This is a genomic window from Tractidigestivibacter montrealensis (assembly GCF_024741235.1).
Classification (GTDB): Bacteria; Actinomycetota; Coriobacteriia; order Coriobacteriales; family Atopobiaceae; genus Tractidigestivibacter; species Tractidigestivibacter montrealensis.
The window spans coordinates 345,458-403,128 of the sequence record NZ_JANSKA010000001.1 but is presented as its reverse complement, the minus strand read 5'-3'; the positions used below and the strand labels follow the sequence as shown (position 1 = coordinate 403,128).

At 63.3% G+C, this 57,671-nt stretch carries 49 protein-coding genes (1 of these 49 cut by a window edge); 43 read left to right on the top strand and 6 right to left on the bottom strand.

The window, feature by feature from the left end; all coding sequences use genetic code 11:
* Positions 1–490 precede the first annotated feature (490 nt).
* The 5 genes from NVS32_RS01670 to xdhC all read left to right on the top strand — a co-directional run bounded on the left by NVS32_RS01670 (position 491) and on the right by xdhC (position 7,153).
* The gene (locus NVS32_RS01670) at positions 491–1,873 is read left to right on the top strand and encodes an NCS2 family permease (RefSeq protein WP_032110470.1); all 1,383 of its coding nucleotides are present in this window, start codon (positions 491–493) and stop codon (positions 1,871–1,873) included.
* A gap of 44 nt (positions 1,874–1,917) precedes the next feature.
* A complete protein-coding gene (locus NVS32_RS01665) occupies positions 1,918–3,201 on the top strand; it encodes an amidohydrolase family protein (RefSeq protein ID WP_258498444.1) in 1,284 nt (427 codons plus the stop codon).
* A 234-nt stretch (positions 3,202–3,435) separates the two neighbouring features.
* The gene (gene xdhA, locus NVS32_RS01660; protein ID WP_032110468.1) at positions 3,436–5,778 is read left to right on the top strand and encodes a xanthine dehydrogenase subunit XdhA; all 2,343 of its coding nucleotides are present in this window, start codon (positions 3,436–3,438) and stop codon (positions 5,776–5,778) included.
* Positions 5,778–6,659 (top strand): xanthine dehydrogenase subunit XdhB, encoded by an 882-nt coding sequence (gene xdhB, locus NVS32_RS01655; RefSeq protein WP_032110467.1) that lies wholly within the window; start codon positions 5,778–5,780, stop codon positions 6,657–6,659. Before xdhA ends, xdhB begins: the two co-directional genes overlap by 1 nt.
* Positions 6,659–7,153: a xanthine dehydrogenase subunit XdhC gene (xdhC, locus tag NVS32_RS01650; RefSeq protein WP_032110466.1), complete on the top strand. Its 495-nt coding sequence runs from the start codon at positions 6,659–6,661 to the stop codon at positions 7,151–7,153. Before xdhB ends, xdhC begins: the two co-directional genes overlap by 1 nt.
* A gap of 299 nt (positions 7,154–7,452) precedes the next feature.
* Here xdhC and NVS32_RS01645 read toward each other — a convergent pair whose 3' ends face one another.
* Positions 7,453–7,959, bottom strand: coding sequence for a hypothetical protein (locus tag NVS32_RS01645; RefSeq protein WP_233516533.1), 507 nt, complete (start codon positions 7,957–7,959; stop codon positions 7,453–7,455).
* Positions 7,960–8,362: 403 nt separating this feature from the next.
* Between NVS32_RS01645 and NVS32_RS01640 the strand changes: the two genes are divergently transcribed.
* Both NVS32_RS01640 and NVS32_RS01635 read left to right on the top strand, forming a co-directional pair.
* Positions 8,363–9,646 carry a double-cubane-cluster-containing anaerobic reductase gene (locus tag NVS32_RS01640; RefSeq protein WP_258498443.1) on the top strand — a complete coding sequence of 428 codons (1,284 nt, stop codon included), beginning with the start codon at positions 8,363–8,365 and terminating at the stop codon, positions 9,644–9,646.
* Positions 9,647–10,201: 555 nt separating this feature from the next.
* Entirely contained in the window at positions 10,202–11,614 is a 1,413-nt protein-coding gene (locus NVS32_RS01635; RefSeq protein WP_258498442.1) for a uracil-xanthine permease family protein, read from the top strand.
* Between the two features lie 23 nt (positions 11,615–11,637).
* On the opposite strand, the gene guaD is transcribed toward NVS32_RS01635, so the two are convergent.
* Positions 11,638–13,005, bottom strand: coding sequence for a guanine deaminase (gene guaD / locus NVS32_RS01630; protein ID WP_258498441.1), 1,368 nt, complete (start codon positions 13,003–13,005; stop codon positions 11,638–11,640).
* Positions 13,006–13,260: 255 nt separating this feature from the next.
* Between guaD and dpaL the strand changes: the two genes are divergently transcribed.
* The 7 genes from dpaL to NVS32_RS01595 all read left to right on the top strand — a co-directional run bounded on the left by dpaL (position 13,261) and on the right by NVS32_RS01595 (position 20,414).
* The gene (gene dpaL / locus NVS32_RS01625; RefSeq protein ID WP_118343226.1) at positions 13,261–14,484 is read left to right on the top strand and encodes a diaminopropionate ammonia-lyase; all 1,224 of its coding nucleotides are present in this window, start codon (positions 13,261–13,263) and stop codon (positions 14,482–14,484) included.
* A gap of 150 nt (positions 14,485–14,634) precedes the next feature.
* Positions 14,635–15,312, top strand: a complete 678-nt coding sequence (locus NVS32_RS01620; RefSeq protein WP_032110460.1) for a response regulator transcription factor — start codon at positions 14,635–14,637, stop codon at positions 15,310–15,312.
* Positions 15,309–16,361 (top strand): sensor histidine kinase, encoded by a 1,053-nt coding sequence (locus NVS32_RS01615; protein WP_117651909.1) that lies wholly within the window; start codon positions 15,309–15,311, stop codon positions 16,359–16,361. The genes NVS32_RS01620 and NVS32_RS01615 overlap by 4 nt, the downstream gene beginning before the upstream one ends.
* A 157-nt stretch (positions 16,362–16,518) precedes the next feature.
* The gene (locus NVS32_RS01610; protein ID WP_258498440.1) at positions 16,519–17,331 is read left to right on the top strand and encodes an ABC transporter ATP-binding protein; all 813 of its coding nucleotides are present in this window, start codon (positions 16,519–16,521) and stop codon (positions 17,329–17,331) included.
* Complete coding sequence (locus NVS32_RS01605) at positions 17,321–19,378, top strand: FtsX-like permease family protein (protein ID WP_258498439.1); 2,058 nt, start codon at positions 17,321–17,323, stop codon at positions 19,376–19,378. The genes NVS32_RS01610 and NVS32_RS01605 overlap by 11 nt, the downstream gene beginning before the upstream one ends.
* 346 nt (positions 19,379–19,724) lie before the next feature.
* Positions 19,725–20,099 carry a hypothetical protein gene (locus NVS32_RS01600; protein ID WP_032110457.1) on the top strand — a complete coding sequence of 125 codons (375 nt, stop codon included), beginning with the start codon at positions 19,725–19,727 and terminating at the stop codon, positions 20,097–20,099.
* Between the two features lie 3 nt (positions 20,100–20,102).
* Positions 20,103–20,414, top strand: a complete 312-nt coding sequence (locus NVS32_RS01595) for a hypothetical protein (RefSeq protein WP_032110456.1) — start codon at positions 20,103–20,105, stop codon at positions 20,412–20,414.
* A 188-nt stretch (positions 20,415–20,602) separates the two neighbouring features.
* Here the strand turns inward: NVS32_RS01595 and NVS32_RS01590 are convergent, their stop codons facing one another.
* Positions 20,603–21,934, bottom strand: coding sequence for an ATP-binding protein (locus NVS32_RS01590; RefSeq protein WP_117651907.1), 1,332 nt, complete (start codon positions 21,932–21,934; stop codon positions 20,603–20,605).
* Positions 21,934–22,650 (bottom strand): LytR/AlgR family response regulator transcription factor, encoded by a 717-nt coding sequence (locus tag NVS32_RS10975; RefSeq protein ID WP_258498438.1) that lies wholly within the window; start codon positions 22,648–22,650, stop codon positions 21,934–21,936. The genes NVS32_RS01590 and NVS32_RS10975 overlap by 1 nt, the downstream gene beginning before the upstream one ends.
* Before the next feature lie 147 nt (positions 22,651–22,797).
* Between NVS32_RS10975 and NVS32_RS01580 the strand changes: the two genes are divergently transcribed.
* From NVS32_RS01580 to NVS32_RS01540, 9 genes are all read left to right on the top strand, one after another.
* Positions 22,798–25,185: a glycoside hydrolase family 3 protein gene (locus NVS32_RS01580; protein ID WP_258498437.1), complete on the top strand. Its 2,388-nt coding sequence runs from the start codon at positions 22,798–22,800 to the stop codon at positions 25,183–25,185.
* On the top strand, positions 25,079–25,486 hold the full coding sequence (locus NVS32_RS01575) for a glycoside hydrolase family 3 N-terminal domain-containing protein (protein ID WP_258498620.1): 408 nt from the start codon (positions 25,079–25,081) through the stop codon (positions 25,484–25,486). Before NVS32_RS01580 ends, NVS32_RS01575 begins: the two co-directional genes overlap by 107 nt.
* A gap of 461 nt (positions 25,487–25,947) precedes the next feature.
* A complete protein-coding gene (locus NVS32_RS01570; RefSeq protein WP_117651906.1) occupies positions 25,948–27,330 on the top strand; it encodes a YgeY family selenium metabolism-linked hydrolase in 1,383 nt (460 codons plus the stop codon).
* 106 nt (positions 27,331–27,436) lie between these two features.
* Entirely contained in the window at positions 27,437–28,639 is a 1,203-nt protein-coding gene (ygeW, locus tag NVS32_RS01565; protein WP_032110453.1) for a knotted carbamoyltransferase YgeW, read from the top strand.
* A gap of 129 nt (positions 28,640–28,768) precedes the next feature.
* Positions 28,769–29,710 (top strand): carbamate kinase, encoded by a 942-nt coding sequence (gene arcC, locus NVS32_RS01560; protein ID WP_032110452.1) that lies wholly within the window; start codon positions 28,769–28,771, stop codon positions 29,708–29,710.
* A gap of 41 nt (positions 29,711–29,751) precedes the next feature.
* Positions 29,752–30,768: an NTP transferase domain-containing protein gene (locus NVS32_RS01555; protein WP_258498436.1), complete on the top strand. Its 1,017-nt coding sequence runs from the start codon at positions 29,752–29,754 to the stop codon at positions 30,766–30,768.
* 12 nt (positions 30,769–30,780) lie between these two features.
* Entirely contained in the window at positions 30,781–32,166 is a 1,386-nt protein-coding gene (gene hydA / locus NVS32_RS01550; protein ID WP_258498435.1) for a dihydropyrimidinase, read from the top strand.
* Positions 32,167–32,268: 102 nt separating this feature from the next.
* Positions 32,269–32,649, top strand: coding sequence for a Rid family detoxifying hydrolase (locus NVS32_RS01545; protein ID WP_032110450.1), 381 nt, complete (start codon positions 32,269–32,271; stop codon positions 32,647–32,649).
* Between the two features lie 230 nt (positions 32,650–32,879).
* Complete coding sequence (locus tag NVS32_RS01540) at positions 32,880–33,452, top strand: hypothetical protein (protein ID WP_052009799.1); 573 nt, start codon at positions 32,880–32,882, stop codon at positions 33,450–33,452.
* Positions 33,453–33,526: 74 nt separating this feature from the next.
* Here the strand turns inward: NVS32_RS01540 and yqeC are convergent, their stop codons facing one another.
* Positions 33,527–34,234, bottom strand: a complete 708-nt coding sequence (gene yqeC, locus NVS32_RS01535) for a selenium cofactor biosynthesis protein YqeC (RefSeq protein ID WP_032110449.1) — start codon at positions 34,232–34,234, stop codon at positions 33,527–33,529.
* Positions 34,235–34,453: 219 nt separating this feature from the next.
* Between yqeC and yedF the strand changes: the two genes are divergently transcribed.
* Genes yedF through NVS32_RS01505 form a run of 6 tightly spaced genes read left to right on the top strand, consistent with a single transcriptional unit; the run spans position 34,454 to position 39,510 of the window.
* Positions 34,454–35,065, top strand: a complete 612-nt coding sequence (gene yedF / locus NVS32_RS01530; RefSeq protein WP_258498434.1) for a sulfurtransferase-like selenium metabolism protein YedF — start codon at positions 34,454–34,456, stop codon at positions 35,063–35,065.
* 16 nt (positions 35,066–35,081) lie between these two features.
* Positions 35,082–36,281, top strand: coding sequence for an aminotransferase class V-fold PLP-dependent enzyme (locus tag NVS32_RS01525; protein ID WP_258498433.1), 1,200 nt, complete (start codon positions 35,082–35,084; stop codon positions 36,279–36,281).
* On the top strand, positions 36,268–36,507 hold the full coding sequence (locus NVS32_RS01520; RefSeq protein WP_118310743.1) for a putative Se/S carrier protein: 240 nt from the start codon (positions 36,268–36,270) through the stop codon (positions 36,505–36,507). The genes NVS32_RS01525 and NVS32_RS01520 overlap by 14 nt, the downstream gene beginning before the upstream one ends.
* A gap of 34 nt (positions 36,508–36,541) precedes the next feature.
* Positions 36,542–37,348, top strand: a complete 807-nt coding sequence (yqeB, locus tag NVS32_RS01515; protein WP_258498432.1) for a selenium-dependent molybdenum cofactor biosynthesis protein YqeB — start codon at positions 36,542–36,544, stop codon at positions 37,346–37,348.
* 2 nt (positions 37,349–37,350) lie between these two features.
* Entirely contained in the window at positions 37,351–38,430 is a 1,080-nt protein-coding gene (gene selD / locus NVS32_RS01510) for a selenide, water dikinase SelD (RefSeq protein ID WP_258498431.1), read from the top strand.
* A 51-nt stretch (positions 38,431–38,481) separates the two neighbouring features.
* The gene (locus NVS32_RS01505) at positions 38,482–39,510 is read left to right on the top strand and encodes an XdhC family protein (protein WP_118310746.1); all 1,029 of its coding nucleotides are present in this window, start codon (positions 38,482–38,484) and stop codon (positions 39,508–39,510) included.
* An 80-nt stretch (positions 39,511–39,590) separates the two neighbouring features.
* Here the strand turns inward: NVS32_RS01505 and NVS32_RS01500 are convergent, their stop codons facing one another.
* Positions 39,591–40,346 (bottom strand): DeoR/GlpR family DNA-binding transcription regulator, encoded by a 756-nt coding sequence (locus NVS32_RS01500; RefSeq protein WP_258498430.1) that lies wholly within the window; start codon positions 40,344–40,346, stop codon positions 39,591–39,593.
* 247 nt (positions 40,347–40,593) lie between these two features.
* Between NVS32_RS01500 and NVS32_RS01495 the strand changes: the two genes are divergently transcribed.
* The 14 genes from NVS32_RS01495 to NVS32_RS01430 all read left to right on the top strand — a co-directional run.
* Positions 40,594–42,927: a formate C-acetyltransferase/glycerol dehydratase family glycyl radical enzyme gene (locus tag NVS32_RS01495; protein ID WP_258498429.1), complete on the top strand. Its 2,334-nt coding sequence runs from the start codon at positions 40,594–40,596 to the stop codon at positions 42,925–42,927.
* A 15-nt stretch (positions 42,928–42,942) separates the two neighbouring features.
* Positions 42,943–43,797: a glycyl-radical enzyme activating protein gene (locus NVS32_RS01490; RefSeq protein WP_258498428.1), complete on the top strand. Its 855-nt coding sequence runs from the start codon at positions 42,943–42,945 to the stop codon at positions 43,795–43,797.
* 74 nt (positions 43,798–43,871) lie between these two features.
* Positions 43,872–44,540, top strand: a complete 669-nt coding sequence (locus tag NVS32_RS01485; RefSeq protein WP_258498427.1) for a transaldolase family protein — start codon at positions 43,872–43,874, stop codon at positions 44,538–44,540.
* Positions 44,541–44,849: 309 nt separating this feature from the next.
* The gene (locus NVS32_RS01480; RefSeq protein WP_258498426.1) at positions 44,850–46,319 is read left to right on the top strand and encodes an amidohydrolase family protein; all 1,470 of its coding nucleotides are present in this window, start codon (positions 44,850–44,852) and stop codon (positions 46,317–46,319) included.
* A 195-nt stretch (positions 46,320–46,514) separates the two neighbouring features.
* The gene (locus tag NVS32_RS01475; protein ID WP_258498425.1) at positions 46,515–47,555 is read left to right on the top strand and encodes a BMP family protein; all 1,041 of its coding nucleotides are present in this window, start codon (positions 46,515–46,517) and stop codon (positions 47,553–47,555) included.
* 106 nt (positions 47,556–47,661) lie between these two features.
* Complete coding sequence (locus tag NVS32_RS01470) at positions 47,662–50,004, top strand: xanthine dehydrogenase family protein molybdopterin-binding subunit (protein WP_258498424.1); 2,343 nt, start codon at positions 47,662–47,664, stop codon at positions 50,002–50,004.
* On the top strand, positions 49,997–50,530 hold the full coding sequence (locus NVS32_RS01465; RefSeq protein ID WP_258498423.1) for a (2Fe-2S)-binding protein: 534 nt from the start codon (positions 49,997–49,999) through the stop codon (positions 50,528–50,530). Before NVS32_RS01470 ends, NVS32_RS01465 begins: the two co-directional genes overlap by 8 nt.
* Positions 50,527–51,510, top strand: coding sequence for an FAD binding domain-containing protein (locus NVS32_RS01460; RefSeq protein ID WP_258498422.1), 984 nt, complete (start codon positions 50,527–50,529; stop codon positions 51,508–51,510). The genes NVS32_RS01465 and NVS32_RS01460 overlap by 4 nt, the downstream gene beginning before the upstream one ends.
* Positions 51,507–52,841, top strand: coding sequence for an amidohydrolase family protein (locus NVS32_RS01455; RefSeq protein WP_258498421.1), 1,335 nt, complete (start codon positions 51,507–51,509; stop codon positions 52,839–52,841). The genes NVS32_RS01460 and NVS32_RS01455 overlap by 4 nt, the downstream gene beginning before the upstream one ends.
* A 1-nt stretch (position 52,842) precedes the next feature.
* Positions 52,843–53,913 carry a dihydroorotate dehydrogenase gene (locus NVS32_RS01450; protein ID WP_258498420.1) on the top strand — a complete coding sequence of 357 codons (1,071 nt, stop codon included), beginning with the start codon at positions 52,843–52,845 and terminating at the stop codon, positions 53,911–53,913.
* 9 nt (positions 53,914–53,922) lie between these two features.
* Complete coding sequence (locus NVS32_RS01445) at positions 53,923–56,193, top strand: xanthine dehydrogenase family protein molybdopterin-binding subunit (RefSeq protein WP_258498419.1); 2,271 nt, start codon at positions 53,923–53,925, stop codon at positions 56,191–56,193.
* A complete protein-coding gene (locus tag NVS32_RS01440) occupies positions 56,194–56,835 on the top strand; it encodes a flavodoxin family protein (protein WP_258498418.1) in 642 nt (213 codons plus the stop codon).
* Positions 56,817–57,353 carry a (2Fe-2S)-binding protein gene (locus NVS32_RS01435; protein WP_258498417.1) on the top strand — a complete coding sequence of 179 codons (537 nt, stop codon included), beginning with the start codon at positions 56,817–56,819 and terminating at the stop codon, positions 57,351–57,353. Before NVS32_RS01440 ends, NVS32_RS01435 begins: the two co-directional genes overlap by 19 nt.
* Positions 57,350–57,671: the 5' portion of a xanthine dehydrogenase family protein molybdopterin-binding subunit gene (locus NVS32_RS01430; RefSeq protein WP_258498416.1), read on the top strand. 1,964 nt of this gene lie beyond the right edge of the window; only the first 322 of its 2,286 coding nucleotides appear in the window; the start codon lies at positions 57,350–57,352; the stop codon falls past the right edge of the window. Before NVS32_RS01435 ends, NVS32_RS01430 begins: the two co-directional genes overlap by 4 nt.

Genomic DNA, 57,671 nt, shown 5'->3' with positions numbered 1-57,671 from the left:
TTCGAGCGACGATTGTGTGGTGTCGCTGCCAGGGACCCCGCAACTAGCCCTCCGTTAGGTACCTATATGCATAACGGTTAATCAATTTCGAAAGAATATGCAGCCGCTTGCGGAGTAGTGCCTACCGCCTGCGGGTGTGATGACACCAATCTGAAATGCTTACTTAATATCGACATTACAAAAAAACAAATAGTGCGATAACAAAACTTGTTGGTAGGTCCCGAGCAACACGGCACGACGATGGCGCAGAGCAATGCCCGCCATCACCCGTTGAGACGAGCAGCCCTCCCAACAAGCAACTTACTTCGAATGTCAGTTCAACCGCGCACCTGCCGGCAGTCACGATGGCTGCATGAGCGAGCCCCGATGGCTCGCCAAGAGCGCGGCACCTTCAGACACACATCAAGCGTGGAATCAACCCGCAGACGCTGCCAAGGCCGTCTGTGGGCAGTACCTGTTGGTATCCAACAACGAGAAAGTGGTGTGTGACATGGAGAGTGCACTTGATAAGTTCTTCCACCTCAAGGAGCGTGGAACCACCGTAAGGACTGAGCTTCTCGCCGGCCTTACAACGTTCATCACGGCGGCGTATATCCTTGCCGTGAACCCCTCGGTTCTCTCGGCCACGGGCATGCCGCAGGACGCCCTGTTCACCGCGACGGTCCTCATCTCCACCATCGGCACCCTGATGATGGCGTTTCTCACCAACTACCCCTTCATCCTGGCGCCGGGCATGGGCATCAACGCCTACTTCGCCTACACCGTGTGCTTGGGCATGGGCTACTCCTGGCAGACGGCGCTCACCGCGATCTTTGTCGAGGGCATCATCTTTGTGATCCTCTCGCTTACCAACGTGCGTGAGGCCATCTTCAACGCCATCCCCATGAACCTCAAGTACGCAATCACCGCCGGCGTTGGCCTGTTCATCACGATCATCGGCCTCAAGAACTCCGGCCTGGTCATCTCCAATGAGGCCACGCTTGTCTCGATGTTCTCGTTCCATGGCTCTATCGAGGCGGGCACCTTCTCGACCTCCGGCATTTCGGCGCTGCTTGCCCTTATCGGCATCATCATCACCGCAATCCTGGTGTGCAACAACGTGCGTGGCAACATCCTGCTTGGCATCCTCATCACCTGGGGCATCGGCATCATCTGCCAGCTCACCGGCGTCTACGTGCCCAACCCCGACGCCGGCTTCGCAAGCCTCCTGCCCGACTTCTCGCGCGGCCTCTCGGTTCCCTCGATTGCACCCATTGCCTTCAAGCTGGATTTCTCCAACTTCTTCTCGGTTGGTTTTGCGTCGGTAGTCTTTGCGTTCCTCTTCACCAACCTCTTTGACACCATTGGCACGCTGATCGGCTCCGCGTCCAAGGCAGACCTTCTCGACGAGAACGGCAAGCTTCCCAACGTGAAGGGCGCCCTGCTCGCCGAGTCCCTGGCCACCACGTTTGCCGGCCTCATTGGCACCTCGTCTACCGCGACCGCCGTCGAGTGCACCGCAGGCATCGCCCAGGGCGGACGCACCGGCCTCACGGGCATTACCACGGCCATCCTCTTCCTGCTGTCGCTGTTCCTCTCGCCGATCTTCCTTGCCATCCCGTCGTTCGCCACGGCGCCTGCCCTTGTCATCGTGGGCTTCATGATGTTTGGTGCCGTCACGCAGATCGACTGGGGCACCGCGACCGAGGCCGTGCCTGCGTTCGTCGCCATCGTGGCCATGCCCTTCATGTACTCTATCGCCGAGGGCATCTCTCTGGGCATCATCTCCTACGTGGCAATCAACGCCTGCTCGGGTGCTGAGAACCGCAAGAAGATCTCTGGCGTGATGTGGGTTCTGTTCGTGCTGTTCTGCATCAAGTATTTCTTCATCTAGTCGGTGGCACACGCGCTGTGCGCCTTACGTGAGGGGAGTACGTCATGAACGAGAACACATTTGCAATCAAGGGCGACATCGTCTGGTCGCGCCACAACCACACGCTCTCCTGGGCAAAGGACGGCTACCTGGTAGTTGTTGATGGTGTTGTCCAGGGCGTCTACCAGGAGCTTCCTGCCGAGTACGAGGACATTCGCATTGTTGACCACACGGGCAAGCTTGTCATCCCTGGCATGAACGACATCCACGTCCACGCCCCGCAGTACAGCTTCCGTGGCATGGGCATGGACCTCGAGCTCCTCGAGTGGCTTAACACCCACACGTTCCCTGAGGAGAGCAAGTACGCGGACCTCTCGTACGCCGAGCGTGCCTACGACATCTTTACCGACGACCTGCTCCACTCGCCCACCACGCGTGCGGTTGTCTTTGGCACCATGCACGTGGAGCCCACCGAGCTCCTCATGGACAAGCTCGAGGCAACGGGCCTCAAGACCTATGTGGGCAAGGTCAACATGGACCGCAACAGCCCGGATTATCTATGCGAGAAGGACGCTGCCACCTCGCTTGCCGACACGGTGCGCTGGCTCAACGACGTCGAGGCCAAGGGCTACGCCAACACCAAGCCCATCCTTACGCCGCGCTTCACCCCCACCTGCTCCGACGAGCTCATGGAGGGTCTGGGCAAGCTCAAGCAGGAGAGGGGCCTGCCCCTGCAGTCGCACCTCTCCGAGAACCTGTCCGAGATTGACTGGGTGCATGGCCTGGCGCCGTGGTCGACCTGCTACGGCCAGACCTACGAGCACTTTGGCCAGCTTGACGGCGAGGGCAAGACCGTGATGGCCCACTGCAACTACTCCACGGACGAGGAGATCGCCATCCTCAAGAAGCACAACGTCTTTATCGCAACCTGCCCGCAGTCCAACATGCAGCTGTCCTCGGGCATCGCTCCCATTCGCCGCTACCTGGTCGAGGGCATGAACGTTGGCCTTGGCACCGACGTTGCGGGCGGCGCGTCGCTTTCGATGTTCCGCGCGGTGGCAGACCTGGTGGGCTGCTCCAAGCTTCGCTGGCGCCTGGTGGACCAGAACCTCAAGCCGCTCTCTACCGCCGAGGCGTTCTACATTGCCACGGTTGGCGGCGGCGCGTTCTTTGGTAAGGTGGGCACCTTCGAGCAGGGCTATGACGCAGACGTCCTGGTCCTAGATGACTCCGGCCTGCGTACGACGCTCGAGTGCAACCCCGCCGAGCGCGTCGAGCGCTACATGTACCTCGCCGAGGAGGGCGGGCGCATCGTCGAGAAGTACGTTGCGGGTACGCGCGTGCTGTAGGTTGCGCTGGTGTTGCAGCGCCGGACGCCCCTGCGTCCGGCGTTTCTTTGCTCTAGAGGGCGTTGCTTTTTTACGTGAATAACGCCCAGCTCAGAGGGTATGTGAGACGATTGCAGATAGATGAACGGTCGGCAGCGGTTTGTGACCATTCGCCGCTGCCTCACCGCGGCCCCTCGCGGGGTCACTAACATTTTGTTATGCAGCAATACAGGTTTCTAGGAGAGGGAGCTTGTCATGGAACAGCTGAGGGAGGTCGGACGTCCCGTCAAGCGCGTCGATGCATACGACAAGGTCACGGGACGTGCCATGTTCACCGACGACCTCTGCCCCAAGCCCTGCCTTGAGGCGAGGATTCTCCACTCGACAATCGGCAACGGACGGGTGCTTTCGATCGACACCACCGAGGCCAAGAAGGTTCCCGGTGTGGTGGCGGTCTTCACCTGCTTTGACGTGCCCGATAGGCCTTACCCAGTGGCGGGTCACCCTTGGTACGCCGACAGCCACGCCGAGAAGCGCGACCTTGCGGACAGAAAGCTCCTCGACGACCGCATTCGCATCTATGGCGACAACATCGCCGTGGTCGTGGCCGAGGATACCGTGGCCTGCGATCGCGCCTTGCGCAAGATCAAGGTCGAGTACGAGGAGTGGCCGGTCGTCTACGACCCCAAGGAGTCGCTCAAGGGAACCGAGCACCCGGTTCAGGACATCAAGCCAGACAACCTGGTGGCCCACACCTGCGCGCTTACCAGCCCTGAGAACCTCGCCAAGTACGGCTACAAGACGGTGGACGACGCCATCAACGATCCGGCGTACCACCACATTGCCATCCACACCGAGACGGGCGAGCAGTCCCAGGTCCATATCGAGACCTGCACTTCGTTCTGCTACATGGAGGGTGGCAAGATCGTCTGCGTGGCCTCCACCCAGATCCCGCACATCATGCGCCGCGTGATTGGCCAGGCCCTGGGCATCCCCTGGGGCGATGTGCGCGTGATCAAGCCCTACATCGGTGGTGGCTTTGGCACCAAGCAGGACATCCACTACGAGCCGCTCAACGCCTGGATCTGCCAGCAGCTCGGCGGGCGCTGCGTGCGCCTTGAGCTCTCGCGTGAGGAGCTCTTCTGGGACACCTCGGGCCGTCAGCCCAAGTCCTTTGACGTCGAGGCCTCCTACGGAGACGACATGCTCCTGCATGCCCGTTCCATCCGTGGCTGGTCCAACACCGGCGGCTACATCCACCACGGACATGCACTGGTGCTCAACTCGGTGAACTCGTTCCGCTGGCTCTACCACACCAACGAGGTGGCCTCCAGAAGCGAGGCCTGGACCGTCTACACCAACGGCCCGCACACTGGCGCCATGCGCGCCTACGGTGTGCCCGAGGGCGTCTGGACGGCCGAGTGCCTCATGGGCGACATCGCCCATGACAACGGGTGGGACGGTGTCGAGTTCCGCCTCAAGAACTGCATCCGCGAGGGCTTCGTGGACGAGTTCACGCCCGGTGGCGCCGTTGCCGCCCACACCTGCACGCTTCCGCAGTGCGCGGAGAAGGGCAAGGAGTGGATTCACTGGGACGAGAAGAAGCGCGAGTACGCTAACCAGACCGGCCCCATCCGCCACGGCGTGGGCGTCGCGTTCTTTGTGTACAAGACGGCCGTCGCGCCGTTCGCGCTCGAGACGGCAACGTCGCGCGTAACGCTCAACCAGGACGGCACGGTGCAGCTTCAGATGGGCGCCACCGAGATTGGCCAGGGCGCCGATACGGTCTTCTCGCAGATGGCTGCCGAGGCCATTGGCGTCGACACCGAGGACGTCCACATCGTATCGTTCCAGGACACGGACGTGACCCCGTATGACCCCGGCGCCTACGCGTCGCGCCAGACCTACGTCTCTGGTACGGCCGTCAAGAAGGCCGGCCTTGAGCTGCGCGAGAAGATCCTTGCCTTTGCGCACCGCCTATACCCCGCCGCCGGTGAGAACCTCGACCTGCGCGACCACGCTATCTGGGACGCCACCGGCCGCCAGGTATGCACGCTTGCCTCGCTCGCCCTTGAGGCCTACTACAACGTGGACGCCAACGACCAGCTGAGCGCCTATGCCACGGCCAACGTCCACACCAACGCCATCGCTACGGGCTGCACCTTTGCCGACGTCACGGTGGACATGCCGCTCGGCAAGGTTACGGTCAACAGGATCATCTCCGTGCAGGACAACGGCCGTCTTATCAACCCCAAGCTCGTGGAGCAGCAGGCACACGGCGGCATGGGCCAGTCCATTGGCTTCGCGCTCTCCGAGGAGGTCCAGGTGGACCCCAAGACCGGGCGCGTGCTCAACGATACCCTGCTCGACTACAAGATTCCCACGATGATGGACCTGCCCGACCTCAAGGCCGAATTCGTCGAGTCCGATGACCCCACGGGCCCCTACGGCAACAAGGCCGTTGGCGAGACGCCCATCATCTCCCCGGCGCCCGCCATCCGCGACGCCATTCTCAATGCCACCGGCGTGAAGTTCTATCACATGCCCATGACCCCGCAGCGTCTTGTTGAGGGCTTCAAGAGGGAGGGGCTGATCTGATGTACGACATTGAATCCCTGTACGAGGCCACGAGCGTCGAGGACGCCTGCCGTGCCCTGGCCGAGGACCCCCAGGCCATCGTCATTGCTGGCGGTACCGACGTGCTCGTAAAGGTGCGCGGCGGCAAGCTTGCGGGCGCACACCTGGTCTCGATTCACAACCTGCACGACGAGCTGGATGGCGTGACCCTGGCCGACGACGGCACGGTCGAGATTGGCCCCATCACGTGGTTCCACCACGTCACTACGAGCCCCGTCATCCAGGCTACGGTTCCCACGCTGGGCGAGGCCTGCGACACGCCGGGTGGCCCGCAGCTGCGCGTCTCGGGCACCATCGGTGGAAACGTGTGCAACGCTGCCACCTCGGCAGACAGCGCCTCGACGCTCTTTGCGTACGGCGCCCTGCTCGACGTGGTGAGCACGCGCGGCAAGCGCACCATCCCCATTGAGGAGTGGTATGCCGGCCCTGGTCGTTCCTACAGGGAGCGCGACGAGGTGCTGGTCAAGATTCGTATCCCGCGTGACCACTATGAGGGCTTTACCGGCCATTACTTCAAGTACGGCAAGCGTCGTGCGCTCGAGATCGCAACTATGGGATGCTGCTGCCTGGTGAAGCTGGGCGCAGACAAGTCCACGATTGATGACATACGCCTCGCCTTTGGCGTTGCCGCTCCCACCCCCATGCGTGCCACGGGCGCCGAGGACGCGGTGCGCGGCCTTCCCGTTGCCGAGGCGGTCGAGAAGATCGGCGAGCTCGCCCAGGCCGAGACGCACCCGCGCGACTCCTGGCGCGCGTCGAAGGACTTCCGCCTGCAGCTTATTGGCGAGATGTCGCGTCGCTCGCTCATCGAGGCCGCGCGCAAGGGAGGGGCTGATATCTAATGGCAATGCGCATTCTCAAGTGCACCATCAACGGCAAGCCGGTGGAGGTTGGCTACGACCCTCGCGAGTCGCTGCTCGACACGCTGCGCGACAGGCTTCACCTCACGGGCACCAAGCGTGGCTGCGAGGTCGGCGAGTGCGGTGCGTGCACCGTCCTCATCGACGGCGTGGCAACCGACTCCTGCCTCTACCTCACGGACTGGGCACAGGGCAAGGACATCCTCACCATCGAGGGCGTCCAGAAGGCGGACGGCTCGCTTGACCCGGTTCAGCAGGCCTTCATTGACGAATTTGCCGTTCAGTGTGGCTTCTGCATTCCTGGCATCATCATGAGCGCAATCGAGATGGAGCGCACGGGCAAGACCTACACCCGTGACGAGATCCGTAAGCAGCTCTCGGGCCATCTGTGCCGTTGCACGGGCTACGAGAACATCGTGAACGCGGTGGAAAAGGCCGTCGACGTGCTTGACGGCGTGATGGGTGAGGACGCCTAGTGAGACAAAGGGACAGTCCCTTTGTCTCATCTGAGGGTGCGTCACACAATCGGAGACGAATGTGTGACGCACCCTGCTTGTTACAGAATCGTGCGACGAATGTGTGGCAAGGCCATGCGTGCAGGCGCTGGCATGCTGACGGACGACGCCAGGGCGTCATGGATGATCGCTTGTGTGCTCGACTGGCTCTACCTGCGTTTTCTCAAACGCTACATCGCTGTTTACTCGCGGTGCCCCCGAAAAACAGTATCCCAACAGCAAATGCTTGCCAAAGTGGGGAAAGGTTGAACCGCTCGCTTCTAGCCCCAGCTCACCACGACGGTGCTGTTGTCATGCACGCCCTCGGAAGCAAGCTCCTCGCCGGCCTTTACGTCGTAGCCAGCTCGGCGCAGGCGTCGAAGGAACGCCACGAGCTTGGCGTTGTACTCGTTGAGCAGGCGCATCTCCTGCAGGGGAGAGATGAGCCCCTGAGGCCGACCGTGGATAATGCTCGAGATGGCATCGGCTACCAGGACGTTACTGTTTGCGAGAAGATCGTTGTAGAAGGCGTTGCCAGCACCAGCGCAGTCCGTCTCGCCAGGTGCAAACTTGAGCATCACCGATGTCCTGCCGTACATGGCGTACGTGCGAATGCGTGTGCTGGTCTGGCCCTCTGCGTTGCGCATGGCCCACCGCAGGGCATTTGTGGCAAGGGTGTCCGCCTCGGCCTGCGATCGGCCCGGCTTGGCAGCTGCAGTGAGGGCGCGGGCGTCTTCTGCAGAGATGAGCTCCGTTGGCTGCGGCATGTTGGCGTTTGTCTCGTTCATAGTTTCTCCGTTCTGGCGTCTTGTCGCATGAGGCGTATCTGGCGGGACGCAGGGTTTGTTGAGCCGATAATACCGCGATGTGCCTCTGCGCAAGGAGCAGTTCGCTTGGGGGCGCATGTTCACCGTTCGCCGAGCTCTTTGGGTGCTTTCGTTCTTATGGCACCGTTCGTCTGCCGTACGCCCAATAGATATTCAGAAAACCTTACAAACTGTTATGATGAAACAGCACCACCGATAGTCACGAGAAAATATAACGGTGGACGCCTAGAGATTGCCCGTCAGGGCTGGGTTGGCGTGAGGACGCCCCCAGGCGGGTGCAGTGCTGCAGTTATGCGAGTCTTTCGCAAGGTTTCCCCTGGACGTGAGGACGTCGGCCATGCGTGGACGCAGGAGAGGAGTCACCATGGCAGACGAGTACGACTACCACAAGATGTGGGGAGACCTTGGCATGGACGTCGAGGCGCACGACGGCCTTCTCGGCGTGGTGGGCGAGATGTACCAGACCATGTACCTCACGCAGGAGAACAGGCCGGCCTCCACGTCCTACCTGGACGGCGTTGCCGCAAACCTCCACTCCGGGCGCATCCGCGAGATGGTGGACGGCCGCAGCGAAGGCAGCCCCAAGAAGATCATCGGCAGCTTCTGCCTCTATGTGCCCGAGGAGGTCGTGACCGCGGCTGGTGCCGTGGAGGTTGGCCTCTGCGCCGGTGCCGAGTGGGCTCCCGAGGAGGCCGAGAGGTACGTGCCGCGCAACACCTGCCCGCTCATCAAGGGCTTCATGGGCTTCAAGCTTGGTCGCGTGTGCCCCTACATCGAGAGCGCCGACCTCGTGGTGGGCGAGAACACCTGCGACGGCAAGAAGAAGGCCTACGAGCAGTTCTCCAAGCTCAAGCCCATGTACATCATGGACGTGCCGCACGTTCGCAACGAGGACACCAAACTCCAGTGGCGTCATGAGGTCCACGCCCTTGCCGCAAGGATCGAGGAGGAGACCGGCCAGAAGATCACCGAGGAGAGCCTGCGCGCTGCCATCAAGCTGGCCAACGACAAGCGTCGTGCGCTGCAGCGCCTCTCGGACACTCGTGCGGCTGATCCGGTGCCCATCTCCGGCTTGGACTCGCTACTCACTGTGCAGGCCGCCTTCATGGACGACTCCGCACGCCTGACCGGGGCCATCAACGAGATGGCCGACGAGTGCGAGAAGCGCGTTGCCGAGGGCGTTGGCGCAGCTCCCAAGGGTGCCAAGCGCATCCTCTACACCGGCACCCCGATGGCGGTGCCCAACTGGAAGCTCTTCAACATCATCGAGAAGGCCGGCGGCGTGGTGGTTGGCGAGGAGTGCTGCACCGGTAGCCGCTACTACAAGGACCTCGTCCCCGAGGACGGTGCCACCATCGACGAGATGCTCGACGACATCTCCGACCGCTACCTCAACATCCAGTGCGCCATCTTCACGCCCAACAATGGCCGCCGCGACGACGTCATCCGCATGGCGCGCGAGCTTCACGCCGACGGCATCATCGACGCGTCTCTCTCGTTCTGCACCATCTACGAGATGGAAGCGTTCGACATGGAGAAGGCCGCGCAGGAGGCCGGCATCCCCTATATGCACCTCTCGACCGACTACTCCGCCGAGGGCGACGGGCAGCTCACAACCCGCATCCAGGCGTTCCTCGAGATGATCTAGGCGTTTGTCGCACTTGTCCCGTTGGGGCCCTCCGCCTCTCGCCCCCCCCCTGTCCCCTTCTGCCCCTCGTCCTCTCTTCGTCCCCCCCCTCATTCTTTATCGGTATCTGTGAATTCCATTAATCGCCAACAGGGCAAACGTCGAGTCCGATTAACGGAAACCGATAAAGAACGGGGAGAGGGGAGTCCCGGTTGACGTGCTGTGCACAAAAATCGCGGTTGCCGGTCCAAATTCGGGGTTCCGCCAAGTATCACCACACGGGTGCCATTCCCCTACCTGCGGCTCTGCAAAAAGTTAGAGTTTTCGTACTCGGCGATTCGCCCAAAAAGGACCGGCAACCGCAATTTTTGTGCAGGGCAGTCGCGACGCAAAGAGCAAGGGGACGAAATGCCTTCCGCTGGCGGGCGTATTCCTACCGCTCGGAGCCCACGTCAGATTGTCAAACAAAATGTATGGCAATCAGACTAATAATTTGACCCGCCGAGACGGACCTGTGTTCGTCTGGACACGTCACACGTACGCGGTGGGTGCAGGGGCACCCGGGGGAGGACTCGGATGGCAGCGCAGGTACAGACGAGGGCAGAGCAGGAGCTCGACGAGTCGCTCTTTAAGCGGGAAGGACTGCCGCCGGTGGGGTCGCTCGTCCCCATGTCCCTCCAGCACGTACTTGCCTCCTTCGCAGGTGTCATCACGCCGGCGATGATGATAGCTACCACCTGCGGGTTTACGCAGGAGCAGGAGACCGCCATCATCCAGGTGGCGCTCATCCTCTCGGCCATCGACACGCTGCTCCAGCAGTTCCCGCTCTTCGGTCGCATCGGTGCGGGGCTCCCCATCCTTACCGGCGTCTCGTTCGCGTTCCTGCCTGCGTTCCAAGCGGTTGGCGCGCAGTTTGGCTTCTCGGTGCTTCTCGGCGCAGAGCTGGTGGGCGGCATCGTCGCCATTCTCTTTGGCATCTTCTACAACAAGGTGCGCAAGCTCTTCCCGCCGCTGGTAACCGGTACCGTGATCTTCACCATCGGCGTCTCGCTGTACCCCACGGCAATCAGGTACATGGCGGGCGGCGCTGGCTCGGCCAACTTTGGAGGAATCAATAACTGGATCGTTGGCCTCATAACCTTTGCCGTGGTCTTCGCACTGGCCAACTTTGGCAAGGGTGTGCTCAAGCTCGGGTCGATCTTCTTTGGCATCATCATTGGCTGCATCGTTGCCATTCCGTTTGGTATGGTTGACGGCTCTGAGGTGCTCAGTGCCGGATGGTTCTCGCTCCCGCAGTTCATGCCGTATGGCATCGAGTTCAACCCTGCCGCCTGCATCACGCTCGGCGTGGTCTACGTGATGGTCAACGTCCAGCTTATCGGCGACCTCTCCGCGGCATCCGCGGGCTCGCTGGACCGCATGCCCACCGAGCGCGAGATTGGCGGCGCCATCAAGGCCCAGGGCCTGGTGAGCATTATCTCGTCATTCTTTGGTGGCCTTCCCACCTCGGCATTTGGCCAGAACGTGGGCATTATCGTGAGCACCAAGGTCATCAACAAGTGGGTCTTTGGTGGCGCGGCTTTCGTGTTTCTCGCCGCGGGACTCTGCCCCAAGCTCTCGGCGCTGCTGCTCATGATTCCGCAACCGGTCATTGGCGGCGCCACCATTAGCGTCTTTGGCACCATCACCCTGAACGGCATCCGAATCCTGGTGAAGGACGGCCTCACTCCGCGTGCCTGCACCGTCTTTGGCATCTCGGTCGCATTTGGCATTGGCATCGCGCAGGTATCCGGCTCGCTGGCCGGTCCCGGCATGCCCGAGTGGATCTCCACGATCTTTGGCACCTCGGCCATCACACCCTGCGCCGTTATGGCAATCATCCTGAACAGCGTCCTGCCGCCCGAGGACAATACGCCCGAGCAGCGCAACCTCAAGCCGCTTGATGAGACAGAGGGAGTTTCCCCTTGTCTCATCGACGAGGATGAATGAGACAAAGGGACTGTCCCTCTGTCTCATTTCTCGATGACGCGGCGGCCCTGCACGTAGACCTGGCGGATGTTCTCGGGCGTCGAGAGGTAGAGTATCCGCGCCAGGCGGTCCTCCGGGGCGTCGAAGACGCCAAAGCCCGTGAGGTCGGCGTAGGGCAGGCACGTGTCAACAACCTGCAGGTCAAAGGCACGTCCGGGCTCAAAGGTGCCCACGGGAAGGCCAAGCGCCTCCGCGCCGCCCGCTGTTGCCAGGTAGAGCGCCTCCACAACCGAGATACGCGCGTCTCCGCTCCCGCGCTCCGGCTCGGGCCGCTGTGCATCGACGCCCGTCTCGAGCATGCGCGACGCCATCACGGCCTGGCGGATGTCATCGTACATGTTGGGGCTAAAGCCGCCCGAGATGTCGGTGCCCAGGCCAATGCGCACGCCCTGCTCGCGCAGGCGCTTCACCGGCAAGACGCTGCTCGCAAAGTACGCGTTCGAGATGGGGCAGTGGGCAATGCCCGCGCCTACCTGCGCAAAGAGCGCGCCCTCGTCCGGCGTGAGGAAGGTGCAGTGCGCCATGATCGAGTGCTCGCGGAGAAGGCCAAAGTCGCGCAGCGCGTAGGGATCCTCCTTGCCAAAGCGCGCCAGAACCGTGTCGTGCTCCCACTGTCCCTCGTTGCAGTGGCTCTGGACGTAGGCGTCGTGCTCCGCGGCAAGGTTTCCCAGGCCGCGAAGGACCTCGTCGGTGCAGCTGGGGATGAAGCGTGGCGTGATTACGGGCCAGACGCCCTGGGGCGCGTCCGGTCGCATTGCCTCAACCTCGCGGATGAGCTGGGCGGTCTCCTCGACGGCCTTTCTGGGTGACGCGTCGCGGTAGTAGTCGGGGTTCGCCGTGGGGTCGTCCATCACCGTCTTGCCCACAAGGCCGCGCTGGCCTGCGTCAACGCAGGCGCGGGCAAGCTCCACCGTGGCGTCCAGGTGCGCGCTGCCAAAGTAAACCACCGTCGTGGTGCCGCGTGCCAGCAGCTGGCGCACAAGGTCCCCGTAGACCGTGCGGGCAAACTCGACGTCCGCGAACTTTGACTCCAGCGGGAAGGTGCGCTCGAGAAGCCACCGGTCAAGCGGCTCGTCCAGCGCGATGCCCGCCTGCGGCCACTGGCACGCGTGCACGTGCAGGTCGACAAAGCCGGGAAGGCCATAGCGGCCCTGTCCCAGCTCCACAAGGACGCCGGAATCGTGGTAGGCGCGCACCAACTCGTCGTGGCGCGGGTCGTCCTCGCGCACGACCCGCGCAATCACGCCGCCTGCGTCCACCTCGATGAGCGCGTCCTCGAGGTACTCGAATGAGCCATACGTGGGTGTGTGGAAAAACGAGCCGAGAAACGCCTGCCGTACGTCTGCTGCCATGCCGCCGACCTCCCGTTTGTTGTTCTAGTGGCCACAAGTCTACCGAGTTGGGGCGGATGAGACAAAGGGACTGTCCCTTTGTCTCATCCCGTCCAACGCCTACGACCAACCTTTTGCCGGCAGCGCGACAATAGCCCTTGCAATGCGCCCCGGAAGTGGTGTAATTGATGTGCTAACAAAAAGTTTGGCTGTAAGACACTTTTTCTTATCTGGTCCAGCAAGCGTCGGGAGCCGACGCAGAGAGAGGGGAGCACCATGGAGCCTAAGTTCAAGTGGGTCACCAATCACATGCCCAAGAGCGAGGACAAGAACCTGCAGGTCATGAGCCTGGAGAACGTTGCCAAGGCCCGCGCGTTCCACAAGAGCTTCCCGCAGTACTCCGTGACCCCGCTTGCCAACCTCTCCGGTATGGCTAACCGCCTTGGTCTGGGCGGCCTCTACGTGAAGGACGAGAGCTACCGCTTTGGCCTCAACGCGTTTAAGGTCCTGGGCGGCTCCTTCGCCATGGCTCGCTACATCGCCGAGGAGACCGGCCGCGATGTGGCGGACTGCGACTTTGACTACCTCACGTCCGACCAGCTCGAGCATGACTTTGGCCACGCGACCTTCTTCACCGCCACCGACGGCAACCACGGCCGCGGCGTTGCCTGGGCCGCCCACCGTCTGCACCAGAATGCCGTGGTGCACATGCCCAAGGGCTCCACGAAGACCCGCTTCGACAACATCGCCAAGGAGGGCGCCAAGGTCACGATCGAGGAGCTCAACTACGACGACTGCGTGCGCCTTGCCGCCAAGGAGGCCGAAGAGACCGAGCACGGCGTGATCGTGCAGGACACCGCCTGGGAGGGCTACACCAAGATTCCGTCCTGGATCATGCAGGGCTACGGCACCATGGCCGCCGAGGCGGCAGACCAGCTGCGCCAACTTGAGGTCAACCGTCCCACCCACGTCTTTGTCCAGGCCGGCGTGGGCTCGCTCGCAAGCTCCATGGTGGGCTTCTTCACTAACCTCTTCCCGAGCAACCCGCCCAAGTTCATGATCATGGAGGCCGGCGCCGCCGACTGCCTCTACCAGGGCGCCGTTGCGGCTGATGGTAACCCGCGCATTGTGGGTGGCGACCTCCAGACCATCATGGCCGGCCTTGCCTGCGGTGAGCCCAACACCATTGGCTGGGACATCCTGCGCAACCACGCGGACGCCTTCGTGAGCTGCCCCGACTGGGTCTCCTCCAAGGGTATGCGCATGCTGGCCGCACCTGTGAAGGGCGACCCGGCGGTCACCTCCGGCGAGTCCGGCGCCGTGGGCATGGGCGTCATCTCCACCCTCATGACCGACCCTGCCTACGCCGAGCTGCGCGAGGCCCTCGAGCTTGGCCCCGACTCCCAGGTGCTGCTCTTCTCGACCGAGGGCGACACCGACCCCGTCCGCTACCGCCAGATTGTCTGGGACGGCGCGTGGCAGAGCGAGAAGGCCGAGTAGAACCACCCCAACGCCTGCGGGCGTCATTGCAAAGGACGAGCCCTGCCTCCCAGGGCCATGGCGGCCGGTGCGCGCATGCGTGCCGGCCGCGTCCTTCTCGATGCTAAGATTGTCCGTACGAGATAACCAAGTCTGGATGCGGAGGGCGCGATGGCCAATCTCTACCTCGTTGAGGATGACCCCAGCGTGCGCGAGCAGCTGTCGGTGCTTCTCTCAAACGCTGGTCACCACGTCCAGTGTGCCACCCGCTTTGACCACCTGGTCGAGGACATCACCGCCGCCTTGCCCGATGCCGTGGTGCTTGACCTGGGCCTTCCCGGGACCGACGGCCAGTATGTGGCGCGTGCCCTCAGGCAGAGGAGCGACGTCCCCATCATGGTGCTCACCAGCCGCACCTCCGAGCTTGACGAGCTCATGAGCCTCTCGATGGGCGCCGATGACTTTGTGGCCAAGTCCGCAAACCCGCAGCTCATCCTTGCGCACCTTGAGGCGCTGCTGCGCCGCAGACAGCCGAGCAAGGCTTCCCGTGTCAGCGCGGGTGGCCTGAGCCTCGACGTGGTGCGCGCAGAGGCAAGCTACGGCGGCAAGACCGTCGAGCTCTCCCGCAATGAGCTGCGCATTCTCGAGTGCCTCATGCGCCAGCCGGGCGCCATTGTCTCTCGCGAGGACCTCATGGAGGCTCTCTGGGCAACCGACGCCTTTGTGGATGACAACACCCTTACGGTCAACGTCACCCGCCTGCGCCAGGCGCTTGGCAAGGTGGGGCTGCCGCACGCCATCACAACGCATCGCGGCATGGGCTACTCGCTGCGGGTCGATAACGCATGAGCCCTCTTACGTACCTTCGCAGCCACGCGCTGCGGCTAGTCTGCTCCGTGGCAGTGGTTGCCCTGCTCGCCGTCATGCTGCCTATGGTTGGCGTGGAGGCGGGCGCCACTCAACTCGTGGTGCTTCTCGTTGCTGTGCTTGAACTGGTGAGCATTGTGTGGGAGTGGCTGCGCGAGCGTTCGTTCATGCGGGGACTTGCGCGGCTGGCTGAGGGCGAGGAGGACGTGCTCGATGCCGCCGACACCCTGCCGGAGCCCAATTACCCCGAGGGCGAGCTTGCCTGGGATGCGCTGCAGAGCGTGGCCCAGGCCTCGCGCCGCAGAGGGGCCCAGCTCGAGGAGGAGATGCAGGACTATCGCCACTACGTCGAGCTTTGGGTCCACGAGATCAAGACCCCGCTTGCCGCGATGAACCTCACGCTGGCAAACAGCCGCGGCGAGGACGCTCGGTCCCTCTCGCGCGAGGTTGCCCGCGTGGAGGCGGACGTGGAGAACGCCCTCTACTACGCGCGCAGCACCTCGGTGGCCGAGGACTACCTCCTGCGTCGCTGCGAGCTGACGGACCTGGTGCGCGAGGCCGTGAAGTCCCGCGCACGCGCGCTCATCGAGGCGCGCATGGCCGTTGACCTGGGTGGCCTTGAAGACGAGAAGGACCTCTGGGTCTTCTGTGACCCCAAGTGGATGGTCTTCATCCTGGGGCAGCTCATCGACAACGCCGTGCGCTACCGCGCCGTGCCCGAGCACGACGGGCGAGAGGCGCGACTGAGCTTCTCGGCACGCGTCGAGGGTGCCGGCAGCGCCAGCGAGCGCGTGGTGCTCGACGTGGCCGACAATGGGTGCGGAATCTCCGAGGCGGACCTTGGCCGCATCTTCGAACGCGGCTTTACCGGCACCAATGGCCGGTCGCACGAGCGCTCTACCGGCATGGGGCTCTACCTTGTGCGGACGCTCTGCGAGAAGATGGGCCTTGCCGTGGGGGCCACAAGCGCCGTAGGCGTTGGCACAACCATGAGCATCGCCTTTCCCAGGGAGCGGTCGCGCGTCGTGTAGCAGGCGCTTCTCGTGCCGTGCGAGACGTGACACAAACGTAAGGTTGTGTCACGGCAATCGATGGCAGCCCAGACGGTTGCGGTCCACCATGTATCTCGCAATCACAAGGCGGGTGGCCGCAACGGCCCGCCCGCACCAACACGAGAAGGAGCCACACATGGCACGCCATATGGACAGCGGCAGCGCGAGCATGGCCCACGGCGCCCCGGCGCCCGTGCTCGAGGTTCGTGACGTAACAAAGACCTACGGCGGTCACAGCGCCACCACGCACGCACTCAACGGCATCAACCTCACCATCGCGGCGGGAGAGTTCGTCGCCCTCATGGGCCCCTCGGGATCGGGTAAGTCCACGCTGCTCAACTGCATTGCCACGATCGACGCGCCCACCTCGGGCACCATCATGCTTGCGGGAACGGACGTCTCGCGCATCTCCCGTTCGCGCCTGGCGGACTTTCGCCGAGAGAAGCTCGGCTTCATCTTCCAGGACTCCAACCTGCTGGACAGCCTTACCGCGCGCGAGAACATCTCGCTGCCGCTGACCATTGGGCGCGTGCCCGCCGCACAGATTGAGGCCGACGTGGTTGCGGCAGCCACCTCGCTGGGCATCGAGGAGGTGCTCGACAAGTATCCCTACCAGATGTCCGGTGGCCAGCGCCAGCGCGTGGCGGCGGCTAGGGCGCTTGTCACCAGCCCGCAGCTGGTGCTTGCCGACGAGCCCACCGGTGCCCTTGACTCCAAGAACGCCAAGCTCCTGCTCGAGAGCCTCGAGTCCATGAACCAGTCGAGAGGTGCCACCGTCCTCATGGTCACCCACGACGAGACCGCCGCGAGCTACTGCCGCCGCGTGCTCTTCATTCGTGACGGGCGTGTCTTCACCGAGCTCGACCGCGGCAGCGACTCCTGTCACGCCTTCTTCGAGCGGATCATGCAGGTTGTGGCCGTGCAGGGAGGGGTCGACGATGCTCGCTAAGCTTGCCTTTGGCAACATGCGCAAGCTCCTGCATGACTATGCCGTGTACTTCCTCACGCTTGTGCTGGGCGTGGCCGTGTTCTATGCGTTCAACACCATGAGCGTCCAGGGCGACTTTCTCCGCGGCGACGTGGGCGAGACGCTCAGCCAGGTGGGACAGATCCTCGATGGGCTTACCGTCTTTCTCGCCGTGATCCTTGGCTTTCTCATGGTGTACGCGAACAACTTCCTCATGCGCAGGCGCAAGAAGGAGCTTGGTCTCTACCAGGTGTTGGGTATGCGTACGGGGCAGGTGAACGTGGTTCTTGCGCTGGAGACGCTGCTGGTTGCCGCAGTCTCGTTTGGCGTGGGCATTGCCCTGGGGGTGCTTGTCTCGCAGGTCCTGCTCTTTGTCACGGCTCGCATGTTTGCGACGACCGTCCAGCACTTCTCGTTCTTCTTCTCAACGGACGCGTTTATGCTCACCCTGGCGTGCTTTGGCGTGATCTTTGTTGTGATGATGCTCTTCAACTGGATAACGCTGCGCCGCGTGAGGCTCATCGACCTCATGAGCTCTGCGCGACAGAACGAGAAGCAGTTTGTGCGCAGGCTGCCGCTCTCCATTGTGTTGACGGCGGCGGGCCTTGTGCTCATGGGCGTTGCGTACTGGCGCCTTATCAGGGACGGATTCCCCATGGATAACTCCATGCAGGGGGGCTTCATCATCACCACCATCATGGTCGCAGTGGGCACGTTCGTCTTCTTCTATGGCCTTGCAGGCACGCTTACCGCGCTGCTCACGCACATGAGGGGCTTCTATTGGCGCGATCTCCACATGTTCACGACGCGACAGATCGCCTCTCGCGTGAACACCACAGCGCTCTCCATGGGGGTCATTGCGCTCATACTCTTCCTTGCCATGACGGCCATGACCACGGGCATGAGCATCTGCAACACCCTCAACGCCATGGTCGAGAAGGGAACCCCCTACAGCGCGTCGATCTCGGTGCTCCCGACGGACCCCGTTGCGGATCCCATAGACCTTGAGGCAGAGGTTGCAAAGGTGGGCATCGACCTCTCTGCGGTGGGAAGCCACGCCACGGTGAGAATTGCCGTCATCCCGTCCGAGCTTGAGGGCGCCACCTCGACCTTCCAGCGCATCTCGGAGCTTACTGGGGAGACCATCCCCAAGGGGTTCGAGCACGCCATGGTGGGGGAGGTCGTGAGCCTCTCGGACTACAACGCCGCCCGTGCGTTGCTGGGAATGGAGCCCGTTTCGCTTGCGGATGGCCAGTACCTCCTGCTCTGCAACATGGACCAGGTGGAGCCGTTTGTGAACGGGGGGCTTGAGAAGGGCTTCTCTGTCACGGTGGGAGATGTCACACTCACGCCGGCGCGCGCCACGGTGATTGACGACGCCTCGGCCGTACTCCAGGACAACGGCCTGGGGGCCAATCCCGGCACGTTTGTAGTGGCAGATGACCTGGCGGCGAGCTTGCCCACGTACCAGCAGGTGATTGACGTCATGTACGCTGGCCCCACCGAGGAGGGCGACGCTGCGCTCAAGGGGTTGGAGGAGAGACTGAGCGATAGCCTGGGCGAGCGATCGGCGCTTACGACCGTCGACACCGTCACGAGCGTGCTTGCCGATGGCACAACCACAACGCGGCTCATCTCGTACATGGCCATCTACATTGGATTTGTGCTGGTCATTGCCTGCGCCGCCATTCTCGCCATCCAGCAGCTCTCCAACGCGAGCGATTCTGCGGGCAGCTATCGCACCCTCTCTGAGCTGGGGTGCTCCGAGCGTCTGATCTTTGGGTCGCTGCGGGCACAGGTGGCTATTGCCTTTGCGCTGCCGCTTGCCGTGGGATTGGCGCACTCGCTCTGCGCAATCAGCGTGTTGAACGAGCTTGTGAGCGCCTTTGGGTACAGCGACGCGCTTGACGGGATGACCCTGGGGCTGGTGCTGTTTGCGCTGGTGTACGGCGGGTACCTGGCACTTACGTACCGGATGGCCCACGGAATTGTGCGCTCCGCCGTGCGCACCACGCGCCGCGCGCTGTAGGTGCGGTCGGCGCTGCGGAAACTCACTCTCCGGCGTCATTTTTGCGCCGGAGAGCCTCCTTTCGATGGGATTTTGTACGAGGCGTGCCTTCCGGCGCCAACGCCCCGCATCCTTCTCGTCCCATGCGCGGAGAACAGCTCCTTTTCTTAATCGGCGGCCGCATTCCCGCAGGTCGGCGATTCTGCTAGTAAGAAGAGGAGCTAAACTCCGGCAAATGTTCGGCGGTCTGCCCGGCGGGCGTCCAACAAACTTGGTTACAAAGGTGAGTGCGACTTCCGCGAACGCCGCGCAAGAACGTACAATAAAATGCACAAGTGTCGACCACACCCCAACGAAGGGATTTGCCATGGCTTGCTTTGTCGTACCCGCCGCCGAGGGCGCCGTTGTGAAGGTCATCGAGCAGAAGGCCAAGAAGAGCAGCGAGAACACCGAGGCATGCGCCCGCCGTGTCGAGCGTCTCGGCTGGCTCTCCAAGATGCTTTGGGGCGGCAGCGCCCTTCTCGCCTTTGAGCACGTCTGGCATGGCGAGGTCGTGCCGTTCTTCCCGTTCCTTTCTGCCATGGCCACGCCTGCGGACGCTGCGGCGATGTTCGGCGAGATGGCGACGACCGGCGTCGCGATGGCCGTCGTGGTGACTGCCGCCTGGGGTGGCCTGTGCGCCGTCGCGAACGCGATTGAGCAGCGCGCCGCCTCCGAGCAGGCCCCGGCGCTTGAGGTGTAGCCGATGACGCTTGCCATCACCGTCCTGGTGGCTGTCGCCTTCACGCTTGTGTGGTACTTGCGCCGCGACAACGACCTCTGCTTGGGTCTGCCGTGCCTCATGTTCTGGGGCGCGTCGCTCATGTGGCTGGTCGACGCGGTGGCCGAGTATCTCCAGGAGGGCGTGGCTATCTTCCAGCCGTCTGGCGAGCAACTTTCCAACGACGCGTTCCTGGGTGTTTGCGTGGTTGCTCTTGGACTGGTCATCTGGGTTGTGACGCTTCTTGTGAAAGACCCGCGCGGTCGCGTGCGCGCTGCGGTGACGCACCGGCGATAGCGTCTTTGGAGCGTCTATCGAGAAGAACGTGGGACCTTGGCCCCGGCGGCATTTGAACTGCCTCCCATTTCTTGGACAAGTAAGTAAAGTCCGAGAAATGGGAGGCAGTTCAATTTCGTCGCCGGGGCCTTCTTCGTAGCCGGCGGCGACTTTCGCCGCCACGCTCCGAGGTGCGTCGATCTCCGCACCTACATCATGATGTCGAGAGAGAACGTTCCATCCTCTGCACGGGCCACCAGCGTGCCGCCGTAGCGCTCCGCTATCGCGCGCATTGAGCGCATGCCAAACCCGTGGTTGGCCTTGTCCGCCTTGGTCGTCTGCGGCAGGCCGTCTTCAAAGGTGGGCTGGGCGCCCAGGTCGTAGTAGTTCTCGACGCTTACGGACGTGACTCCCATCGTGCGCCGCACTACCACGGAAATCGACCGCCGACTCGCCCCGCGAGCGGCCTCGACGGCGTTGTCCAGGGCGTTGCCAAAGAGCGCGTAGATGTCTGCCGGCGCCATGAAGTCGAGTGCCGACCCGTCTGCCACGCAGGTGAGCGTGATGCCCTCGCGCTGGCAGACCAGGCTCTTCTCGGTAAGTATTGTGTCCAGGGCCTCGTTGCCCGTGTGAACTGCCGCATCGTACACGTCGACCTCACGCGCGACGTCTGCTAACGCGGCCGGATCAACCACGGCACCCCCGTCTGCCAGCGCTCGTATCTGATGGCGCAGGTCGTGGCACTTGATGTTGATCGCCTCGATGCTCTCGCGGCTCTGCTCGTACTGGCGCTCGCGCTCGGCGAGCACTCGCTCGGTCGTGTCCTTCTCGGATGCGAGTTTGCGGTTGACCAGCAGCTCGTATTCCATCCAAACCGTGAACACGCAGATGAACCCATGCACAAACCGGAGCATCAGCGCGTATGCTACTGGTATGCCCATCTCGCAGAGGCTCTTGATCACCAGGTCAAACCCAATGACCATGAGCATGACCACGGCCATCATTGCGATCATCGAGCGGTCGCTCACCTGCTCCAGGCCGCGGCGGCTCAGCCGACGGGTTATCAGCAGATATGCAATCGCGTACGTTGCAACGGTGACTACTAGGGTGATGAGGGCGAACGTCCCCAGTGGCACTTCTCGCCCCCTGGCCGCCTCCGGTCCGGTTCCCTCCATGAGCAGCCATGCCGCCTCGCCCACGCCGGAGGCAAGGTTTTGGATGGCATATCCCGCCGAGCAGCAGAAGAGCGCCGTCCAGATGGAGGCGTCAAAGAGGTAGGTCACGGCGACGGAGCATGCAACGAGCAGTGCGGAGAAGAACACCTCCTCGCCGGCATATGCCTGAGTTCGGGAGATGCCGGGCAGCATTCCCTCGAGGCAGAAGAGAAGCGTCAGGGCGGCGATGCACAGAATCGCCGCAAGAGCGAGCCTCCTGCCAAAGTGCTCTCGCGGCTCGAGGGCAACTGCAAACAGGCCAATCCCAAAGATGACGCGTGCGAGAAGGAACGTGGTGCTCAGGGCTGCAGTTGCGACCTCGCCCATTACGCGCTCCTTCCCACGTATGCCGTGAGGCGCTCGAGCGCCGCCTTTCGCTGCGACCTGCTAAAGAACAGCTCCGTGCCGTCCGACATGACCACCGAGGTCGCCCGTATCCGCGCCACCTGGGCCATGTTGATGACGCAGCTGGCGGCAATCTTGAGGAAGCCCTTCTCGGCAAGCTCCTCCGCAACCTTGGTGATGGTGCCGCGCACCCGCAGGGGGTTGGGCTCCCCGGCAAGGTGGTAGTGCAGGTCGTGCTTGACGATGTCGATGTAGAGAACGTCCTCAAGCCGCACCACGCGAATGCCGTCGGGTGTGGGGATGGACACGGTGCCCTTAGAGGTACGCCTAACCATGCGCATGGCACGGTCCATGCGAAGGGAGAAGTCATCGTACTGGACGGGCTTCACCATGAAGTCGAGGGCGTCCACCTGGTACCCCTTTATGGCGTACTGTGCCAGGTTGGTCACAAACACCAGCGGCGTCTGCTCGTCGTAGCCGCGAAGGATCTGTGCCGCCTCCATGCCGTTGATGCCAGGCAGGTCGATGTCCATGAAGATCAGGTCCGCCGGGTGGCTTGCGTTCACGAACTCCACCGCCGAGGAGAGCACGGTCACGGCAAACGAGAGACCCCTCTCTGCTGCATAGCGGTCTAGATGCCCTCGCAAGACGTCCGCCTCTGCGGGGGAGTCTTCCACGATAAGAATTCGGTACGCCACGGTTGCCTCCCAACTAAGTCGTGGCTCTCACCCGATTATGACAGCAGCCCCCAACCTGCGGGCGTCTTGACCACCATGGGGCCATCTGACGGAACCCCCACCGCGATTATGCGGCGGGAAGGCAAGATCCCAGGGGAAAGGGGAGAGATGGCAGACGAGAAGGACAAGCAGGCCAAGCCGACCAAGTCGGTAAAGCGTCCAAAGAAGGCGCTGTTTGTGATCATGTGCATCCTGTCGGTGCTCGTGGTTGCGGTGACGCTTGTGGTGGGCATCGTGGTGTCTCCGTACTTTGACCTCGTGACCACGTTCACTACCAAGCCGGACATGGCATCCACCGAGGTGCGGCAGGCAAGTCAGGCCACGAGCGACATCACCGAGGAGGTGGAGGCGGAAGGCGTCACGCTGCTCAAGAACGAGAACGACGCCCTGCCGCTTTCGGGCGTGACCAAGGTGAACGTGTTTGGCTCGACGGCTGGAAACAATTTCAGCTATGGCGGGACGGGCTCCGGAGCTGGCGACACCAGCAAGAACGTGACCTTCTACCAGGGACTTGAGGACGCGGGCCTCTCCGCGAACCCCAACCTTGAGCAGTTCTACGAGGAGAACGCAACTGCTGCCAAGGACATGGGCATTGTGGGCACGGACTGGAACCTCTACGAGCTGCCGCAGTCCAGCTACACCCAGGACGTCATCGACGACGCAAAGACGTACTCGGACACGGCGATCGTGGTGCTCACCCGCAAGGGCGGCGAAGGTTTTGACCTTCCCACGGACATGGCCGCCTATGAGGGCTCCGAGGCCGGCCGCAGCTACCTTGAGCTTTCGCCCAACGAGGAGGACCTTCTCGCCATGGTCGAGGGCAACTTCGATCGCGTGATCGTGGTGCTCAACAGCCCCAATGCCATGGAGCTTGGCTTTGTTGACGCCCCCCAGGTGGACGCCGCCCTGTGGGTGGGCACGCCTGGCGCGACGGGCTGCGACGCCATTGGCAAGGTGCTCACCGGTGCCGTGAACCCAAGCGGTCGCACCGTGGACACCTTCCCGTACGAGGCGGAGAGCGCACCTAGCTACTACAACTTTGGCGCGCACGACTACACCAACGTGCAGCACACCAACCAGTCCCTGTTCGCGGGCTCTGGTGATGCGACTTCCGGCACCGAGAACGTCCACTTTGTTGACTATGCCGAAGGCATCTATGTGGGCTACCGCTACTACGAGACCGCGGCGGCAGACGGCTACATCGACTATGACGCAACGGTTCAGTACCCGTTTGGCTACGGCCTCTCGTATACCACCTTCGACGAGAAGATCGCGGACTTCTCGGACGACGGCACCACCATCACGATGACCGTCGACGTGACCAACACTGGCGACGTTGCGGGCAAGGACGTGGTCGAGGCCTACTACAGCGCTCCCTACACGCCGGGTGGCATCGAGAAGAGCGCGGTTGTTCTCGCCGGCTTTGACAAGACTAAGCTGCTTGAGCCTGGGGAGACCCAGACGCTCAAGATCAGCTGGACGCACGAGGACATGGCGAGCTACGACTACACCGGGGTCAAGGCCCCGGGTGGTGCCTACGTTCTGGAGGCTGGCGACTACCAGGTGAGCTTGCGTCGCAACTCTCACGACGTGGTGGACACCCGCACGGTGACCATCGACCGTGACTACATCTACAACGACGCCAATGACGGCGCTCGCTCCACTGACGGTGTGGCTGCGACCAACCAGTTTGACGACGTGAGCTTTGGCGGCGGCGTCACGTACCTCTCGCGTGCGGATTGGGCCGGCACCTTCCCCACGATGGCCCCTGCCGAGAAGGAGGCCCCTGCCGAAATCAAGGACGCGCTGGACAACCCCGCGCCAGTCGAGAACCCCAATGTCGACGACGTGACCTATGGCGCGAAGAACGGCCTTACCCTGGCCGACATGACCGGTCTGAGCTATGACGACCCCCAGTGGGACAAGCTCCTCGACCAGATGACGCTTAACGAGCAGAAGATGCTCGTCTCCAACGGCGGCTGGATGACCTTCTCGGCCAAGAGCGTGGGCAAGCCCGCGATTGTCGAGTGCGACGGTCCCAACGGGGTGAACAACATCATGGCGAGCTACAACGGCACGCAGCTCACGGGCCAGAGCGTGCTTGGCTACACCTGGAACAAGGAGCTCGCGCAGCGTGTGGGCGAGCTGTTTGCCCAGGAGGCAACGGCGCTCAAGGTCGGCGGCCTGTACGCTCCCGGTGCCGACACGCACCGCTCGCCCTTTGGCGGCCGCAACTACGAGTACGTGAGCGAGGACGGTCTGCTCACCGGCGAGATCGTTGCTGCCGAGGTCCGCGGCATCCAGTCGCAGGGCGTGTACTGCTACGTCAAGCACTTTGCCCTTAACGACCAGGAGACGCACCGTGGCGATGATGAGCTCCTACAACCGCCTGGGTGCCACGCCCACTGCCGAGAGCCACGCGCTGCTCACCCAGGTGCTGAGGAACGAGTGGGGCTTCCGCGGGTCTGTCGTGACGGACTGCGTGCTTGCCGCTGACACCTCGAACATCAACCGGGCGCTGCATGCGGGCAACGACCTCTACCTCGCGTTCCTTCAGGACAAGATGCTTACCAGCGACACGCTGGACACGGCCGCCGGGCACCAGGCGCTGCGTAACGCTTGCCACAACATCCTCTATACCGAGGCGAACTCCTCGAGCACGTTTACGGTGGGGATGTTTGGGCAGAGTCCGCTGATCACCGCGGTTGAGGTTGTGCTTGCGGCAATCATCGTCCTGCTGGCCACGTACTTCGTGCGTCGCCACATGAAGATGAAGCGCTGGCGCGCGCAGCAGTAGCACTGCCGAGAATAACGTGGGACCTTGGCCCCGGCGGCATTTCGTCGCCGGGGCCTTCTTCGTGGCCGGCGGCGACTTTCGCCGCCACGCATTCGGTCCCCGAACCTGTGGCGTCCTGCGCGGGATACGCAATCGGTCACGAACCTGTGGCGAGCCGACACGCATTCGTCGCCCGAACCTGTACCGTCCTGCGCGGGATACGCAATCGGGTCCGAATGTGTAGCGCCACGCCCCGAGCCGCCCCGCCCCAACGTTTGCACGGGGAAGAATCGCTCCTCCGCGCTCACCGTCCACCGCGTCAAAAAGACCGTCTGCGAGAAAAGTGAACAGTTTGCCAAAGGCCCTTGAATTCCCTCTCGCACGTGCTTTAATTAGGTCAACCAAACAAAAAGTTTGGTAAGCAGACTTATTGTTTACGGCACCAAGTCAGCAAGAACGTTGCCCGATGCGAGGAGGACCCAATGAAGGAACTCGACTACGACAAGATCAAGGAAGCGGCGAAGGCCTACAACGCGGACATGACTGCGTTCCTGCGCGCCATGATCTCCCACCCCAGCGAGTCCTGCGAGGAGGGCGACGTTGTGGCCTGCATCAAGGCCGAGATGGAGAAGCTCGGCTTTGACGAGGTCAAGGTTGACGGCCTGGGCAACGTGATGGGCTTCATGGGCACGGGCGACAAGATCATCGCCATCGACGGCCACATCGACACTGTTGGCATTGGCAACCGCGACAACTGGGACTTCGACCCGTACAAGGGCTTCGAGGATGACCAGCTCATCGGCGGCCGTGGCGGCTCCGACCAGGAGGGCGGCGTTGCCTCCGCCACCTACGCGGCCAAGATGATGAAGGACATGGACCTCATTCCCGAGGGCTACAAGATCATGGTCGTGGGCAGCGTCCAGGAAGAGGACTGCGACGGCATGTGCTGGCAGTACATCTACAACGTAGATGGCATCAAGCCCGAGTTCGTCATCTCCACCGAGCCTACCGACGGCGGCATCTACCGTGGCCACCGCGGCCGCATGGAGATCCGCGTCGACGTGAAGGGCGTCTCCTGCCACGGCTCCGCGCCCGAGCGCGGTGACAACGCCATCTACAAGATGGCCGACATCATCAACGACGTCCGCGCCCTCAACAACAACGGCGCCGACGAGTCAACCGAGATTCGCGGCCTCGTCAAGATGCTCGACCCCAAGTACAACCCCGAGCACTACGAGGACGCTCGCTTCCTGGGCCGCGGGACCTGCACCGTCTCTCAGATCTTCTACACCAGCCCCTCGCGCTGCGCCGTGGCTGACTCCTGCGCCATCTCCATCGACCGCCGCATGACCGCCGGCGAGACCTACGAGTCCTGCCTCGAGGAGGTCCGCAACCTCCCCGCCGTCAAGAAGTACGGCGACGACGTGAAGGTCTCCATGTACATGTACGACCGTCCCAGCTGGACCGGCGAGGTCTACGAGACCGAGGCATACTTCCCCACGTGGATCAACAAGGAGAGCGCGCCGCACGTCAAGGCACTGGTCGACGCCCACAAGGCCCTCTTTGGCGACAAGCGCATCGGCTGCGAGAAGTCCATGGACAAGCGTGAGGGCAGGCCTCTGTGCGACAAGTGGACCTTCTCCACGAACTGCGTCTCCATCCAGGGCCGCTATGGCATCCCCTGCGTTGGCTTTGGCCCCGGCGCCGAGTCCCAGGCGCACGCGCCCAACGAGGTCACCTACAAGCAGGACCTCTCCACCTGCGCCGCGCTCTACGTTGCGGCCGTGAACCTCTATGACCCCAGCCAGGCAACCGGCGACGCCACCGAGTTCCGCGCCAGCCTCACCGGCAACGACATCAAGTAGTTATCTGCGTCCCGGTCGCGGCGCACCGCTGCGACCGGGTCCTCTGCACGTAGACCCAGCGGTCACCGGGAAGACCCAGTCACACGTATCAAAGAAAGGGAAACGAATGGACGCCATATTCCAGAACTACCTCGACCAGCTCGAGAAGCTCGACTACTCCAAGATGTACAACAACGACTTCCTGCACACGTGGGATAAGACCACCGACGAGCTCCGCGCTCTTTACCTGGTCGCCGACGCCCTTCGCAACCTGCGCGAGCGCAACATCTCCACGCGCATCTTCGACTCCGGCCTTGCGGTCTCCAACTTCCGCGACAACTCCACCCGTACGCGCTTCTCGTTTGCCTCTGGCACCAACATGCTGGGCCTGCAGCTCCAGGACCTCGACGAGTCCAAGTCGCAGATCGCCCACGGCGAGACCGTGCGCGAGACCGCCACGATGATCAGCTTCATGGCTGATGTCATCGGCATCCGTGACGACAAGTTCATCGGCGAGGGCGACGCGTACATGAAGGAGGTCTCGGAGTCCGTGGCGCAGTCCTACGCCGACGGCATCCTCGACCACCGTCCCACGCTCGTCTCGCTGCAGTCCGACTCCGACCACCCCACGCAGTCTTCGGCCGACCTGCTCTACCTCATCAACGAGTTTGGTGGCCTTGACAACCTCAAGGGCAAGAAGGTCGCCGTCACCTGGGCCTATAGCCCGTCCTACGGCAAGCCCCTCTCCTGCCCGCAGTCGCTCATCATGCTGCTCACCCGCTTTGGCATGAACGTCACCCTGGCTCACCCCGAGGGCTACGACCTCATGCCCGAGCTGGTCAAGCAGGCCGGCGTCTTCGCTCAGGAGTCTGGCGCCACGTTCACCCAGGCCCACTCCATGGAGGAGGCCTTCGAGGGCGCTGACATCGTGGTTCCCAAGAGCTGGGCTCCTTATGCGGCCATGGAGAAGCGCACCAAGCTTTACGCCGCCGGCGACTCCGAGGGCATCGACACCCTGGAGAAGGAGCTTCTCGCCCAAAACGCCACCCACATGGACTGGCACTGCACGCCCGAGCTCATGGCCAAGACCGCAAACGGCATGGACACCATCTACATGCACCCGCTGCCGGCCGACATCGAGGGCGTCTCCTGCGAGCACGGCGAGGTTGCCAACGAGGTCTTTGACGCCCACCGCGACGGCCTGTACAAGGAGGCCAGCTACAAGCCGTACGCCGTGGCAGCCATGATCTTCCTGCAGAAGGCCAAGGATCCCGTTGCCATGCTCAAGGAGCTCGAGCAGCGCGGCCGCAGCCGCTGGCTCGAGGCCTAAGCCGGGCATCGGGGCGACTGGCGCAGTACCCACAGGGGAACGCGCGGGCTGGTCGGGCCGAGCCTGTGAGCTCGGTTGGCCGGCCCGCGCTCTTTTTTCACACGACAAGGGGAGAACGGAGAGGAACGCATGGGCAAGAGAATCGTCGTCGCACTGGGCGGCAACGCTTTGGGGAAGAACCTGCCAGAGCAGATGGCGGCCGTGAAGCACACGTCCAAGGCCATCGTCGACCTCATCGCCGAGGGTAACGAGGTCATCGTGGCGCACGGCAACGGACCGCAGGTGGGCATGATCCAGGAGGCCATGACCCAGCTCACGCGCTCTGATCCCGAGAAGTACATTCCCTGCCCGCTCTCGGTCTGCGTTGCCATGAGCCAGGGCTACATTGGCTACGACCTCCAGAACGCCATCCGCGAGGAGCTGGCCAACCGCGACATCCACCACGGCGTGACCACGGTGCTCACTCAGGTCGAGGTCGACCCTAACGACCCTGCATTCGAGAACCCCACCAAGCCCATTGGTGCCTTCATGACCAAGGAGGAGGCCGACCGCATGGTGGCCGAGCGCGGCTACACGGTGGTCGAGGACTCCGGCCGCGGCTGGCGCCGTGTGGTCGCAAGCCCCAAGCCCCAGGCCATCGTCGAGCTTGACACCATTCGCTCGCTGGTCGAGGCCGACCACGTGGTCATTGCCTGCGGTGGCGGCGGCATCCCCGTCTACCACACCGAGGGCCACCACCTGAAGGGCGCCGCTGCCGTCATCGACAAGGACTTTGCCGCAGCCCGCCTTGCCGAGCAGCTTGATGCCGACGCGCTTGTCATCCTCACAGCTGTCGAGAAGGTCGCCATCCACTTTGGCAAGCCCGACCAGACCGAGCTTGACGAGCTCACGCCCGAGACTGCCCAGCGCTATATTGAAGCTGGCGAGTTTGCCCCCGGCTCGATGCTGCCCAAGGTCCAGGCGGCGCTGCAGTTCGCCCAGTCCGGTCCCGGACGCATGTCGCTCATCACTGAGCTCGACCGTGCGGCGGACGGCATTGCCGGCAAGACTGGTACCATCGTCCGTGGGTAGCATGTAGACATCGCAACGGCAATGCGCGCGAGGTGAGGGCCATGGAACCACGGGTCTTTTCGTTCCTCATTGATGAGGATGGCGGGCGCTTCTTTGGCCCGGGTCCCATGGCCCTGCTCGCTGGCGTTCGCGAGATGGGTAGCCTCTCTGCCTCCGCCAAGGCCATGGGCATGAGCTACACCAAGGCCATGCGCATTCTGCACGATGCCGAGCGTGCCCTGGGATTCCCGCTTACTGTGCGCTCAATTGGTGGCGAGAGGGGCGGAAGCTCGAGCCTCACGTCCGAAGGGGAGGACTTCCTACACCGCTACGAAGCCTGGCGCCAGGGTGTCACCGCTGCGGCAGACGCGGGCTTCTCGGCAGCGTTTGGCGGCGTTGCGGGGGTGCCCCGGCTGGGCTGCGTGGTCATGGCAAATGGCGAGGCTACGCGCTTTGGCAGGCAGAAGCTCGTGGAGCCGCTGCGTGGCCGGGCGGTGGTCTCGCACACGCTTGACGCACTGGTGTCACCGCGCCTGGACGTGGTGGTCTCCACAAGGTGGAATCGCGTCCGTGCCGTGTGCGAGGCCAGGCACGTGACATGTGTGGAGCCCGCAGGCGCGCTGCAAAGCCAAACGCTGCGTGCGGGCATCGAGGTGCTGGGCAAGCGCGCGGGCTACCTCTTTGTGCAGGGCGACCAGCCGCTGCTCTCTGGCGCGAGTGTCGAGGCCCTGCTCGACGAGTTTGCCGCGCATCCTGCCTGCGTAGCGCGTCTCGCGTGGCAGGACAAGCCGGGGAGCCCCGTGATCTTTCCGGGCTACCTGGCAGACGCGCTTCTCGGCCTTGAGGGAGACGTGGGCGGAGGCGAGCTGCTGCGCAGGAACCCAGATTTGGCCGCCGCTACGCGGCTTGTCGAGGCGCGCTACCCGGCCGAGCTAGATGACATTGACACCCCGTCTGACCTCGAGCGGGTTGCCAGCGAGCTGGTGGCTGTGCGCGAGGCCATGGAATCCGGGCAGGACATATGGCCCGCTGCGGGCGAGAAGGACAACGCCCCCGGCGAGCTGGGCTCTTCTCTGTAAGGGGATGGTTGTATGGTCGCACAGGCACGCAAGGTCCTGAGGAACGGCCAGCTGGTCACGCCAAAGGGAGTCTTTCTCGGCGACGTGGTCATCGAGGGCGACAAGATCGCGGACGTTGTTCCCGGTGGCGTCGACGAGGCGCAGCTTGCGGACGCTGAGGTCTTCGACGCCACGGGCTGCTGGGTCTACCCGGGCTTCATTGATGCGCACACACACATGCAGTGCTGGACGGGCATGGACTGGACCGCTGACAGCTTCGAGACGGGCACGCGCGCCGCGGCCTGCGGCGGTACCACAACCATCGTGGACTACGCCACGCAGGACAAGGGCATGACCCTTCACCGGGCGCTCGACGAGTGGCACAAGCGCGCCGATGGCACCTGCACGGCTAACTATGCCTTCCACATGGCCATCGCAGATTGGAACGACCATACCCGCGAGGAGATCGCGGACATGCGCGAAGCGGGGATCACGTCGTTCAAGACGTACTTTGCCTACGACCACCTGCGCCTGGACGATGCCCAGACCATGGAGGTGCTCGAGGCCATCAAGCCCTTCGATGGCATTCTCTGCGTGCACTGCGAGAACGGCACGCTTGTCAACGAGCTGCAGCGTAGGGTGCTTGCCGAGGGCATCACAGGGCCCGAGGGACACCCACTGAGTCGCCCGGCTGAGTGCGAGGCCGAGGCTATCAGCCGACTGATGTACCTCTCCGAGCTTACGGGCGCTCGCGTGAACGTGGTGCACTGCTCTACGCGCCTGGGCCTTGAGCAGGTGCGTGCTGCCCGCGAGCGCGGCGTGCGCGTGTCGCTCGAGACCTGCCCGCAGTACCTGCTGCTGGACGATACCCGCTACCTGGAGCAGGGCGAGGACGGCTTTGCCGGCGCCAAGTACGTGATGAGCCCGCCGCTGCGCAAGCCCACGGACATCGCGGCGTTGCGCGAGGCCGTGGCAGACGGCGAGGTGGACCAGATCTCGACCGACCACTGCTCGTTTAATCTGCATGGCCAGAAGGATCGCGGCCGTGGCGACTTCACTAAGATACCCAACGGGGGACCTGGCGTCGAGCACAGGCCGGCTCTCATCATGACCACGTTCGAGGGGCAGCTTGGTCCCATGGACTACCTGCACCTGCTCTCCGAGGGCCAGGCGCGCGTGTTTGGCATGTACCCGCGCAAAGGCGCGCTTGCCGCTGGCTCCGACGCGGACATCTGCGTGTGGAATCCCTCGGCACGCTGGACCATCAGCGCGGCCAACCAGCACCAGGCCGTCGACTACACCACCTACGAGGGCTTTGAGGCGCACGGGCGCGCCAAGCTCGTCTTTGTGAACGGCACGCTTGCCGTGCGTGACGGCGAGCCCACAGGCGAGAAGCCCGGCCGCTACGTGGCTCGCTAGGGCCGTGCGCGCCGCGGGCAGCGAGCTCCGCGGGTTTATCGGCCCCGTTTTACTTATCCATTGGCCGTCCGCGTATGCGGGCAGGAAGTGAAGGAGTTTCTCATGAGCAAGACCGCCATCGTCACCGACAAGGCCCCCAAGGCGCTTGGTCCCTACTCCGCGGGCGTTGTGTCCAACGGGTCCATCAACGTGTCCGGACAGCTGGGCATCGACCCTGCCACCGGCAAGCTCGCCGGCGACGACATCCAGAGCCAGACCCGCCAGAGCCTGACCAACGTGAAGAACATCCTCGAGGCCGCTGGCGCCTCCATGGCCGACGTGGTCGAGACCACCGTCCTTCTCGCCGACATCAACGAGTTTGGTGCCATGAACGAGATCTACGCCGAGTTCTTTGAGGCCCCGTATCCCGCGCGTGCGGCGTTCCAGGTGGCTGCGCTCCCCGGTGGCGGCAAGGTCGAGATCAAGGCCGTCGCGAGGGTGTAGGTCTGGTCCGTTCAGTAGTATTGCTCCCCAAGGCGGGCGGTGCTGGCTGGTGCTGGCGCCGCCCGTTTTTCTCGGCGTACGGGACGGCCGCGGTCGCGGAAAGTGACAACGAGAATCGCGGAATCCGACAAGATAGCAGCTAGAGAGCACTTCTGCTGACCAGAGCTATTATCGGGATGTTGCGAGGTTCTCTAGGCGATACTCCGCGATATCTGTTAGGGGAGGCCATTGTGGATGCCATTGCGTTTGAGCAGATGAGGCAGGGGCACGCTCTCATGGCTGCGTGCTGTGCCCTGTATCTTGCCTGGTGGGCCATCTTCTTCTGGCCCAAGGTGAGCGGTGGCTCTGCACACGGAGCGTTGAGGACCATCGGCATCGTGGCCATTCTCGGCGCGGTGGCGTGCGGCGTCTTTGGGGCCGCGCGCATCTGCGGAGGAGCGGCCGAGCTTGCGCCCACGAGGGTTGTGGTTGGGTGCCTGGTTGGTGCCGTTGTTCTCTACCTGGTGCTTCTCGGCATCACGCAGCGCATGTTCCAGCGTCAGCCCACCACCGAGCTGGTGCTCTTTGTGGCGTGGCTTGGCATGGAAGCCTGCTGCGCGCTGGCGCTTGGGGGCGCGGGTCAGACCGGCGTGGCGGCGCTGGTAGCGGTGCTTGCCGTGGTGGGGTTTGTCGTGAGCCTGGTGTGCTACGTGCTCTACTACAGGCTCGAGCCGCTGCCGTCGTTTGTCGACGGGTGCGTGCCGCTGGCGCTTATCGGTGTCGTGAGCATCGTGATTGCGTGCTGTCTGCCCGCCGGGGCATAGGCTCTTTTGGGTCCCGCTGGATCTTTGGCAGGGCTTCCCGCTGCGTCCGAAGCGCCGGCAGGCCGGAGCTCGCGCTACACTAGCTCCAGGCGGTGCTCGCGCACGGAGCCGGCAGTGACGGGCGTCTCGTCCCCGCACGCGCGCAGCTCGGCGGCAAACCGCACGGCAAGTTCAATGCCAGCCTGGTCATCGGCCTGGTTCACCACAATGTTATCTGCGTGTACCACGCCAGCTGCGTGCTCGTTGGCCACGAAGCGCGCGTACAGCTCGGGCGTGCACTCGTCGCTCGCGGAGCAGCCCACGGCCGCACACATGAGCTCCGGTCGATGAACAACCTCACCCACGCGCCCGCCAAAGCCAGACGCGCCCACCACTTGGATGGTCTGGCTGCTCTCAGCCGGAACCACGGGCTCGTGCGCGGCGTGCGCCTTGTGGGGCAACCTGCGTGCACCATCGGCCTCCACCAGCACGCGGTCGGCAAGTACGGAGAGCGTGCCAAAGCCAAGCGATGGCGCGCACAGCTTTCCGGCATCGCCCTCTGCACCGGGCGCACGGGTCCCCACGCAGACCACGCGGGTGTACCAGAGCGCTTGTTCCACGTCGAGCTCCGTGGGATCAAGCAGGAGCGGGCAGCCCTCAGGTGCCAGCATATGCGTAGACGTGGCTATGACCACGGTACATCCCAGCTCGCGTGCCAGCTCGTTAACGAGGGTGGATTTGCCCCCGCTCCCAACCACTGATAGAACGCCGCTATCCGTTCGCAGCAAATCAGCAAGATTCATGAGGAACCCTTACAAAAAGTCATATGCTCTAGTGAGACAGAGGGACAGTCCCTTTGTCTCATAAAGGGAGTTTCCCCTTGGCTCATAGCATACCGGATGAGACAAAGGGACTGTCCCCCTGTCTCATTTCGGACCGACGTTATACACTCATGTGATTAACGCCCGACGACGCCTCGGCACCAGTCGCGGCGCTCCGTCGGCAAACAGATTGGAGTCACCATGAAGATCGACGCGCGCAACCTTACCTGCCCCAAGCCCGTCGTACTCACGCTGGAGGCTCTGCCCAAGCTCGCCGCTGGCGAGTCCCTCGAGGTCGTCGTCAACGACTCTGTTGCCCTTGGCAACCTCACGCGCCTGGCGGCCGAGAAGAACTGCGACCTCACCACCACCGCAAACGGCGACGAGACCACCCTCACCCTTACCCCGCGCGGCGAGGTGAGCGCTTCCGAGAACGCTGCCTCCGAGGCCCAGGCCTTCTGCGACCTCCCCGCCACCGGCGCCTCCGTCATCGCCGTTGATTCCGACACCATGGGTCGTGGTGATGAGAAGCTCGGCCACATCCTCATGAAGGGGCTCATCTACGCCCTGGCGCATGGCGAGTCCGTCCCCAAGAAGATGATTTTCTTCAACGGCGGCGCGCACCTTACCTGCGAGGGCTCGGAGTCGCTCGAGGACATCAAGGAGCTCGAGAGCCGCGGGACGCAGATCCTCACCTGCGGCACCTGCCTGGACTTCTACGGCATCCGCGAGAAGCTTGCGGTGGGCGGCGTGACCAACCTGTACGAGATCGCCAAGGTCATGGCCGGCGAGCCGGGCGTCACTACGCTGTAGCGACAAGGCCTGCGCCATGATTTACCTCAATTGTGCCGCCACGTCGCACCAGCGTCCCGAGTGCGTGGTCACGGCCGTCGCGGACGCCATGCGAACCTTTGGCTCGTGCGGCCGCGGCGCCCACGAGTCCGAGCTTGCCGCGGCCCGCTCCATCGCCCTCGCGCGGGAGCGGGTGTCGGCGCTTCTCGGCTTTGGCCACCCCGAGCGGCTGGTCTTTGCCGCCAACACCACCGAGGCGCTCAACATGGCCATCCTGGGCACGGTGCCCGACGGTGGCCGCGTGGTGGCCACGGACTGGGACCACAATTCGATCCTGCGGCCGCTCTACCGCCTTAGGGACGAGAGGGGCGTGACCCTGAGCTTCGCGGCAGCAGACCGCCACGGCGTGCTTGACATAGACGCCCTGGTAAACGCTATCGTGCCTGGTACGAGCCTCGTGTGCCTCACGCATGCCTCGAACCTCACGGGCAACGTCCTCTCACGCGAGGAGCTGGCGCGCGTGGTCAAGGCCGCGCACGGCGTGGGGGCGCCGGTGCTTCTCGACTGCGCGCAAACGGCGGGAGCGCGTCCTATCTGCATGGACGAGCTGGGCATTGACCTCGTGGCCTTCACGGGGCACAAGGCCCTCATGGGCCCCCAAGGCACGGGCGGCCTTGCCGTGGCGCCTGGTGTGGACGTGCACCCGGTGCTGCGTGGTGGCACGGGCGTGCTTTCCTTCGAGGAGGGCCAGCCAGCGGGCTACCCCGAGCACCTCGAGGCCGGAACGCTCAACGGCCATGGCATCGCGGGGCTCTCGGCTGCGGCGGCATGGATTGCCGAGAAGGGCCTCGACACCATTCACGCCCACGACCTCGCGCTCGTGAGGCGCTTCGTGACCGGCGCGCGCCGCGTCGGGGCCACGGTCTACGGCGACTTCCCGGCAACGGGGGAGGGGCTTCTCGACCCCGGCTTTGACCACGCGCCGGTTGTGAGCGTGAACCTGCCGGGCTGGGATTCCTCCGAGGTTGCGGACGCCCTCGGCCACGACTACGACATCGCCGTGCGTGCAGGCGGCCATTGCGCGCCGCGCATGCATCGGGCGCTGGGCACGCAGGACACGGGCGTCGTGCGTTTCTCGTTTGGGTGCTTTACCACTGAAAAGGACGTGGATGCGGCGCTTTCCGCCCTGGCCGAGCTGGCTGCAGAGGGGGAGGGCGACGACGATGCCACGTCATAGGCGCGAGCCACGCGTTGTTGCGTCATTTGACTCGACGCACGAGGCGCTGGCCTGCGAGGCGGCCTGCAAGGAGGCGGGCGTTGCGGGAAGGATCATCCCAACGCCCGTGAGCATCCGCGCGGACTGCGGGCTTGCCTGGTCCATGCCACCGGAGGCGCGCGGAGACTTCGAGCGGCTTGCAATTGGCCGCTTTACCTGCGCCGGATTGTACGAGCTGGAACTCTAGGGGTATCTGCTCCTAGTTGGACGGAGGGGGAGACATGCTGGTTGTCGTGAGAGGCGCAGGCGACATCGCCTCGGGAATCGCCGTGCGGCTGCACCGCGCGGGGGCGTCCATAGTGATGCTGGACGTGGCGGTGCCAACCTCGGTGCGCCGTACGGTGTGCTTCTCAGAGGCGGTGCGCCTGGGAGAGGCCGAGGTCGAGGGCATTCGCGGTGTGCGTTGCGAGAGTGCGGAAGAGGCGACCAAGGTCGCGGCCACCGGGACCATAGCCGTGCTGGTTGACCCCAAGGGGGAGAGCATCCCAAAGCTGGCCCCGGAGGCCGTGGTCGACGCCATTCTCGCCAAGCAGAACCTGGGGACCACCAAGGACATGGCGCCTGTGGTGATCGGCGTGGGGCCAGGCTTCCACGCCGGCGAGAGCTCCGGCGCGGACTGCCACGCCGCCATCGAGACCAAGCGCGGCCACTACCTGGGGCGCGTTATCTACGACGGCTCGCCCATCCCCAACACCGGCGTGCCCGGAAACATCGGCGGCTACACCACCGAGCGCGTGCTGCGCGCGCCGGCAGACGGCCCCTTTGAACCCATCGCAAAGATTGGTGACCAGGTCAAGAAGGGTGACCTCGTGGCCAGGGTCTCTAGCGAGCCCCTCTACGCGACCATCGACGGCGTGCTGCGCGGCCTTCTCCAGGAGGGCTGCCCCGTCACCAAGGGCATGAAGTCCGGAGACATCGACCCGCGCTGCAAGGTGGGGCACTGCTTTAGCGTCTCTGACAAGGCACGCGCCGTGGGCGGTGGCGTCCTCGAGGCGCTGCTGCACTTCTCGCACAGGCTGGAGGGATAGCAATGGCCGAGAACAACGTGGCATCCGCTGGTGGCAACGACGTCAAGCTCACCAAGCTTGCCGAGTGCGCCGGCTGCGGCGCCAAGGTGGGTGCGGGCGAGCTTGCCAAGCTCCTCAAGGACATCAAGGTCCAGCGCGACCCCAACCTCCTGGTTGGCTTTGACAAGTCGGACGATGCGGCGGTCTACCGCGTGACCGACGACGTGGCCATCGTGGAGACGGTCGACTTCTTCCCGCCCATCGCCGATGACCCCTACACCTATGGTGCCATTGCCGCCACCAACGCGCTCTCGGACGTCTATGCCATGGGCGGCGAGCCCAAGGTAGCGCTCAACGTGATGGCCGTGCCCGAGGACATGCCGTCCGACGTGGTCCACGAGATCCTGCGTGGCGGCTACGAGAAGGTCTACGAGGCGGGTGCCTCTATCGTGGGCGGCCACAGCATCTACGACGAGGAGCCTAAGTACGGCCTGGCCGTCACCGGCTTCGTGGACCCGCACCGCATGCTCATCAACTCCGGCGCGCGCCCGTGCGACGTGCTTGTGCTCACCAAGGCGCTCGGCGTGGGCGTCATCACCACGGCCGCGAAGGGGGGCCTGGCAGACCCTGCGGACGTTGCGGCCGCAGAGCGCCAGATGATGTGCCTCAACCGCTGGGCTCGTGACGTGATCGTGCGCCACGACGTCCACGCGACCACCGACGTCACGGGCTTTGGCCTCATGGGCCATTCGCTGGAGATGGCACAGGGCGCAGATGTTCGCGCAGTGATCGACGCAGGCGCGCCGGCGCTTCTCGCCCACGCGCGCGACTGGGCTCGTCTTGGCATCCTACCTGCGGGAATGTATCGCAACCGCCACTTTGCCGAGGCGTCTGTGGACGCGACGGGCGTGCCGCAGGACCTTGCCGACCTCCTCTTCTGCCCAGAGACCTCGGGCGGGCTCCTCGTGGCGGTTGCGGCGGACGATGCGGACTCGCTGCTGGCCGACCTCCTCGCCGACGGGCGCGTTCCGGACGCGCGCGTGGTGGGCCGCGTGGAGGCCTATGACGGCGGCCCGCGCATCCGCTTGGGCTTTGCCGGGTAGAAGCGTCTTGACACATCCAATGCCAACCAAACGAATGGCAGGTAGAAACCTATGACAGACTCGCACGAGACCCTGCGCGACATCGCGTTTGTAGGACGCCTTCTAAGGGAGGCCGAGGAGGGCCGGGCCTTTGCCCTCGCAAGCATCCTCGCCACACGCGGCTCCATGCCACGTGGCGCGAGCGCGCGCATGGCGCTTCTCGCCGATGGAACCTGGCTGGGCACGATTGGCGGCGGCCGCATAGAGCAGCAGATGCAGGAGAGGTGCCAGCACGTGCTGGCAGGCGAGGAGTCCAACCAGCTGGAGTGGATGACGCACGCCAAGACGGGTATGGCTTGCGGCGGCGACGCCCTGGTGGGCGTTAAGCTGTGGGAGCCTGCGTTTGCCAAGGGCGTGCTGGGTGACCTGCTGGAGCACCTGCGTTCCGACATGCCTTTCGTGATTACTGAGCACTGGGTGGACCTCTCGGACGTGACCCTTGAGCTTACCAACCTCGACGAGCTGCCTCAGGGCGACCCCCGCTCTACCACGGAGACAACCCTCTGGGACGAGGAGAGCAAGACCTACGCAGAGCCTGCCGGTCCCGACCCCATTGCCTACATCTTTGGCGGCGGACACGTTGGCCGCGCCCTCACACCGGTGCTTGCTAGCGTGGGCTTTAGGGTGGTGGTCTTTGACGACCGCGAGGGCGTTGCGGTCTCTGGAGACTTCCCGGCGGCGGAGCGCGTGGTGCTCGGCGACTTCACGAAGCTCGATGAGAAGGTGCAGGTGACGTCGCGCGACTACGTGGTGGTGACCACGCACGGGCACGCATGGGACATCGACGTGCTCGAGCAGGTTGCGCGCGTGCACCCCGCCTATGTGGGCTGCATTGGCAGTAGGGGTAAGGCGGCCTTTGCCCGCAAGACTCTGAAGGAGCGCGGCGTTGATCCCACTTGGGTCGACGAGGGCATTCACCTGCCCATTGGTGACCCCATCCTCGCGGTGACGCCCCCCGAGATCGCCATCTCGATTGCCGCCGAGATGATTCGCTGCCGGGCGGAGCTGCGCCCCGCTTCCGAGCGCCCGCACCAGCATTAGTGAGACAAAGGGACAGTCCCTTTGTCTCATTGGCCCCAAAGCCCTTCTCGGCTTTGGAGCCTTTTGCTGTCCGATGGTACTTAGACCAGTTTGGTGCCGAGCGCCTCGACCTGTTTGCGCAGGGCCGGGGTTGGTTTGTTGGTGATGAAGGCGTCAAAGTCCTCCATCCGCGCGTAGACGTAGTTGCCATCGGTGCTGAGCTTGCGCGCGTCTGCCACGAGGTAGCTGTGGCTCGCGTTGGTGACGACGCGCTTCTTGAGCAGGCCGTCATCCACGTCGAACGTGGTGACTGCATCGTTTTCTAGGTCAACGCTCAGCGCGCCAATGAAGGCCTTGTTAAACCTGATGGGCTCGACCATGGCGAGGGCCGTGGCTCCCAAAAAGCCGTCGAACTCCAGGTTTACGTTGCCGCCCGTGCAGATGGCGGTAACCATGGGGTTTCGCGCCAGGATGCGCAGCACGTCGATCATGTTCGAGACAACCGTGAGCCTCTTGTTCCCGGTGGCGATGAGCTCTGCCAAGGCAATGTTCGTGGTAGAGATATCCAGGAACACGAGGTCGCCGCTTGAGATGTATTCGTATGCCTTCTCGGCAATGATTTTCTTTTCGGCCACATGGGTGTTGAGGCGCTTGCTAACGTCTCGCTCCGGCGCGATGATGGTGCCAATCGCGCCACCGTAGACGCGCTTGAGGAGTCCCTCGCTGTCAAGCAGCTTGAGGTCCTTCCTGATGCAGTCCTCGGTCACGTCAAAGCGCTGCGCAAGGCTCGTGACCGTCACGCGGCCTTCTGCCTTGACGAGGGCGGCTATGGCATCTTGTCGTTCCTTGGCAAACATGGGTACTCCCGTGGCGTGGGTCTTGTCGGCGGACATCCAGTTAATGATACGAAATAAGACAAAACCGGATAAAGACTCTAGGCGTTTGACGACGGCCAAGTTGTATTCGATCACACAGGTTTGAGAATTCCGATTGAATACGATAAATCAATAATAACATCTTGTAGAACAATAATAAACAAGATATAATCGTCGCAGACGGAGGGGGAGGTGCCCCGGCTTACAGGTGCCACACAAGGAGGCCGTGATGCTCACCACCAGGACGCAGCACATTAAGGACAGCCTGTTTGCCCAGCCAAGGCAGATTTCCATGGAACGAGCGACGCTCTTCATGGAGAGCTACAAGGCAACCGAGGGAGAGCCGCCCATCATTCGCAGGGCTAAGGCATTTCGCCACGTGCTCGAGAATCATCAGATTGTGATAGACGAGTGGGACCTGCTTGTGGGCAACAGAAGCGCTACTCCTAGGGCTGGTGTGGTTTCTCCCGAGATGAGCCCCTATTGGATTCTTGATGAGCTCGACGCTTTCCCTGCGCGGCCACAGGACACCTTTGAGATTAGCGAGGAGGACAAGGCGTACTACCGCAACGTCCTCTATCCCTTCTGGCAGGGCCAGACGCTCAATGACTGGTATACCGCCCATCGCGGGGATGACGTGACGGCAGCCGAGAAGGACAAGGTGTTCGCCGTCGCTCAAACAGACAAGGGACAAGGACATATCATCTGCGACTTTGCAGAGGTGCTCACCCGTGGTATCGGCGCGCTCCAGCAGCAAAGTGCAGATCTTCTCGCGCAGAATCCTACAAACAACTTCTACCAAGCCTCGTGCATTTGCATGGATGCGCTGTCTGCCTACATCTCTCGCTACGAGCGTATCGTGCGCTCTGCTGCGGAGGAGGAGGCACCGGCAGATGCTCACGCCACCATCGTGCTTCCCCGGACCCTCGAGCGTACAGCCGAGCTACAGCGTCTGGCCAACATACTTGCGCACATCGCCACCGAGCCCGCACGCGACCTCTACGATGCGCTTCAGCTTGTGTGGATCGTTTCCGTCGCTCTGCAGCACGAGTCAAACGCTAGCTCGCTCTCGCTTGGCCGCATGGACCAGTACCTGTTGCCCTACTACCGTGCCAGCAAGCGCGCGGGCGCCTCTGACGAGAGGATCAGGGAGCTTCTCCAGTGCTTCTACCTCAAGTGCAACACCATCGTGGCAGTGCGCTCCACCGAGTCTGCCCGCTTCTTTGCAGGCTTTCCCATTGGCTATAACCTTGTGGTCGGTGGCGTTGACGCAAGCGGCAACGACGCCTCCAACGAGCTCTCGCTGCTCCTTCTCGATCTTCAGCGCGACACCCGCCTTCCTCAGCCTAACCTGTCGCTGCGCATCCACAAGGGAACTCCGGACAAGCTTCTGCACAAGGCAGCTGAGATAATCCGCCTGGGTGATGGCATGCCGCAGTGCTTCAACGACGAGGTGAATATCCCCGCCTTCGAGAACCGCGGGGTGTCTATCGAGGATTCACGAGACTACGGCGTGGTTGGCTGCGTTGAGCTCTCGATTCCCGGCAGGATGTACGGCCTGCACGACATTTCGATGTTCAACATGCTCAAGTGTCTCGAGATCACCATGCACGCCCACAGGGAGGGCTTTGCCTCGTTTGACGAGCTGGTTCATGCCACCGAGGACACCATTCGCCACTACGTGGGCCTTATGGTTAGGGGCTGCAACACCTGCGACCTTGCCCACCGGGAAACCTCGCCCACGCCATTCCTCTCGACGCTCGTGCACGACTCGCTCGAGAAGGGCGAAGACATCACCGCCGGTGGGGCACGGTACAACCCTTCGGGCGTGCAGGGTGTTGGCACGGCCAACCTCGCGGACTCCCTCTACGTGATCAAGAAGGTAGTCTTCGAGGACAAGACCATAACCTACCAGGACCTTCTTACTGTTCTCGACCGCAACTGGACTGGCGAGGGCGACGAGGTCCTGCGTCAGAGCTTTGTCAACCGCTATCCCAAATACGGCAATGACGTCGACGACGTGGACCTTCTCGGCAGGCGCTTCCTCGAGTTCTACGGCCACTGTGTGGAGACCTACGAGAACCCCCGTGGCGGCAAGTTCCAGCCCGGATCCTACACCGTGAGCGCGCACGTTCCCCTCGGCGCGGTTGTGGGTGCGACGCCAGACGGTAGGCGTGCCGGCGAACAGCTTGCGGACGGCGGTCTTTCTCCCATGGTTGGCAGGGACCAGCATGGTCCAACCGCAAGCCTGCTCTCCGTCTCAAAGCTCGACAACTTCCTCAACTCAAACGGATCGCTGCTCAACGTTAAGTTCTCGCCATCGACGCTGGCTGGCGAGGACGGCCTCCAGAAGCTCATGGCGTACCTGCGCAGCTTCTCGAAGCTTGGGATTCAGCACATCCAGTTCAACGTGGTAGACAGAAAGACGCTGCTTGATGCACAAGCCCATCCCGAGAAGCACAAGAACCTCGTGGTGCGTGTCGCTGGGTACTCGGCGCTCTTTGTGGAGCTCTCGAAGGCGATTCAGGATGACATTATCAACCGCACCGAGCACGTGCTGTAGGCAGGCGAGCAGAGCGTGACCACCGCAACCATCACCAACGTCCAGCGCTTCTCCCTGCACGACGGGGGCGGGATTCGCACGGTCGTCTTTGTGAAGGGTTGCCCCTTCCGTTGCCCCTGGTGCTGCAACCCCGAGAACCTCTCGCCCAAGCCCCAGGAGGTCTGGCACAGGAGCCTGTGCATCAGGTGCTCCATGAGGTCGGGCGAGTTCTCGGCGGAGGCATGCCCAAAGAGCGCCGCTGAGTGCCCCACGGGTGCCAAGGAGCTTCTGGGGATCGAGCGCAGTGCAGAGGAACTTGCGGAGGAGTGCCAGCGCGACGCTGTCTTCTACGAGGAGTCCGGCGGTGGGGTGACGCTCTCGGGCGGGGAGTGCCTCTCGTACCAGGGGTTTGCTGAGGAGTTTCTCCAGTACTGCAAGGAGCGCGGCATGCGCACGGCAATCGAGACCACACTTGCCGTTCCCCTTGCGGACGCAGAGAAGCTCGTTGCCTGCTGCGACCTCTTTCTTGTCGACTTCAAGATTGCCGACAGGGAGCGGAGCATGGAGACTACGGGCATAGATCCTGACGTGCGTGACAAGAACCTCCGAAGGATTATTGGCCTTGGTGCCAGGGTGGTTGGACGTATGCCGATAATTCCCGGCTTCACCGACAGCCGTGGCAACGTCTCCCAGAATGTGGCGAGCCTGGTTGAGCTTGGCATAACGCGCGTCGACGTGCTCCCGTTCCACCAACTAGGGAAGGGCAAGTACGATGCAGCGGGAATGGATTACGCTCTCAAGGACATGCGACAACTGTCCGTAGACGATATCGAATGGGTTATCCGTCTCTGCGAGTCTGCAGGGCTTCACGCAATGGCAAACGGGGGGTGAGGCTTTCCGCGCAGGCTTCACGCATAGCAAATACCAGGCACATGATGGAATCGACTACAGAAGGATGATGAACAATGGAACTTTTTCTCGACACCGCTGACGCACAGGCGGTCAAGGAGCTGAGCGAGACGCTGACCATCGCCGGCGTCACGACCAACCCCACGATCATCACGCGCTCGGGCAAGACCCTCGAGCGGGTCATCGACGAGATGTGCAAGACCCTTGCCCCCAACCAGAAGAGCTTCTTCCAGGTTATTGCAACGGACTTCGACGGCATCCTCGAGGAGACTCGCAGGATCTGCGCGCTTCGCGAGAACGCCTATGCGAAGATTCCCGTCACGCCGGTTGGCCTTAAGGCCATCAAGGCCGCGAAGGCCGAGGGACTGAATGTTCTGGCAACCGCCATTTACAGTGCTGACCAGGCATTTCTTGCGGCGATGAACGGCGCGGATTACCTTGCGCCCTACGTCAACCGCATGTGCAACTACGGCGACGGTGTGGGTCAGGTAGCTGACCTGGTGAACATGCTCGCCACCAACGGCCTGCCGTCCAAGATTTGCGCTGCGTCCTTCAAGAACACCGAGCAGGTGCACGACATGATCTGCGTGGGCGCCCAGTCTGTGACGGTTGCTCCTGACATCGTCTGGACGATGGTCAAGCACCCCGGTACCGGCATTGCGGTGGAGGAGTTCTCCGCTGCATGGGAGAACTCCTTTGGTCGCAACACCATGTTCAAGGACTAGTGCGTGAGGCAAAGGGACAGTCCCTTTGTCTCATAAGGAAACTATAGTGATGCCGAGAGGGGCGCCCCTGTGGCGCCCCTCGCTTTTGTCTTGAGTGTACTTTGGCACTCATTTGCTGAGGCCAATCGTTGATCTGCCGCCTCACCGCCTCATTGTGAACGGCTTCGTTACGAATGGAGACCATTGGATTTCGCGGTGAATCCGTTCGTGCGGAGCGGCCTATAGTGCGGCCTTGAGAGTCACGGGCCGCAGCGGCCCAAGGGCTACTCCATTGTCCAAACCTCGAGTTGCAGCAGAAGGAGGGGTTTCATGGCGTGCAGGGCTAATGCGTTAGACCGGCAGACGAATGCTTCCATCGAGAAGGGAAAAACCAATCTGCTCTTAACAAACGCGACGATCGTGACGGTCAACGAGACGCGCGACGTTGTCTTCGATGGCGCAATGGCCGTGGTCGACGGCCGCGTCGCCGCCGTGGGACCCTCGAACGAGGTGGAGAAGGCGTGGGGTGGTCCGAGCGCCACCGCCGTCGACCTGGGCGGCAAGGTCGTGTTCCCCGGCTTCGTGAACACCCACAACCACCTCTTCCAGACGCTTCTCAAGGGGCTTGGCGACGACATGGTCCTCAAGGACTGGCTCTCGACCATGACCTTCCCTGCCGCGACCCACCTCACTCCTGACGACTGCCATGCTGCAGCCGTCCTGGGGATTATCGAGGGCATTCGCAGCGGCATGACCTGCGAGCTGGATTACATGTACGCACACCCGCGTACGGGGCTGGACGAGCCTATCCTCCAGGCGATGGACGAGTGCGGGATTCGTGGCGTATTTGGCTACGGTGCGATGGACGCCGGACTGGACTTTGGCGTGGACCCCGGCCTCATCAACAAGAGCGACGACATCATCAAAGAGCTCGATCGGCTGTGCAGCACCTACGATGGTGCCTCGGACGGTCGGCTTCGCGTGTGGGCGGCACCCGCTGCCCTCTGGTCGAACTCCGAGAGCATGCTGCGTGGGCTCTACGAGGTCGTCAACGATCACGGCGATGGCATTACCATCCACGTTTCGGAGACCCCGTTTGATCGCGAGGCAACTGTTGCCGAGCATGGCTGCGCGGGCACTGAGTGCCTCGAGAAGCTGGGCATCGATGGCCCCAACGTGCTGATGGTTCACTGCGTCTGGCTCACGGACGCCGACATAAAGCGTGCAGCGGCTCATGACTACAAGGTCTCGTACAACCCCGTGAGCAACATGTATCTCGCCTCCGGTGTGGCGCCGGTTCCCAAGATGCTTCGCTCGGGGGTCACGGTTGGCCTTGGCGTAGACGGTGCCGCAAGCAACAACGGGCAGGACATGCTCGAACTCATGAAGACGGCCGTACTTCTCCAGAAGGTCGCCGAGAGGGACCCGGTAGCGCTTACTGCCGAGAAGGCCCTCGAGATGGCGACCATCGATGGCGCCCGTGCTCTTGGCTTGGACGACCAGATCGGCTCTCTGGAGCCCGGAAAGCGCGCGGACTTCGTCGTTTTCGACCCCTACGCATCGCCAAAGTCTGTCCCGCTGCACAACCCCGTGTCGGACCTGGTGTACTCGTCTGCGCCTGGCTGCATCACTGACGTGGCGGTTGACGGTCGCTTCCTCCTTCGCGATGGAGAGATCGTCGTTCTCGACGAGTCCGCCGCGTTGAGAGAGGCGCAGCGCTGCGCCGATGACCTCTGCGAGCGCGCTGGTATCACCAATCGTGGCTCTGGCCACGCCTGGACGCTTCCGGCTGGCATGTAGGGGCTGCTCGGTTCTTGTTGTGTATTGGTTCGCGGGGCCATCTGTTTTCGAATGGAAATGACTGCGGCACTTTTGCGTAACGCCGGATGCGCTCCCGCGTAACCCCATGTCCTTAGCATTTCTTGTTGGAGAGGGGCCGTCTTCTACATCCCTGCGGGGCGAAGCGGCCTTTGGGAGCTATGGGAAGGACTTCTCATGTCTGCACAGAACAATGGCGTTACTCGTAGGAACTTCCTCGGCCTCATGGGAATGACGCTTGCTGCAGCGGCGGTCGTTCCTCTCGCCGGCTGCTCTTCCTCGTCGGACGGCGGTGACGCTGCGGCAGATGGTGGGGAGAAGACCCACAAGGCCGCAATGATCATCAACGGGCCGATGAACGACGGCGGTTGGTTTGCCGCCTGCTACGAGGCAATGACCGGCGCCGCATCCGACCTTGGCTGGGACACCGCCTACTCCGAGAACATCGACCAGGCAGACTACGTCACGACGATGCAGAACTACGTAAATGATGGCTTTGACCTCATCCTCCTGCCGGGCCAGGAGTACGAGGACGCCGCAAAGCAGGTTGCGAAGGACAACCCCGACGCCAAGTTCGCCGTGCTCATGGGCACCGATGACAACCTCAGTGGCATCGAGGGCATGTACTACGACGACGCGCAGGTTGGCAAGCTCGCCGGCTGCCTTGCCATGACGCTAACGGCGACCAAGAGCGTGGCCTTCATTGGCGGCCAGGAGCTGGACAACACCCAGGCAAAGCTTGCCGCCTACAAGGAGACCGTCGAGAAGCTCGACCCAAGCGCCCAGGTGGCGAGCGTCTTTGTAGGGTCATTCAGCGACGTCGCGAAGGGCAAGGAGGCCGGCTCGGTGATGTTCAACCAGCAGAACGTCGACGTCCTCTTTGGTGACGCGAATGCCGAAGAGACCGGTGCCATCGAGGCGCTCCACGAGGCCGTTGCCGCGGACGGCGTCCAGCGCTACGTCATCGGGCTCTCCAGCGACCTTGGCGGTGCGGATGACGACACCTACGCCAACAGCATCATCCTCGACCACAAGGTGATGTTCGAGGAGGCCATGAAGGACGCGGCAAGCGGCTCGTCCTTTGGCAACAAGGCCATCAAGGGCGACCTCGAGAGCGGTGCCGTGCGCATGGGCACCTTCTCCAACAAGCTGGTCTCCTCGGACAAGCAGTCCGCGTTCAACGACTACGTCACCAAGATTCAGAACGGCGAGATCTAGGAGTTGAGCTGGCTAGGGTAGGCCAGAGATGGGTGGCGTGGGTCCGCCTGCAGGAAAGGCGGCGGGCCCGCCGCGCGCCACACGGGAGAGCATACGAGGGGGATCAATGTCCGTGTCGTCCGCAGACAGAAAGAGGGGCATCGTTGGCCGTTCGGTGCCTCGTGTCGATGGGCGCGAGAAGGTCACCGGTGCCGCTGCATATGCAGATGACCTGCGCATCCCTGGCATGGTGTATGCGGGGTGCCTCCACTCTCGCTCTCCACACGCCACCGTCGAGGTCGATGCCAGCGCGGCCCTTTCGCTGGAGGGGACCCTGGCCGTACTTACCGAGCGGGACTTCCCAAAGCCGCAGAGCATGTACGACTGGTATTACTGCACAAGCCACCCGCGGTTTGTTGGCGACGTGGTTGCGGTTGTTGCGGCTCGCAACCCCCAGGCGCTCGCCCAGGCCCTGTCTTCCGTCAGGGTCACCTACCACGGGCTTCCCGTGGTCTCAACCGTCGAGGCGGCGCTGGCAGCTGATGCACCCCAGGTACGCGAGAAGGGCGTAGGGCTCCTGCCGGATGGCACCCCGGACCCCAATGCGCCAGGCAACGTGTTCCTCGACTCCTACCGGCCCCTTCGCAAGGGGGATGTGGACAAGGGCTTCTCGCGGTCGCGTTGGGTGCACGAGGGCGTCTATCGCACTGGATACGTCGAGCATGCCTACATCGAGCCGGAGAGCGTGACCGCAATTCCCATGGGAGACACCATGGTGATTCGCTCCTGCTCGCAGCAAGGTCACATGCCCCAGCGCTTTGTGGCCGACTGCCTGCAGATTCCCATGGCACGGGTCCGCGCCGAGCAATGCGTGGTCGGCGGGTCGTTCGGCGGGAAGTTCGAGACGGTGGGCCTCATGTGCGGGCGTGCGGCGCTTGTCGCAAAGACGCTCGGACTTCCCTGCAGGATGACCTACTCCCGCGAGGACTCGCTTCTCGAGAGCCCCAAGCGCCACCCATTCACCACCCGGATTCGCATAGGCGCGTCAGAGGATGGGCGCTTCCTGGCATACGAGGCAACCCAGGTTGAGAATGCCGGCGCGTACAACAACCAGGCCCCCTGGATGAACATCCGCGCCAGGGCGCACTCGGCGGGTCCCTATGACATCCCCAATGTGCGCACGGACACATATGCCGTGTTCACGAACAACCCAGTTCCTGGTGCCTTTAGGGGCTATAGCTCTCCTCAAGTCATCTTCTGCAACGAGATGGCAGTCGACGAGCTTGCAGACAAGATGGGGGTCTCCGTCATCGACCTAAAGAGGAAGAACCTCCTGCGCCAGGGCTCTAAAACGGCAACGGGCCAGACCCTCGTGCACCAGACCCTTCTTGTCGACATGATGGACGACATCGTGAGGGAGACGGACTATCGCAAGAAGGACGCGACGTGGCGCTCCCAAGCCGGTCGGCTGAGACGGGGCATTGGCCTTGTGACCAGCTATCGTGGCGTTGCCCTTGGAGGAGAGGGCTGGGACTCGTCCGGCGCCATGCTCACCGCGCTTCCGGACGGCAGCTTCACCCTGCGTGCCGCACTTATGGAGATTGGTCAGGGCTTGAGGACGGTCTACACCCAGATCTGCTCCGAGGCATCGGGGATAGCGTCCCAGGACATCGTGATAGTAGACGTCGACACGTCGGCGATTCCCGACTCGGGGCTCACCGTTGCATCAAGGAGCACGGCACAGGGTGGACAGTCCATACGCATGGCCGGCGAGGCCATGCGCGGAATGCTTCTCGATACGGCCCGCGAGCTCCTCGAAGTTGGGGAAGGCGAGAAGGTCGAGCTTGCAAACAGCGTCTGTTATGTGGCGAATGACCCGTCGAGGAGCGTCACGCTCGCACAGGTGTGCGAGGCACGGTCGTATTCCGGCAAGCCCATGGCCACCTACCAGTGGTATCGACCCCGGGAGCTGAGGAACGATGACTCGACAGGGCAAGGCGAGGCGTTTACGACCTATGCCTATGGATGTTGCGTTGCCGAGGTAACAGTGGACACCCTCACGGGCAAGGTGCGTACCAATCGCGTGAGTTCCTACCATGACGTGGGAAAAGCGATTAACCCAGAGCTCGTCAGAGGGCAAGTGTGCGGCGGCATTCTCATGGGCATCGGATTCGGGCTCACCGAGGAGGTGCGCATGGACCGTGGGAGGATGCTAGACGTCAACCTTGACTCGTACCTGGTTCCCACGGCAGCCGATGCACCCCACATCGACGTGCGGCTCTATGAGTGTGACGACCCAGAGGGGACGTACGGGGCAAAGTGCATCGCCGAGGCGGCTACCGAGATGGTGGGGACTGCCGTTGCACTTGCGGTGAAGCATGCGATTGGGTGCCAGGTGCGCCAACTGCCTCTCACCCCCCAACGGATACTCGGCCTTCTTGACAAGCAGGAGAGGGGGCAGCATGAATAACGATTCCGATTCCGTGCGTGTCCATCTCTGCGTGAACGGTTTGGACCATGACGTGCTGGTCGATCCGGGCGACCGTCTCATTGACGTGCTGAGGGACGACCTTGGTCTCACGGGCACGAAGGAGGGCTGCGGGATTGGCGTTTGCGGTGCATGCACCGTTCTCATAAACGGCAGAGCGGAGAATTCCTGCCTCGTGCCAGCGGCTTCGCTCGATGGCGCATCCGTTACGACCATCGAGGGCCTCTCCCATCGTGGGAACCTGAGCGCTCTCCAGGACTCGTTCCTTCGCCACCACGCCGTTCAGTGCGGATTCTGCACGCCGGGTCTTCTCCTCTCTGCAACCGCCCTGCTTGATGAGGATCCCCATCCCACAGAGGCACGCATACGAGAGGCCCTAAGGGGGAACCTCTGCCGCTGCACGGGATACGAGCAGGTGGTCGAGGCCATACTGGACACTTCGGGCACCGCCGTGGACGAGTCCCCAAGTGTCGTTGTTAACAGGAGCGAGGGAGGCGAGGAGAGATGATCGCAGCCTCCTACGCTTGCCCCAACACGCTCGAGGAGGCCGTCGCCGCCCTTGCCGACCCAGCCGCAATGGTCATTGCCGGTGGGACGGACCTCATGGTGAAGGGGCGCACGCGCAATTCCTATGTGGCCCGCGCCCTCGTGGATGTCACCGGCGTTAACGAGATGCGCGGGGTTACCGTCCATGATGGCCTGCTCGACATCGGGGCGGCAGAGCCCCTTGCGAGCCTCGTCGAGTCAAAAGTGGTGAGGAGCCTCTCGCCAGTGCTCTGGCAGGCGGTGCGCAGCGTCGGGGGCGTCCAGACGCGCAATCGCGCTACGCTCGGCGGCAACCTGGCCAATGCCTGCCCCGCCGCCGACGGAATCTGCGCCTGCGTCGCGCTTGGGGCCCTCATCAAGGTTGTCGGGTCGCAGGGGGAACGCACCATCGATGCGTCGGAGCTGTTCCGCCCCTGTCCCGCCTGCCTCGCGCACGAGGGCATGCTCGTGAGGACCTGCCTCTTTGCCGATCCCCGCGAGAAGAAGACCACGCTTGAGCCGGGTGAGCTCATCGCCCGAGTGCTCGTTCCGCAGCGAGCGGAGGGCGAGCTTGGCTCCTACGTGCGACTATCGACAAATAGGGGAATCGGGCTTGCGAGCGTGACCGCCTCCGCGATCGTGGTGCGTGAACAAGACGGCACGGTGCGCCTCGCGCGCGCGTGCGTTGGTGGCGTACTGCCGGCCCCCCGTGCGCTTGAGGGTTCCGAACTGCCCCTGGTTGGCACCAAGCTCGAGAATGCGGATGTCCTTCGGTGTTCGAAGTCGCTCGGCACGATCATGGACGAGGAGTGCTCGCGCCTTGCCAACGGCTCGTACAAGCGCAGGGTTGCCCCTGTCGTGCTGGGAGACGCCCTCCGCGCCCTTGGCCAGGAAGGCGAGGATGTCCCCGGCGTTCCCGGCCTCCGGCGGATTGCCGTTCCCAGTTGGGAGGAAGACCGATGAAAGCGATAGCCGCCAGCCTCGTGCTGTGCTCTGCCAACAGGGTGGAAGAGGATGCCGCCGTACTTCTGGACGGGAAGACGGTCGCGGGAGTGATTGGGAACGACCGGCTCCCCAACCTCGTCTCGTCTGGAGCGCTCGAGTCCGATGACATCATTGACAGGCGCGGGTGCCTCATCATGCCCGGCCTGGTCAACGCGCACATGCACCAGTACGGCGTGCTCTCGCACGGCATACCGCCGGCGCATGGCGTCACGGGGTTCGAGAGCTTCCTTCTCGACTACTGGTGGCCACGTGTCGAGGATCGCGTGAGGAAGAGGGAGGTGCTGGTTACCAGCCGGGCAACCATGGCGGAGATGCTCCGGAGCGGTACGACCTCCTTCTGCGACATCCTCGAGGCACCCCTCTGCGAGGGGGATACCCTCGTGGAGCAGGGCGAGCAGATCGAGCGCGCGGGGATGCGTGCGGTTGTCTCGCTCGAGAGCTCGGAGCGCGTCGACCACGACAACGGCGAGGCGTGCCTTGGGCAGAACGCGGAGGCCGCACGGCACTTTGCCTCCAGGGAGGCCGGCCTGGTGCGTGGCGCAATCTGCACGCACACGACGTTTACCTGCCCCTCCAAGATGATCGCCCGTGCAGCGGAGCTTGCCCGGGAATGCTCCTGCCTTTACCAGTTCCACCTCTGCGAGAGCCGCTATGAGCTCGAATGGGCAGAGACGCATCTTGGCAAGACCCCGCTCCAGGTTTACTGGGATGCGGATGCCCTGGGGCCGTCCACGCTGGCCGCTCAGTGCGTAAAGCTTGGCGAGGGGGACCTCGGGCTCCTTGCAAGCTCCGGAACCCGCGCCGCGCATCTGCCGATAAGCAACTGCGAGGTGGGTGGCGGCTTTGCTCCGGTGCCCCAGATGCTTCGGACTGGCGTTGCCCCTGGGCTGGGGACCGACGGTTACGTGAACGACATGTTCCAGGTCATGCGGGCGGCGTTTCTCGTCCACAAGGCGGCCTGCGAGACTACCGCCGTCATGGACTCCAGGCAGGTCTTCTCGCTTGCCACGGAGGCGGGGGCCAAGGCCATGGGGCTGTCGCGCGTCGGAAGCATCGAGGACGGGTGGGCGGCAGACCTCGTGACGTATGACATGCGCCAGCAGCCCACCCCCATAAATGCGGAAAACGTCTTCGACCAGCTCGTGGTCTTTGGAAGGGCGGCGAGCGTGCTCGACGTTTGGGTGGCGGGGAGGCCTCTCATGGAGGGCGGCCACCTCCTCACCCTCGACGAGGAGCGCGACAAGGCAGAGCTCAGAGAGTGCGCCAGCGGATTCTGGAAGGGGCTGTGACATGAGGTGCAGGATGTTCGGGCGCGAGGTAGCGTCTCCCATCGTTGTGGGGTCTGGCCCGGCCTCGTTCGATGCGGATGCGATGATCGCCCTTGCGAAGGCCGGCGCAGGCGCGGTGGTGACAAAGACCATCAACCTCGAGGCTGCTCAGAACCCCACGCGCCACATGGTCCAGGCGGGAGCAGGAACGCTCATCAACTGCGAGAAATGGTCTGACTTCCCCATGGGGCGGTGGCTGGACACTGAGCTGCCCAAGGCCGTCGATGCCGGGGTTCCCGTCATCGCAAGCGTTGGCCACACCAAGCAAGACGCCGCGGCCTGCGTAGAGCGCATAGAGGACCTGGGCTGCCTCGCAATCGAGCTCGTCTCGTACGACGAGTCGACGGTTCTCCCCATGCTCGAGGAGACAAGGCGCCGCGTGAGCCTCCCCATCATCGTGAAGCTTTCCCCCAATTCGCCAGACCTCGTGGCCCATGCGCGTCGATGCGTTGACGCTGGGGCAGACGCCCTCACGGCATGCGACTCCATGGGGCCGGCCCTTCTCGTCGACATCGAGACCGGCGCTCCCGTTCTTGGCGGTTCGGACGGCAGGGGCTGGCTCTCTGGTGCGCAGATACTTCCCTTCACGCTCGAGAAGGTCTGCTCGCTTCGTCAGGGCCTTGCGGGCATCGACGTGCCCATCATCGGGCTCGGAGGCGTAACCACGTGCCAGGCGGCAATCCAGATGGCCATGGCTGGCGCCACATACATCGGCGTATGCAGCGCAGCCATCCTCAAGGGCCCGGCATTCGTGACCAAGCTCAATCTGGACGTCGATGCGTGGCTCTCTTCGCACGGCCACGAGAGCCTGGACGAGATCTGCGGAGAGGTGCTTCGTCACCTTCCTCAGAAAGAGGCTTCATACCATATGACATGGGACGAGAAGACCTGCACCCGGTGCGGCCGCTGCGTTAGGTCGTGCCCATACGGCGCCCGCTCCATAGACGAAGAGGGCGTGATGCGCGTGGATGCAGCCAGATGTCGCAGCTGCGGCCTCTGCGTCTCCCTGTGCCGAAGCCTCGGGCTTGCTTAGGGGGCGCGGATGGGCGAGGAACGTGTCATAGGGCAGCCAAGGCCAATTAGGGATGCGGCATCCAAGGTTACGGGACGCAAGGCCTACGTAGGCGACATGTCCCTCCCCGGGATGCTCGTCGGCAAGCTGCTGCTTTCCGATCGCCCGCATGCCCGCGTGCTCAGCGTGGATACGTCCGAGGCGCGCACCATGCCCGGTGTCCATGCGGTCGTCACGTGGGAAGACTGCCCCGATGTCCGCTACAACAGCGCGCAGCGGATGATTGACGCCCAGGTGCCACTCACGGAGAGGGTCCTTGCCAGGGAGGTCCGGCATGTCGGGGACCGTGTGGCGGCGGTGGCCGCAGAGACCGAAGAGCAGGCCATGGCTGCGCTTCGAGCGATCAGGGTCACCTATGAGGACCTGCCTGCCGTTCTGAGCATCGACGAGGCGCTCGCGCCGGGCGCCGAGCCCGTGCACGGCACGAGCAACGTCGTGGGCGTGTTGGAGAAGGGTGACAAGGACATCGAGGCGCATCTGGCGGCCTGCCCGCACGTGGTGTCTGGCTCCTTCTCGACGCCGCCCATCCACCAGGGTGCAATAGAGACCCATTGCGCGATGGCGAACTGGAGCGAGGAGGGCAAGCTTACTGTCATCACGCCCTGCCAGAACTCCTTTGCATACAGGGTCATCCTCGCCCAGATCTTTGGCCTGCCCCTCAACCGGGTCCGAGTCGTGGTGCCCGCCATTGGCGGTGGCTTTGGTGGCAAGCTCGAGATGACCATCGAGCCCGTGGCTGCCCTTCTCAGCCGCAAGGCGAGAAGGCCGGTCAAGATGGTCCTCTCCCGCAAGGAGACGATCATGGCGACGCGCGTTCGTCATGGCTCCCAGTCGAGGGTGCGCATGGGCGTGGACGACCAGGGTAAGCTCTTGGCCATCGACGTGGACTGCGAGACCAACACCGGTGCCTACGCCGGAAGCGCCTTCAACGTTGCCGGCGCGCTCCTCGAGAACCCGTTCCAGCTCTACAAGGCCCCCTACGTCCACGTTCGCGTTCGACCGGTCTACACCAACACGGTCCCAGGCGGTGCGATGAGGGGCTATGGCGGGCCGGAGGTCTACTTTGCCACGGAATGCATGGTGGACAGGGCGGCCCGCGCGATTGGGGCCGATCCCGTCGAGTTCCGTCGCGAGAACATCATCGCGCCAGACTCGCTCAACGAGGAGGGGGTTCCCCGCGGGAACCCGCGTCCGGCAGACTGCCTCGAGCGCGCGAGCGAACTCATTCGCTACGAGGAGGAGCGCCGCGCCAAGAAGCCGGGAGACGATGGGGGCCGCTTTGCGTGGGGCATCGGCGTTGCCGTGGGAAGCCACGGCAATAACTGCCACGGGGTCCATCGTGACGTGGCGAGTCCCATGATCAAGATGAACGAAGACGGGTCCGCCGTGCTGTACACGGGCTCCCACGAGATGGGGAACGACACCCTCGGTACGCAGGCGGCGATTGTCTCTGAGGTAACCGGCGTGCCCCTTGACCAGGTGGGGATTGTTGCCTCGGATACCGATACGGTTCTCTGGCACATAGGGGACTACGCGAGCCGGGGGACCTTTGTCATCTGTGCTGGCGTGAAGCGCGCGGCAGAGCTGATGGCCTGCGAGCTTCGCAGGGAGGCGGCGCCGCTGCTTGGATGCGATTCCTCCGAAGTCGTTCTGCGTGACGGTCGTGCCATGCGGGGCGATGGGGTACCAGAGGTCACGCTTCGTGAGGTGATGATCCACTGCCAGGCGGTTACCGGCCGCGAGCTTTGCGTGCACGTGACCTATGAGGCGCCGCGCGGGGTCTGCTCGTACGGGGCGCACGCGGCCCTCGTTCGCGTGGACAGGCAGACCGGTGAGGTGCGCGTTGAGCGCTACGTTGCTGTTCACGACGTGGGCCATGTGCTCAACCCCCTTATGCTCGAGGGACAGCTCGAGGGCGGCATCGCGATGGGGCTGGGCTATGCGCTCTCGGAGCAGGTGAGCTTTGGGCCAGACGGGCGCCCGGTTCAGCAGACGCTTGGTCGCTGCGGCATGCCGAGGGCAACTGACATGCCGCTCGACCTGCGCACCGACTTTGTCTGCGCAGACGGCGGAGAGCCGGATGGGCCTTGGGGCGCCAAGGCGCTGGGCGAGAGCCCCGTGGTGCCTGTCGCTCCCTGCATTGCCAATGCGGTAAGCGATGCCATTGGAGTGGATATCCACGATTTGCCCATGGACCCAGCACGCGTGCTTGAGGCCATGGGCAGGGGAGAGGAGAGCTAGATGTCTGCCATCAAGATTCTGGGAATCTGCGGAAGCCCACGGAGGAAGAGCGCCTACACGGCGCTCAAGGCAGCACTCGACTCGGCGTCTGCCGCAGATCCCAACGTGGAGTGCGAGCTCGTCGAGCTGCGAGGCAAGAAGTTCAGCCTCTGCGTGCACTGCAACCAGTGTCTGAGGAAGGGGTCCGATCGCTGCACCGTCTTCCAAGATGACATGACGCCGCTCTACGACAAGTTCTACGAGGCAGATGGCGTCATCGTGGCAAGCCCCGTCTACGAGATGAACGTCACCGCGCAGACGGCGGCGTTTTTCGACCGCTTCCGCTCTGCCTGGAAGCGTGGAATCGACGATCCCGAGTTCTTCGTGCGCAAGGTAGGCGCTGGACTGGCGGTTGGCGGAACGCGCAACGGCGGACAAGAGATGACGGTCGATGCCATCAACCACTTCTTCCTTGCGCAGGGAATGACGCTTGTGACTGGAGGCAACGGCATGTACACCGGTGCCATGCTCTGGAACCCGGGTGACGGATCGACGGACATGGACGATCCCGCCGGCATGGAGAACGCGAGGGTCCTCGGGCGCAAGGTTGCCGTTATGGCAAGGGTCATGAAGGAGGCGAACCTGTGGAACCTTCAGGCATGATTCCGGTCACGCTTACCGTGAACGGGCGTGACTACCCGTTGCTGGTCCCTAGGACCGAGCGGCTCCTCTGGACGCTCAGGGAGCGGCTTGGGCTCACGGGTGCCAAGTGCGGCTGCGGTACCAACGACTGCGGCGCCTGCAGGGTCATCGTAGATGGAGTCGCACGCAACTCGTGCGTCCTGCTCACGCGGAACATGGAGGGGAAGAGCATCGAGACGATCGAGGGGCTGTCCGACGGGCTCACGCTCCACCCCATCCAACAGGCCTTCATCGATGCCGGCGCAGTTCAGTGCGGGTTCTGCACGCCTGGCATGATCATGAGCGCAAAGGCGCTGCTCGACTCCAACCCAGACCCAACTGAGGAAGAGGTGCGCGAGGCCATCAAGCCAAACCTCTGCCGCTGTACCGGATACGTCAAGATCGTCGAGGCGGTGCTTCTCGCCGCGCGACGAATGAGGGAGGCCGATGGCGAGAATTCCGCGCACGCCGTCGCTGCAACGGGAGGCGTATCGGCGTGAGCGACGTGCCCAGGGGTCTAGTCGTCGGCAAAGACCAGGCAGTGTACGACGCCCGCCAGAAGGTGACCGGGCGCCTGCGCTACGTGGACGACATGAGCATGCCCGGCATGCTGTACGGGAGGGTGCTGCGGTCCCCGCGGCCCCACGCGCGCATCGTTTTCATCGACGTCTCCAAGGCCAAGGCGGTCCCTGGCGTCCACGCGGTGGTGACGCACCTCGACGCTCCGCGTGTTCGCTTCAACGCAAATGGCGAGGACAGCGACGTCCTCCCGTCCGAGCGAATCCTGGACGACGTGGTGCGCTTCGTTGGCGACAAGG

Coding starts and splice junctions, on each gene's coding strand:
- NVS32_RS01670 (WP_032110470.1), top strand. CDS start 491: ATGGAGAGTGCACTTGATAAGTTCTTCCACCTCAAGGAGCGTGGAACC.
- NVS32_RS01665 (WP_258498444.1), top strand. CDS start 1,918: ATGAACGAGAACACATTTGCAATCAAGGGCGACATCGTCTGGTCGCGC.
- xdhA (WP_032110468.1), top strand. CDS start 3,436: ATGGAACAGCTGAGGGAGGTCGGACGTCCCGTCAAGCGCGTCGATGCA.
- xdhB (WP_032110467.1), top strand. CDS start 5,778: ATGTACGACATTGAATCCCTGTACGAGGCCACGAGCGTCGAGGACGCC.
- xdhC (WP_032110466.1), top strand. CDS start 6,659: ATGGCAATGCGCATTCTCAAGTGCACCATCAACGGCAAGCCGGTGGAG.
- NVS32_RS01645 (WP_233516533.1), bottom strand. CDS start 7,959: ATGAACGAGACAAACGCCAACATGCCGCAGCCAACGGAGCTCATCTCT.
- NVS32_RS01640 (WP_258498443.1), top strand. CDS start 8,363: ATGGCAGACGAGTACGACTACCACAAGATGTGGGGAGACCTTGGCATG.
- NVS32_RS01635 (WP_258498442.1), top strand. CDS start 10,202: ATGGCAGCGCAGGTACAGACGAGGGCAGAGCAGGAGCTCGACGAGTCG.
- guaD (WP_258498441.1), bottom strand. CDS start 13,005: ATGGCAGCAGACGTACGGCAGGCGTTTCTCGGCTCGTTTTTCCACACA.
- dpaL (WP_118343226.1), top strand. CDS start 13,261: ATGGAGCCTAAGTTCAAGTGGGTCACCAATCACATGCCCAAGAGCGAG.
- NVS32_RS01620 (WP_032110460.1), top strand. CDS start 14,635: ATGGCCAATCTCTACCTCGTTGAGGATGACCCCAGCGTGCGCGAGCAG.
- NVS32_RS01615 (WP_117651909.1), top strand. CDS start 15,309: ATGAGCCCTCTTACGTACCTTCGCAGCCACGCGCTGCGGCTAGTCTGC.
- NVS32_RS01610 (WP_258498440.1), top strand. CDS start 16,519: ATGGCACGCCATATGGACAGCGGCAGCGCGAGCATGGCCCACGGCGCC.
- NVS32_RS01605 (WP_258498439.1), top strand. CDS start 17,321: ATGCTCGCTAAGCTTGCCTTTGGCAACATGCGCAAGCTCCTGCATGAC.
- NVS32_RS01600 (WP_032110457.1), top strand. CDS start 19,725: ATGGCTTGCTTTGTCGTACCCGCCGCCGAGGGCGCCGTTGTGAAGGTC.
- NVS32_RS01595 (WP_032110456.1), top strand. CDS start 20,103: ATGACGCTTGCCATCACCGTCCTGGTGGCTGTCGCCTTCACGCTTGTG.
- NVS32_RS01590 (WP_117651907.1), bottom strand. CDS start 21,934: ATGGGCGAGGTCGCAACTGCAGCCCTGAGCACCACGTTCCTTCTCGCA.
- NVS32_RS01580 (WP_258498437.1), top strand. CDS start 22,798: ATGGCAGACGAGAAGGACAAGCAGGCCAAGCCGACCAAGTCGGTAAAG.
- NVS32_RS01570 (WP_117651906.1), top strand. CDS start 25,948: ATGAAGGAACTCGACTACGACAAGATCAAGGAAGCGGCGAAGGCCTAC.
- ygeW (WP_032110453.1), top strand. CDS start 27,437: ATGGACGCCATATTCCAGAACTACCTCGACCAGCTCGAGAAGCTCGAC.
- arcC (WP_032110452.1), top strand. CDS start 28,769: ATGGGCAAGAGAATCGTCGTCGCACTGGGCGGCAACGCTTTGGGGAAG.
- NVS32_RS01555 (WP_258498436.1), top strand. CDS start 29,752: ATGGAACCACGGGTCTTTTCGTTCCTCATTGATGAGGATGGCGGGCGC.
- hydA (WP_258498435.1), top strand. CDS start 30,781: ATGGTCGCACAGGCACGCAAGGTCCTGAGGAACGGCCAGCTGGTCACG.
- NVS32_RS01545 (WP_032110450.1), top strand. CDS start 32,269: ATGAGCAAGACCGCCATCGTCACCGACAAGGCCCCCAAGGCGCTTGGT.
- yqeC (WP_032110449.1), bottom strand. CDS start 34,234: ATGAATCTTGCTGATTTGCTGCGAACGGATAGCGGCGTTCTATCAGTG.
- yedF (WP_258498434.1), top strand. CDS start 34,454: ATGAAGATCGACGCGCGCAACCTTACCTGCCCCAAGCCCGTCGTACTC.
- NVS32_RS01525 (WP_258498433.1), top strand. CDS start 35,082: ATGATTTACCTCAATTGTGCCGCCACGTCGCACCAGCGTCCCGAGTGC.
- NVS32_RS01520 (WP_118310743.1), top strand. CDS start 36,268: ATGCCACGTCATAGGCGCGAGCCACGCGTTGTTGCGTCATTTGACTCG.
- yqeB (WP_258498432.1), top strand. CDS start 36,542: ATGCTGGTTGTCGTGAGAGGCGCAGGCGACATCGCCTCGGGAATCGCC.
- selD (WP_258498431.1), top strand. CDS start 37,351: ATGGCCGAGAACAACGTGGCATCCGCTGGTGGCAACGACGTCAAGCTC.
- NVS32_RS01505 (WP_118310746.1), top strand. CDS start 38,482: ATGACAGACTCGCACGAGACCCTGCGCGACATCGCGTTTGTAGGACGC.
- NVS32_RS01500 (WP_258498430.1), bottom strand. CDS start 40,346: ATGTTTGCCAAGGAACGACAAGATGCCATAGCCGCCCTCGTCAAGGCA.
- NVS32_RS01495 (WP_258498429.1), top strand. CDS start 40,594: ATGCTCACCACCAGGACGCAGCACATTAAGGACAGCCTGTTTGCCCAG.
- NVS32_RS01485 (WP_258498427.1), top strand. CDS start 43,872: ATGGAACTTTTTCTCGACACCGCTGACGCACAGGCGGTCAAGGAGCTG.
- NVS32_RS01480 (WP_258498426.1), top strand. CDS start 44,850: ATGGCGTGCAGGGCTAATGCGTTAGACCGGCAGACGAATGCTTCCATC.
- NVS32_RS01475 (WP_258498425.1), top strand. CDS start 46,515: ATGTCTGCACAGAACAATGGCGTTACTCGTAGGAACTTCCTCGGCCTC.
- NVS32_RS01470 (WP_258498424.1), top strand. CDS start 47,662: ATGTCCGTGTCGTCCGCAGACAGAAAGAGGGGCATCGTTGGCCGTTCG.
- NVS32_RS01465 (WP_258498423.1), top strand. CDS start 49,997: ATGAATAACGATTCCGATTCCGTGCGTGTCCATCTCTGCGTGAACGGT.
- NVS32_RS01460 (WP_258498422.1), top strand. CDS start 50,527: ATGATCGCAGCCTCCTACGCTTGCCCCAACACGCTCGAGGAGGCCGTC.
- NVS32_RS01455 (WP_258498421.1), top strand. CDS start 51,507: ATGAAAGCGATAGCCGCCAGCCTCGTGCTGTGCTCTGCCAACAGGGTG.
- NVS32_RS01450 (WP_258498420.1), top strand. CDS start 52,843: ATGAGGTGCAGGATGTTCGGGCGCGAGGTAGCGTCTCCCATCGTTGTG.
- NVS32_RS01445 (WP_258498419.1), top strand. CDS start 53,923: ATGGGCGAGGAACGTGTCATAGGGCAGCCAAGGCCAATTAGGGATGCG.
- NVS32_RS01440 (WP_258498418.1), top strand. CDS start 56,194: ATGTCTGCCATCAAGATTCTGGGAATCTGCGGAAGCCCACGGAGGAAG.